General features: G+C 68.1%; 60 protein-coding genes and 2 pseudogenes (2 of these 62 running past the window's edge). 33 read left to right on the top strand and 29 right to left on the bottom strand.

Annotated features, from left to right (window positions below):
* On the top strand, positions 1–699 hold the 3' portion of the coding sequence (locus tag ACZ6DL_RS17720; protein WP_466052290.1) for a serine aminopeptidase domain-containing protein. It extends 501 nt beyond the left edge of the window; 699 of the gene's 1200 nt are visible here — the last part of the coding sequence; its start codon lies beyond the left edge, outside the window; it ends in the stop codon at positions 697–699.
* Between the two features lie 36 nt (positions 700–735).
* On the opposite strand, the gene ACZ6DL_RS17725 is transcribed toward ACZ6DL_RS17720, so the two are convergent.
* The gene (locus ACZ6DL_RS17725) at positions 736–1491 is read right to left on the bottom strand and encodes a DUF6882 domain-containing protein (protein ID WP_466052292.1); all 756 of its coding nucleotides are present in this window, start codon (positions 1489–1491) and stop codon (positions 736–738) included.
* Between the two features lie 44 nt (positions 1492–1535).
* On the bottom strand, positions 1536–2012 hold the full coding sequence (locus tag ACZ6DL_RS17730; RefSeq protein WP_466052294.1) for a hypothetical protein: 477 nt from the start codon (positions 2010–2012) through the stop codon (positions 1536–1538).
* A gap of 522 nt (positions 2013–2534) precedes the next feature.
* Here ACZ6DL_RS17730 and arfB point away from each other — a divergent pair.
* From arfB to ACZ6DL_RS17750, 4 genes are all read left to right on the top strand, one after another.
* On the top strand, positions 2535–2945 hold the full coding sequence (arfB, locus tag ACZ6DL_RS17735; RefSeq protein WP_466052296.1) for an alternative ribosome rescue aminoacyl-tRNA hydrolase ArfB: 411 nt from the start codon (positions 2535–2537) through the stop codon (positions 2943–2945).
* 237 nt (positions 2946–3182) lie between these two features.
* Positions 3183–3425 carry a hypothetical protein gene (locus ACZ6DL_RS17740; protein WP_466052298.1) on the top strand — a complete coding sequence of 81 codons (243 nt, stop codon included), beginning with the start codon at positions 3183–3185 and terminating at the stop codon, positions 3423–3425.
* Positions 3426–3720: 295 nt separating this feature from the next.
* Positions 3721–4065, top strand: a complete 345-nt coding sequence (locus ACZ6DL_RS17745; protein WP_466052300.1) for a PEP-utilizing enzyme — start codon at positions 3721–3723, stop codon at positions 4063–4065.
* A gap of 47 nt (positions 4066–4112) precedes the next feature.
* Complete coding sequence (locus tag ACZ6DL_RS17750) at positions 4113–4751, top strand: hypothetical protein (RefSeq protein WP_466052302.1); 639 nt, start codon at positions 4113–4115, stop codon at positions 4749–4751.
* A 188-nt stretch (positions 4752–4939) separates the two neighbouring features.
* Here ACZ6DL_RS17750 and ACZ6DL_RS17755 read toward each other — a convergent pair whose 3' ends face one another.
* From ACZ6DL_RS17755 to ACZ6DL_RS17770, 4 genes are all read right to left on the bottom strand, one after another.
* Positions 4940–5398, bottom strand: coding sequence for a phosphotransferase family protein (locus ACZ6DL_RS17755; protein ID WP_466052304.1), 459 nt, complete (start codon positions 5396–5398; stop codon positions 4940–4942).
* A gap of 96 nt (positions 5399–5494) precedes the next feature.
* Complete coding sequence (locus ACZ6DL_RS17760; RefSeq protein ID WP_396983875.1) at positions 5495–5863, bottom strand: hypothetical protein; 369 nt, start codon at positions 5861–5863, stop codon at positions 5495–5497.
* Positions 5864–5932: 69 nt separating this feature from the next.
* Entirely contained in the window at positions 5933–6139 is a 207-nt protein-coding gene (locus ACZ6DL_RS17765; RefSeq protein WP_466052306.1) for a DUF397 domain-containing protein, read from the bottom strand.
* Positions 6129–7232, bottom strand: coding sequence for a helix-turn-helix domain-containing protein (locus ACZ6DL_RS17770; RefSeq protein ID WP_466052308.1), 1104 nt, complete (start codon positions 7230–7232; stop codon positions 6129–6131). The genes ACZ6DL_RS17765 and ACZ6DL_RS17770 overlap by 11 nt, the downstream gene beginning before the upstream one ends.
* A 73-nt stretch (positions 7233–7305) precedes the next feature.
* On the opposite strand from ACZ6DL_RS17770, the gene ACZ6DL_RS17775 reads away from it, so the two are divergent.
* Complete coding sequence (locus tag ACZ6DL_RS17775; protein ID WP_466052310.1) at positions 7306–7503, top strand: hypothetical protein; 198 nt, start codon at positions 7306–7308, stop codon at positions 7501–7503.
* A gap of 31 nt (positions 7504–7534) precedes the next feature.
* A complete protein-coding gene (locus tag ACZ6DL_RS17780) occupies positions 7535–7819 on the top strand; it encodes a hypothetical protein (RefSeq protein WP_466052312.1) in 285 nt (94 codons plus the stop codon).
* 133 nt (positions 7820–7952) lie between these two features.
* Here the strand turns inward: ACZ6DL_RS17780 and ACZ6DL_RS17785 are convergent, their stop codons facing one another.
* The 5 genes and pseudogenes from ACZ6DL_RS17785 to ACZ6DL_RS17805 form a co-directional block, all read right to left on the bottom strand.
* Positions 7953–8330 (bottom strand): HNH endonuclease, encoded by a 378-nt coding sequence (locus tag ACZ6DL_RS17785; protein ID WP_466052314.1) that lies wholly within the window; start codon positions 8328–8330, stop codon positions 7953–7955.
* Positions 8302–8682, bottom strand: a complete 381-nt coding sequence (locus ACZ6DL_RS17790) for a hypothetical protein (protein ID WP_466052316.1) — start codon at positions 8680–8682, stop codon at positions 8302–8304. The genes ACZ6DL_RS17785 and ACZ6DL_RS17790 overlap by 29 nt, the downstream gene beginning before the upstream one ends.
* A 194-nt stretch (positions 8683–8876) precedes the next feature.
* On the bottom strand, positions 8877–9191 hold the full coding sequence (locus ACZ6DL_RS17795) for a hypothetical protein (protein ID WP_466052318.1): 315 nt from the start codon (positions 9189–9191) through the stop codon (positions 8877–8879).
* On the bottom strand, positions 9191–10453 hold the full coding sequence (locus ACZ6DL_RS17800; RefSeq protein WP_466052686.1) for a polymorphic toxin type 37 domain-containing protein: 1263 nt from the start codon (positions 10451–10453) through the stop codon (positions 9191–9193). The genes ACZ6DL_RS17795 and ACZ6DL_RS17800 overlap by 1 nt, the downstream gene beginning before the upstream one ends.
* A pseudogene (locus tag ACZ6DL_RS17805) lies at positions 10451–10696 on the bottom strand (WXG100 family type VII secretion target); the annotation flags it as partial. The pseudogene ACZ6DL_RS17805 and the gene ACZ6DL_RS17800, both read right to left, overlap by 3 nt.
* Here ACZ6DL_RS17805 and ACZ6DL_RS17810 point away from each other — a divergent pair.
* A complete protein-coding gene (locus tag ACZ6DL_RS17810; protein WP_466052705.1) occupies positions 10643–10765 on the top strand; it encodes a hypothetical protein in 123 nt (40 codons plus the stop codon). The pseudogene ACZ6DL_RS17805 and the gene ACZ6DL_RS17810 overlap by 54 nt on opposite strands.
* On the opposite strand, the gene ACZ6DL_RS17815 is transcribed toward ACZ6DL_RS17810, so the two are convergent.
* The gene (locus tag ACZ6DL_RS17815) at positions 10743–11057 is read right to left on the bottom strand and encodes a WXG100 family type VII secretion target (protein WP_466052320.1); all 315 of its coding nucleotides are present in this window, start codon (positions 11055–11057) and stop codon (positions 10743–10745) included. The genes ACZ6DL_RS17810 and ACZ6DL_RS17815 overlap by 23 nt on opposite strands.
* A gap of 436 nt (positions 11058–11493) precedes the next feature.
* On the opposite strand from ACZ6DL_RS17815, the gene ACZ6DL_RS17820 reads away from it, so the two are divergent.
* Positions 11494–12540 (top strand): alpha/beta fold hydrolase, encoded by a 1047-nt coding sequence (locus tag ACZ6DL_RS17820; protein WP_466052322.1) that lies wholly within the window; start codon positions 11494–11496, stop codon positions 12538–12540.
* 44 nt (positions 12541–12584) lie between these two features.
* On the opposite strand, the gene ACZ6DL_RS17825 is transcribed toward ACZ6DL_RS17820, so the two are convergent.
* Entirely contained in the window at positions 12585–12800 is a 216-nt protein-coding gene (locus ACZ6DL_RS17825) for an ATP-binding protein (RefSeq protein ID WP_466052324.1), read from the bottom strand.
* 303 nt (positions 12801–13103) lie between these two features.
* Between ACZ6DL_RS17825 and ACZ6DL_RS17830 the strand changes: the two genes are divergently transcribed.
* The 16 genes and pseudogenes from ACZ6DL_RS17830 to ACZ6DL_RS17905 all read left to right on the top strand — a co-directional run bounded on the left by ACZ6DL_RS17830 (position 13104) and on the right by ACZ6DL_RS17905 (position 27496).
* Positions 13104–13532 (top strand): hypothetical protein, encoded by a 429-nt coding sequence (locus ACZ6DL_RS17830; RefSeq protein WP_040872132.1) that lies wholly within the window; start codon positions 13104–13106, stop codon positions 13530–13532.
* A 35-nt stretch (positions 13533–13567) separates the two neighbouring features.
* On the top strand, positions 13568–14425 hold the full coding sequence (locus ACZ6DL_RS17835) for an alpha/beta fold hydrolase (RefSeq protein ID WP_466052326.1): 858 nt from the start codon (positions 13568–13570) through the stop codon (positions 14423–14425).
* Positions 14426–14455: 30 nt separating this feature from the next.
* Positions 14456–14893, top strand: coding sequence for a VOC family protein (locus ACZ6DL_RS17840; RefSeq protein WP_466052328.1), 438 nt, complete (start codon positions 14456–14458; stop codon positions 14891–14893).
* Between the two features lie 22 nt (positions 14894–14915).
* Positions 14916–16367 (top strand): dihydrolipoyl dehydrogenase family protein, encoded by a 1452-nt coding sequence (locus ACZ6DL_RS17845; RefSeq protein WP_466052330.1) that lies wholly within the window; start codon positions 14916–14918, stop codon positions 16365–16367.
* Positions 16368–16592: 225 nt separating this feature from the next.
* Entirely contained in the window at positions 16593–17849 is a 1257-nt protein-coding gene (locus ACZ6DL_RS17850; protein WP_466052332.1) for an ABC transporter substrate-binding protein, read from the top strand.
* Positions 17850–17934: 85 nt separating this feature from the next.
* A complete protein-coding gene (locus ACZ6DL_RS17855; RefSeq protein WP_466052334.1) occupies positions 17935–19944 on the top strand; it encodes an ABC transporter permease in 2010 nt (669 codons plus the stop codon).
* Positions 19937–20746 (top strand): ABC transporter ATP-binding protein, encoded by an 810-nt coding sequence (locus ACZ6DL_RS17860; RefSeq protein ID WP_466052336.1) that lies wholly within the window; start codon positions 19937–19939, stop codon positions 20744–20746. Before ACZ6DL_RS17855 ends, ACZ6DL_RS17860 begins: the two co-directional genes overlap by 8 nt.
* On the top strand, positions 20743–21513 hold the full coding sequence (locus tag ACZ6DL_RS17865) for an ABC transporter ATP-binding protein (RefSeq protein ID WP_466052338.1): 771 nt from the start codon (positions 20743–20745) through the stop codon (positions 21511–21513). The genes ACZ6DL_RS17860 and ACZ6DL_RS17865 overlap by 4 nt, the downstream gene beginning before the upstream one ends.
* A 73-nt stretch (positions 21514–21586) precedes the next feature.
* Entirely contained in the window at positions 21587–22264 is a 678-nt protein-coding gene (locus ACZ6DL_RS17870) for a TetR/AcrR family transcriptional regulator (protein ID WP_466052340.1), read from the top strand.
* A gap of 310 nt (positions 22265–22574) precedes the next feature.
* Positions 22575–22697, top strand: a pseudogene (locus tag ACZ6DL_RS17875) (acetyl-CoA C-acyltransferase); the annotation flags it as partial.
* Between the two features lie 109 nt (positions 22698–22806).
* On the top strand, positions 22807–23562 hold the full coding sequence (locus ACZ6DL_RS17880; RefSeq protein ID WP_466052342.1) for an SDR family oxidoreductase: 756 nt from the start codon (positions 22807–22809) through the stop codon (positions 23560–23562).
* Positions 23563–23572: 10 nt separating this feature from the next.
* A complete protein-coding gene (locus ACZ6DL_RS17885; protein WP_466052344.1) occupies positions 23573–24556 on the top strand; it encodes an NADPH:quinone oxidoreductase family protein in 984 nt (327 codons plus the stop codon).
* A gap of 42 nt (positions 24557–24598) precedes the next feature.
* A complete protein-coding gene (gene fabG, locus ACZ6DL_RS17890) occupies positions 24599–25360 on the top strand; it encodes a 3-oxoacyl-ACP reductase FabG (RefSeq protein WP_466052346.1) in 762 nt (253 codons plus the stop codon).
* 14 nt (positions 25361–25374) lie between these two features.
* Positions 25375–25827: a MaoC family dehydratase gene (locus ACZ6DL_RS17895; RefSeq protein WP_466052348.1), complete on the top strand. Its 453-nt coding sequence runs from the start codon at positions 25375–25377 to the stop codon at positions 25825–25827.
* A gap of 25 nt (positions 25828–25852) precedes the next feature.
* Positions 25853–26854 carry an NADP-dependent oxidoreductase gene (locus tag ACZ6DL_RS17900; RefSeq protein WP_466052350.1) on the top strand — a complete coding sequence of 334 codons (1002 nt, stop codon included), beginning with the start codon at positions 25853–25855 and terminating at the stop codon, positions 26852–26854.
* Between the two features lie 15 nt (positions 26855–26869).
* Complete coding sequence (locus tag ACZ6DL_RS17905; RefSeq protein ID WP_466052352.1) at positions 26870–27496, top strand: TetR family transcriptional regulator; 627 nt, start codon at positions 26870–26872, stop codon at positions 27494–27496.
* A 102-nt stretch (positions 27497–27598) separates the two neighbouring features.
* On the opposite strand, the gene ACZ6DL_RS17910 is transcribed toward ACZ6DL_RS17905, so the two are convergent.
* From ACZ6DL_RS17910 to ACZ6DL_RS17920, 3 genes are all read right to left on the bottom strand, one after another.
* Positions 27599–30916, bottom strand: coding sequence for a protein kinase domain-containing protein (locus ACZ6DL_RS17910; protein ID WP_466052354.1), 3318 nt, complete (start codon positions 30914–30916; stop codon positions 27599–27601).
* A gap of 114 nt (positions 30917–31030) precedes the next feature.
* Positions 31031–32308 (bottom strand): MFS transporter, encoded by a 1278-nt coding sequence (locus ACZ6DL_RS17915; RefSeq protein ID WP_466052356.1) that lies wholly within the window; start codon positions 32306–32308, stop codon positions 31031–31033.
* Between the two features lie 124 nt (positions 32309–32432).
* Entirely contained in the window at positions 32433–32900 is a 468-nt protein-coding gene (locus tag ACZ6DL_RS17920) for an RDD family protein (RefSeq protein ID WP_466052358.1), read from the bottom strand.
* 186 nt (positions 32901–33086) lie between these two features.
* Between ACZ6DL_RS17920 and ACZ6DL_RS17925 the strand changes: the two genes are divergently transcribed.
* On the top strand, positions 33087–33707 hold the full coding sequence (locus ACZ6DL_RS17925; RefSeq protein ID WP_357959301.1) for a TetR/AcrR family transcriptional regulator: 621 nt from the start codon (positions 33087–33089) through the stop codon (positions 33705–33707).
* A gap of 129 nt (positions 33708–33836) precedes the next feature.
* Entirely contained in the window at positions 33837–35552 is a 1716-nt protein-coding gene (locus ACZ6DL_RS17930) for a CocE/NonD family hydrolase (protein WP_466052360.1), read from the top strand.
* A 375-nt stretch (positions 35553–35927) separates the two neighbouring features.
* Here ACZ6DL_RS17930 and ACZ6DL_RS17935 read toward each other — a convergent pair whose 3' ends face one another.
* The 12 genes from ACZ6DL_RS17935 to ACZ6DL_RS17990 all read right to left on the bottom strand — a co-directional run bounded on the left by ACZ6DL_RS17935 (position 35928) and on the right by ACZ6DL_RS17990 (position 48451).
* Positions 35928–36350, bottom strand: a complete 423-nt coding sequence (locus tag ACZ6DL_RS17935; protein ID WP_062971992.1) for a hypothetical protein — start codon at positions 36348–36350, stop codon at positions 35928–35930.
* A 138-nt stretch (positions 36351–36488) separates the two neighbouring features.
* The gene (locus tag ACZ6DL_RS17940; protein WP_466052363.1) at positions 36489–37640 is read right to left on the bottom strand and encodes an acyl-CoA dehydrogenase family protein; all 1152 of its coding nucleotides are present in this window, start codon (positions 37638–37640) and stop codon (positions 36489–36491) included.
* 15 nt (positions 37641–37655) lie between these two features.
* The gene (locus ACZ6DL_RS17945) at positions 37656–38801 is read right to left on the bottom strand and encodes a thiolase family protein (RefSeq protein WP_466052365.1); all 1146 of its coding nucleotides are present in this window, start codon (positions 38799–38801) and stop codon (positions 37656–37658) included.
* 1 nt (position 38802) lies between these two features.
* Positions 38803–39630: an enoyl-CoA hydratase/isomerase family protein gene (locus tag ACZ6DL_RS17950; RefSeq protein WP_466052367.1), complete on the bottom strand. Its 828-nt coding sequence runs from the start codon at positions 39628–39630 to the stop codon at positions 38803–38805.
* Positions 39627–40868, bottom strand: coding sequence for a CaiB/BaiF CoA transferase family protein (locus ACZ6DL_RS17955; protein ID WP_466052369.1), 1242 nt, complete (start codon positions 40866–40868; stop codon positions 39627–39629). Before ACZ6DL_RS17955 ends, ACZ6DL_RS17950 begins: the two co-directional genes overlap by 4 nt.
* The gene (locus ACZ6DL_RS17960; RefSeq protein WP_466052371.1) at positions 40868–41632 is read right to left on the bottom strand and encodes an SDR family NAD(P)-dependent oxidoreductase; all 765 of its coding nucleotides are present in this window, start codon (positions 41630–41632) and stop codon (positions 40868–40870) included. The genes ACZ6DL_RS17955 and ACZ6DL_RS17960 overlap by 1 nt, the downstream gene beginning before the upstream one ends.
* Positions 41632–42798 carry an acyl-CoA dehydrogenase family protein gene (locus ACZ6DL_RS17965; RefSeq protein ID WP_466052688.1) on the bottom strand — a complete coding sequence of 389 codons (1167 nt, stop codon included), beginning with the start codon at positions 42796–42798 and terminating at the stop codon, positions 41632–41634. The genes ACZ6DL_RS17960 and ACZ6DL_RS17965 overlap by 1 nt, the downstream gene beginning before the upstream one ends.
* Before the next feature lie 340 nt (positions 42799–43138).
* On the bottom strand, positions 43139–43510 hold the full coding sequence (locus ACZ6DL_RS17970) for a hypothetical protein (protein WP_466052373.1): 372 nt from the start codon (positions 43508–43510) through the stop codon (positions 43139–43141).
* The gene (locus ACZ6DL_RS17975; RefSeq protein ID WP_466052375.1) at positions 43507–44226 is read right to left on the bottom strand and encodes an ABC transporter ATP-binding protein; all 720 of its coding nucleotides are present in this window, start codon (positions 44224–44226) and stop codon (positions 43507–43509) included. Before ACZ6DL_RS17975 ends, ACZ6DL_RS17970 begins: the two co-directional genes overlap by 4 nt.
* Before the next feature lie 35 nt (positions 44227–44261).
* Entirely contained in the window at positions 44262–44975 is a 714-nt protein-coding gene (locus tag ACZ6DL_RS17980; RefSeq protein WP_466052377.1) for an ABC transporter ATP-binding protein, read from the bottom strand.
* A complete protein-coding gene (locus ACZ6DL_RS17985; protein ID WP_466052379.1) occupies positions 44953–47076 on the bottom strand; it encodes a branched-chain amino acid ABC transporter permease in 2124 nt (707 codons plus the stop codon). Before ACZ6DL_RS17985 ends, ACZ6DL_RS17980 begins: the two co-directional genes overlap by 23 nt.
* Positions 47077–47092: 16 nt before the next feature.
* Entirely contained in the window at positions 47093–48451 is a 1359-nt protein-coding gene (locus tag ACZ6DL_RS17990) for an ABC transporter substrate-binding protein (protein WP_466052690.1), read from the bottom strand.
* Between the two features lie 488 nt (positions 48452–48939).
* Between ACZ6DL_RS17990 and ACZ6DL_RS17995 the strand changes: the two genes are divergently transcribed.
* The 6 genes from ACZ6DL_RS17995 to ACZ6DL_RS18020 all read left to right on the top strand — a co-directional run bounded on the left by ACZ6DL_RS17995 (position 48940) and on the right by ACZ6DL_RS18020 (position 54176).
* Complete coding sequence (locus ACZ6DL_RS17995; RefSeq protein WP_466052380.1) at positions 48940–50208, top strand: SRPBCC family protein; 1269 nt, start codon at positions 48940–48942, stop codon at positions 50206–50208.
* Positions 50192–50557: a hypothetical protein gene (locus ACZ6DL_RS18000; RefSeq protein ID WP_466052382.1), complete on the top strand. Its 366-nt coding sequence runs from the start codon at positions 50192–50194 to the stop codon at positions 50555–50557. Before ACZ6DL_RS17995 ends, ACZ6DL_RS18000 begins: the two co-directional genes overlap by 17 nt.
* 3 nt (positions 50558–50560) lie before the next feature.
* Positions 50561–51778, top strand: coding sequence for a metal-dependent hydrolase family protein (locus ACZ6DL_RS18005; protein ID WP_466052384.1), 1218 nt, complete (start codon positions 50561–50563; stop codon positions 51776–51778).
* The gene (locus tag ACZ6DL_RS18010) at positions 51765–52181 is read left to right on the top strand and encodes a nuclear transport factor 2 family protein (RefSeq protein WP_040872101.1); all 417 of its coding nucleotides are present in this window, start codon (positions 51765–51767) and stop codon (positions 52179–52181) included. Before ACZ6DL_RS18005 ends, ACZ6DL_RS18010 begins: the two co-directional genes overlap by 14 nt.
* Positions 52182–52254: 73 nt before the next feature.
* Entirely contained in the window at positions 52255–53367 is a 1113-nt protein-coding gene (locus ACZ6DL_RS18015; protein ID WP_466052386.1) for an acyl-CoA dehydrogenase family protein, read from the top strand.
* 65 nt (positions 53368–53432) lie between these two features.
* Entirely contained in the window at positions 53433–54176 is a 744-nt protein-coding gene (locus ACZ6DL_RS18020) for an acyl-CoA dehydrogenase family protein (RefSeq protein WP_466052691.1), read from the top strand.
* 784 nt (positions 54177–54960) lie between these two features.
* Here ACZ6DL_RS18020 and ACZ6DL_RS18025 read toward each other — a convergent pair.
* Positions 54961–55486, bottom strand: the 3' portion of a protein-coding gene (locus ACZ6DL_RS18025) for a TetR/AcrR family transcriptional regulator (protein ID WP_181720889.1). Its footprint extends 41 nt past the window's final position; the window shows 526 of its 567 coding nt (coding positions 42–567); the start codon falls outside the window, past its right edge; the stop codon is at positions 54961–54963.

Genomic DNA, 55486 nt, shown 5'->3' on the forward strand with positions numbered 1-55486 from the left:
GACCTGCTCCGCGCGGCCGAATCCCTCGCGGCACAACAGCACCGGGAGCTGGACCCGAATGTGCTGGTGACCGGATTCTCCCAGGGCGGCCACGCCGCGATGGCGCTCGGCAAAGCGCTACACGCCGGAACGATCCCCGGTTTCGGGGTCGCCGCCCTGGCCCCGATCAGCGGCCCCTACGACCTCCGGCATGTTCAGGCGCCCGCCGCGCTCGACGGACGGGTCGTACCGGGTGCGGCGGTGCTGTTCCTCTCGTATTGGCTCACTTCGATGAATCGGATCCACCCGCTCTACGACGATCCGACCGAAGCTTTCCAGCAGCCCTATGCCGACAAAGTGGAAGAACTCTTCGACGGCTTCCACAGCGAGATCACCATCGTGACCTCGCTGGCCGCCACCCCCGCGCAAGTGCTGACCCCCCGGTTCCTCCAGTTGGCCACCGAGCCGACCGGCGCAGCCGCCGCGGCTGTCGCGGAAAGCGACGGCACGTGCGACTGGCAACCACGGGTGCCGGTCCGCCTCTACGCTTCCCACCGCGACCGCGTCGTCCCCTATCCCAACGCCGAGCACTGCCTGCGAGCTCTCGCCAGCGGCAACGCGACGCTGCGCGACTTGGGCGAGGTGGACCACGCCGGATCGGCCCGGACTGCCCTCCCCGAGATCCTCAACTGGTTCCAGCGGGAGTTCCCGCCGAACTGATCGCGGCAGGCCGCCGCCGTCCGTCGGGATGGACGGTCAGTGGGACGAGGCCGACTGCGTCTGCGCCTCGAAGGGCGAATCGATCCCCTCCGTCGCGAGTCGGATATCCAGGCTCGCGATCCGGCCGGAAGCGTCGAACTCCACTTCACCCGCCAGACCGTCGCCGCCGAATTCCAGCCACCGGTAGTCGTCGAGGAATTCGGTGACCAGACCCCGCCGGTTCAGGTAGCTGTACACGGCGCGCCGGTGATCGGTCAGCGGCAGTGCGCCGAAACCATAGGCCAGGACGCGAGCGAGACCCGAGGGAGTGGGCGCGGGCAGTTCGAACGCCGGATGGTCGATCAGAAACGCGACGCAGGCGCCATCGATGACGCCGCAGTAGGAGTTCCAGCGCCCGCAGACGATCTTCGCGGCGTCCGCCATCAGCCCCGCCACCTGATAGGGCTCCGGGGCCGCGCCACCGAGCACCACCGGCAGTTCGGCCGAACACAATTCGGCGACACCGTATCGAAGGCCGAACTCGCGCACCGTCTCCGAGGCACGCAGCAGCGAACGCGGGTAACCCCAGGGATTGACCCACCCCCACAGCCACGTCTCGGCGTCGGCCGTACCGAGCAGATGGACGTCGGTGCACACGAACGAGCCCTCGTCGCCCGCGAATTCGAGTCGGCGTTCTTCCAGGTCGACCTCCCACACGTGTGCGCCGAGCACGTCTTCGAGGTGGAGCCGATGCTCGAGTGACAGCAAGCCCGCGTCATCGAGAAGTCTCGTCAGTGGCACGGATTGGGGCACCGCGTCAGCGTAGTCAACGCGGAGTCACCGCTGCGACGCCGCGCCTACGACGGCTTCCTGCCGGGCAACGGGTGGGAAAGGAAACCATCGGCGAACAGTTGCATGGAGCCGCACCGATCGCACCGGTAGGCATGCTGCTGGACGACCTGCTGGCCCAGCTCGCTGGGGTGATCGGTCATGAAGCCGGTATGTCCGGTGATGAAGCCGAGGACGCCGAGGTAGGTGCGCTGCCGCTCACACCAAGGGCAGGTCAGGTCAACGGATTCCCGCCTGCGGCGTATCTCCGCTTCCTGCTGCTCGATCCGCCGTTGCGCCTGGTCGATGTAATGCCGGGCTTCCGACACCGTTATCCGACAGGCTTCGCTCCACGGCCCTTCGTAGACCCCGTCGACGGCAGTGCGAAGCTGCGCGAACTCCGCCTCGGAACAGCGCACCAACCGGGTACCGCGGAAACCACCCTCGGCGCGGTAGGTGATCTCGGCACGGGAAACGCCCTGTGGCAGACCTCTGTACAGTTTCACCCGCTTCGGATCATCCGCATCCGGCTTGAATTCGATCCCCCGCTCCGACACACCCTCACGTTACCGCCGCGCCGGCGGCAATGGGCCCCACGCGGTCACGGCTACTCGGCCGTCGATCCCGAAGTCCGCCTTGGCGGCGAAGTAGGCAGAACCTCTGATGTCGGCATCGGTGATTGGTGCGAGCCGTACCTCGAGTCGCCGCCTGGCCATTACGCCGCCTGGAGAATGCTTGCCGACCTCAACTGCGGGGATATGTCCACTGCGAACTCCTGCCGCCACAACAGGTGCTGCGGAGGGTAGGTGAAGCATCCGGTAATCGGCAGTTGAGTGTGTTCATCGACCGGCCCGGGGACCTCGGGACCGCGCGGGTCGCGGCATGTGCGGACGGGCTGCTGTTATACATCGGCAGGTCATCGCTATTGTGAACCCACACGATCAGCATTGAGTCGGGACTGGACCGACGTGGCCGAGTCGACTCGTGGATCGGAAAGAGCGGCGTCGGATCATGGCGAGGACCTAACCGTGACTGGGATGCTGGTGATACCCGCGTCCGAGCTACGCGAGCGGTTCTCGCGGTCGTCCGGGCCGGGAGGGCAGCACGTCAACACCACCGACAGCCGAGTAGAGCTGTCGTTCGACCTCGCCAACTCGCCCTCGGTGCCGGAGTGGCTGCGCACCAGGATGCTCCACCGCCTGGCCACCCGCCTGGTCGACGGGGTTCTCACGGTCGTCGCATCGGAGCGACGCGAACAGCTGCGAAACCGGGCGGCCGCCCGCGAACGCCTGGCCTCGTTACTACGTGACGCCGCTTCCGCACCGTCACCTGTTCGCCGCGCCACCAAGCCCTCGCGCGGAGCAAAGGAACGTCGTATCTCGGCGAAGAAGCGGCGCGGCGTCACCAAACGCAACCGCCGCGCCTCCCCCGACGACTAGCTGTATCGACCACGGACGGCGGTAACGCCACGACGATCCGATCTCCTGATCACCTACCGAAGGTCGCCGGACCCGGCACTAGCTGCCGTAGAGGCGAATGAAATCCTGGGTCGGGTCGACGACTCACAGCGGCCTCAGACACAGCGCCGAGCACTCGCAACTCGGCAGAATGCGGATGTCTGTGATGCTGGTGTCTCGGACGGAGTGAATGACTGCTCGAAGACTAGAGTCGGATTCGTGAAAGATCGACCGGTCCTCGTCGTGGCCCTGATCGGGGGCTTCATCGGCGCAGTGCTGTCGAGTCCGTTCGCCGTGTACTTCGGCTTCGGCACTCCTGTGCTCGCTACCGCCATTGTCGGCGTGGGAATCTTGCTGGCTGGAGGCATGACGTTCGGCGGCCTCTGCGCTGTACTGGCATGGGCCGTCAGGGCTGATCGGCGTAACGGCGGTTACCGCTGTCGCGGTGAGAGCCGGGCATAACTTTTCGAAGCTACGGTCTGGCGGCGGTACGGCCAGCAGCCGTAGAGGACGCGGTAATCCGCAGAAGCGGATGTTCTGAACGACGACGGCTCCAGTCTGCGGACCACCGTGCCGCGGACCCCACACTCAGCGCGATACGCGGCTACTTCATGCGGTGGTGGTGATGGCAGCGTGGATCGATCCGTTGCCGGCGAGAGCCATCCACGAGCTATCGCCATTCCGTCAACTACTAGTTGACGAGGCTGCGATCGTCAACTTATGGTTGACGCAGTGCGCGGCGGCAGGAGGAACCAAGATGCCAGAAGCACCGATTGCCACTGGCGCACCGGCCAGCCGTGGCGTTGTCGCCGGTCCGGTCCGACTGGTGCACAGTGTGGACGACTTCGACGCGGTTCGGCCGGGCGATGTCATCGTCTGCCGCACGACCGATCCGTCGTGGACAGCGCTTTTCAGCATTGCCGCAGCGGTGGTGACCGAATCAGGGGGAATTCTCTCCCATGCGGCAATCGTGGCCCGCGAGTACGGGATTCCAGCCGTGGTGGCGGCGAAGGGGGTCATGGAGGCCGTGGCGAATCATCGGATCATCTCGGTCGATGGGACCAATGGACACGTCCATGCCGTTCGCTCGACCCAACGTTGATGTCGCTTCACCAGGCATGGCTGCTCGATACGAAAGGGAGGTCCGGGATGACGCACGTTTCACGCAGTTCGTTGCTCGCGTTGCACGCAATCCGCCTTGGCGGGTTCGTTGATACGCAGGCGGTCGCCGACCGATTCGAAATGCCCGTCGGCCTCGCCGAGTCGCACGTGCGGGACTTCCGAGGGCGTGGTTGGATCAGCCGCTTCCGTTTCGGGGCGGACGCGGGTTGGTCGCTCACCGAGAGCGGGCGTGCGGAGAACGAGCGGCTACTCGCCGACGAGCTTTCCGAGTGTGGGGAAAAAGCGTTCGTGGAAGACGTCTATCGCGAGTTTCTCCCGCTCAACGCACGGTTGGTGCAGGCTTGCACCGCCTGGCAGTTGACCATCCTGCCCGATGGCAGCATGCGGGACAACGACCACGGGGACGCACAGCGGGACCGGCCGATCCTGGCCGAACTGGACAGCCTCGCAGCGGAATTGGTTCCGCTGACGATTCAGCTCACCGAGCGACTCGCCCGGTTCTCCGGTTACGACACTCGGTTCGCCGCGGCCGTCTCCCTGGCCGCCGACGATCCCGAGATGGTCACCGGCACCAAATACGATTCCGCCCACCGAGTTTGGTTCGAACTGCACGAAGATCTGATTGCCACGCTGGGTATCGACAGGGCACTCACCTCCGGCCCCTAGGTAGGTTCTCCCAAGCCCGCCGGTTCGGGCTGTTCAGGACAGTGCGCGGGCCGCGCTCCGGAACGGCACCGTGGGCATAACTCCTCTCGGGCACGGAGTGCCCCGGCTGCTCGCCAGGCGGAATGCCGAGATTCCACCCCAACGATCTAGAACTGTGACGTCGCGAGATCGAGGACGGACGTGCGCGATCAAGAGACCGCGTGCCACACCACGGCCCTGTCGCCCGCTCGTAGGGATCGGACGCGATGTCCCAATTCTTCGGCCGCCGCGGGCTTGCTCGGTGCGAGCCGGATGTAGGCGCCGAGGGAGTGCAGTTCGGTGATGTCGCGTAGCAAGGTCCATCCGGGCCAGTCGAGAAGGTCGTAGCCGTAGGCTGCGGCGAAGCGTGCTCGCTCGTGCTGTGGTTGGTGGAAGTGGTCGGGCAATCCGTTCACCAAGTCGAGTTCGCGTGGCCCGATGCCGCATTGGTCCCAGTCGATCAGCACCCACTGCCCGTGATCGCAGACGGCGTTCTCGCTGTGGACGTCGACATGCACAAGGCCTTCCCCGAGCGGGAATTCGGTCTGGGTGAACTGGCCGATCAGTGCCACGGCGCGGGCGCGCAGCCACGCGCGGTTAGGCAATTCCTGGCAATCCGTTGAAGTCATCGCGGACGGCCGTGGTCGATCGACAGCCGCGACCGCTTTCGAGGCCTGGATGATGAGCCATGGGAGGCGGTCGGTACTTCGCCCGATCAGCCTGCGCTACAAAAGCTCGATCCGAGCAGGCTCGGGTAGTGCGTGTGGGCGCTCATCCGTATACCAGGCGTACTCGATTCCACTGAGCCAGCCGTTCTCGACCCACAGAATCACCTCGCCGATCGGTGATCCGTTGCGGTCGGTGACCGCTCCGCCTGCGAAGATCCCGTCCGGCGCACCGGATGCTCGCACCGCACCGGGGCGGACCGAAAGATCGACGCTGGGCGAACCGACACCCCAGGTTGCGACGACCTGCGCATACGGCACCTGCGCCTGGTACTCGGTGGCGCCGGGAGCGTCCGAGGACAGCAGCTTGGTGACGACGCTGATTTCGAGGTCGGTCAACGTTCGCGGCGGAATCGGTGCACTACTCATCGGTCTGTGGCGGCGCACATCGTTCCTACTGTCGTGCCCAATGAATACCGCCGATCGAGTAGGCGCAGCTCAGGGCCGGTCGAATGCCCCGTCGCGCGCCCCCGACACGAACACGTCCCACTCCGAGGGCGTGAAGACCAGCACCCCGCCGTGAGGATTCTTCGAGTCGCGAACCCCGACGCGCCCGCCGTCCAGATGCGCGATCTCGACGCACTCACTACCAGCGGAGCTGTGGGTGCTCTTGAACCAGCGTGCTCCGGATAGATCAACGGACACAGTCGAACTCCTTCGCCACCTGCCGTAGCAGACGCTTGCTGTCGGGCGTGTCCAACGCTACCCGTCGCATGACATCGATTGCAGCTTTGTACCTGCGCACAGTATTGGCACGTTCGAGGTAGATGTCGCCGGTGTAGCTCTGGACGTGGACGACTGGCGGTTCCAATGGCCGCCCGTCGTCATCGGCGGCGAAATCCAAGATCGTGAATGGACCGGTCGATGTTCCCAGCGGGAACCCGGCACCGAACGGCACAACGTAGACGCGAACGTTCGGCGGCAGGTCTGCCAGGTGTCGCACCTGCGCCGACATGATCCGTGGAGCGCCGACGACCCGCCTGATCGCCGCCTCGTCCAGCATGAGCATCGCTGCCAACGGAGCGAAATCACGGGTTATCAACGCCTGCCGGTTGCGCCGGACACGCACCCGCCGTTCGATCTCCTCGGCGGTGTCCATGGGGAAGTAGGCACGATCCAGCGCTCGTGCGTAGTCCGGTACCTGAAATAGTCCGGGCACCATGTCGGGCCGATAGAACGTGAGATGGGAGGCCGCCGCCTCCATCTGCACGTAGGCGTTGAACGTCGGATTCACCTGATCGGGAAACTCGTCCAACCACGACGGCGTTCTCCCCTGCGCCGCGAGCGATTTCAACACCGGCAACATGTCCACCCGCTGATACAGCCTGCACAGCCGCCGCAGATCCTCCTCCCGTACGACCACGTTCGGCGCACCGGTTTCCAAACGGTGCAGCGTCCCCGCCCCGCGCCCGATGGCCCGCGCCGCCACCTCGATGGACAGTCCCGCCTCCTGCCTCATCCCGCGCAGGCAGCGGCCGAGGCTGCGGTGTGGAACGCCTCCCGTCCCGCGAATGTCGGCTTTGAGCTGCCGAATACCGGCGCTCGAATCGCTCTCCCCCATACTGTTTGCTCCCTTCCGTGGAATATTCACACCGGCTGACTGGAACGTTCCGAAAGTCGTTGTGGAAGGCCTTATTTCGTCCTGCCGGAGGCTATTGTGCAGGGTCGCTGGAAGGTGTCCAGGGCTTTTGCCACTTTCTGTCGCGAATTCGCGCGGGAATGTCCGCACGGCCCGCATCCGGTGCTCCACTGGCCGCGTGATCGGCGCGGCGTGCCTCCGCATTCGCCGCCATCGGACAGTGGGAGGACACATGACCGACGCACTACCGCAACGCGTTCCGTTCCCCCGGGCTCGCGCCCCCTACAAGGGCGTGCCGCTGCCCGTGCTCGAGCGCTACGCCGACGCGCTGCGGCAGTGGGCCGACGCACCCGAACGTCCCGGAGGCGGGGTGCCGACCCCTCCCCCGCCTCCGGTGACCCTCACCGAAGCCTTGTCATGGACCGAATGACCCGGCATCGGCCCGTCCGCACGCGCAGGTCGTGACCGTGCGCCACTACCACGTCACCGTGCACTGCTGCGGCCCACGCTGGCTCATCCACGTACCCGCCGTGGACCGCTGGACGGTAACCCAAGACAAGTCCGCAATCCGATCCACCGCCCGCCAGATGATCGCGACGACGACCGGACACGACGACAACTCGTTCGCACTCCACCTCGTCGCGGGCCGGGCGCTGCGCGACGCGGAGGAGTTCGCGGTGGGATACCGCGTGCTGACGCGCTGGCAGCCGCCAGGGAAGCAGCCGGAGCGCACGCTTTCCGAGTGACTTCGGGTCCGAGGACGGAGGTCGCCCAGATGAGCAGACCGTGGCGACCTTCTCCGCGAAGACAACGATGCCACGGGCAAAGTGACGCGCCGCAATTGGGGCAGTGCCCGCAGGGAACGGGGCACCGCCCTCGTCAGCGGCGTCGCCTAACGCGGACCTCGAGTTCTCGAACTGTGTGCGGGTCGGGTTTCCGCCGGTGAGCCATGACATGGCAATTGGCGCACAGAGGAACAAGGTCCGTTATCGGATCCACTTCATAGTTCTCGCCCATTCCGGAGACAGGCACCGTGTGATGCACCTGGATATAGCCGGCTCCGATCGGGCCATACACCTGTCTGTAGTCGAAGCCGCAGACCATGCACACCGTGCCGTGGTGGGCGATACATGCTTCGCGAGCTGCGCGACTACGTTCGTACTTTCCCGGTCGGCCGGTGAACACCGAATCGCGAACACCTTTCGAGTCCGGTGCGCGTACGACTGACCTATCTCGACGCGCCGAAGACTGACTCATACCAGTAACTCTCGGGCTTTCTGAACCAGTCACCGATCCGCTCCGTGTCGAACACCCGCAACTGCGACATGTCGACGTGGTAGCGATGGAACAGGGATACGAGTTCGTATACGGATTCGTCGTCGGCCATCGCGTCGACTTTGATATCGAGCGTTCGCAGCTCGCCTTCGTATGACAGCACGGCCGGGATCTTGTCGAGCCACTCGAAGAGGGCTGCTTCATCGTACGGTGACCCGTAGTTGACGCCAGCTGCCTTCAGCATGATTCCAGTGCCGCTCATCGTGTTGGCCTCCTTGGTGAATAGTTTCCCCAATTCTTGCGATGCTTGCCCTGCATCCAGCTGGTCCACCATGGGTGTCACCGCCCTGCCCGGTCGGCACCCACCACACTTCGATCGGCATCATTCGACCGAAGCGAGGGCCCTCCGGTCCTCGGATTCGGCACTTAGCGGTCGACACCTGCGCACGGCACGAGTCCCTCCGGTTCACCAGACCGGCCCGGCGCTGCGGAGCCGTTGGGATCCCAGGCATCGTCCGGGGGCGTTGACTATCTGGCTGAGGCGCCGAAAACAGATTCGTGCCAGAACTTTTGAGGATCGCGGAACCAAGGACCGATTTGGCTGTTGTCGAGCTGGCGAAGTTGAGCCAAGTCGATGTGGTATCGATAGAAGAGGGCTAGAAGCTCTCGCAGGGAGTCGTCGTCCACCGGGGTCTCGACGACGATCTCCAACGTGCTGAGTCGACCACCGTACGAGCGGACCGAGGGGATCCTGTCGAGCCACTCGAAGAATGCCGCCTCGTCACCACGCGAGTAGTACCAGACGTCGACCGCCTCCAATACCACCGTCAATCCACCACTCATCAGCTTCCTCCTCCTGGTCTGACGTTCCGGTAGCCGCCCTTCGGGTACTCCACATCCCAATGCGGGCCACCGTGTGCCGCACCGCCCTTTCCAGTCGGCACCCACACATTCCCATCGGCATCCTCCCAGCCGAAGCCGCGACCGTTGGGATTCGGCACCCACCGGTCACCGCTTTTCGGTGGCACGAATCCTTCCGCTTCACCTGGACGGCCCGGCGCCTTCGGCCCGTCGGGATCGTAGGCATTGGCCGGAGGCTTGTAGTTGGCGTTGAACGTCGAGTCACCGGCGATGGACAGGATGGTCAGTCCGGTGATGGTGGCGAGTGCTCCTACGGCTAGCGCCGCGGTGCTGAACTTGATCCCGGCGAGGGCTGTGAAGAATGACCCCACAGCACCGGCGATGGCGTTCGCGGCGGTGTCCAGTGCGGGGCCCTCCACCGTGGCCGCGCGCGGGTTGCGGATTGCCACAGCGGTTACCGCGATGACGACCGAGGCGACGACGAGCGTTGCCGCCACCTGGGTGTTGATGTCCGCGCGAACGGCGACGACAGCGGCGTGGTGGCTGGTTGTCGATTTCGCGAGATCGTCGGCGACCAGCTTGATGTCGTCCGCGTTCTTCGCCAGTGTTTCGAGGTGGCCGGTCAGGTTCGGGATGTCGGGTACGTCGAATTTGCCGAGTCCGGCGGCGACGACTCGCAGGCGGGGTCCGGCGGCGAAGATCGTGTTGTTGTCGGCGAAGGCTGCCCACGCCTGCGCCGCGCGATCGAGCTTGTCTGTGTCGCCATCGGGGACCTTGTCACCCGCGAGCTTGGCGACGACCTTGTCGTACAGCTCGGGAAACTCGGTTTCCAGTCCGGGGCCGTTGTTCCGCGACGACGCCACACCGACGACAATGTTTGCACCGTAAGGCAATTCGGAGGGGATGGTGCGCGGGCACGCTGGACCGGTCCCCTTGTTCGAGTCGCGATTTGCCGCGTAGTTGGAACATTCCCAGTTGTAGCCCGAGGCGATCAGGATGTCGCCGAAATGCTGCAACGCCCTGGCGAGGTTGGTCGCCGCGGTGGTGAAAGCACCCGCGCGCTCATCGTAGGCCGCGGACCAAGCCTTCGCGGCCTGGCAACTCCCGGCCATGCCACTGGTTTCGAGCAGCGCCGTCTGCAGCGGGTTGTACGCGGATTGGAACTCTCTCGACAGCTTGTAGCACTCCTCCGCAGCCGTGTAATACGTCTGCGGCGCAACAGTAGCCATGTCATCCCCTGTCATGCGCAGGTTCACGGCCGCCGCGTCAGAGTAGGAGGCGTGTGCCGTCCGGGCGGCCTGTTCCATCTCAGCCAGTCCGTCGACCAGTTCGCGTGCCGCGGCGACCCAGACCTGATGCTCCTCGGCGTATGCCGCCGCGGCCGCGCCCGTCCACTGCCCACTCTGCATGAGCCCCTGCACAGTGCGGTCCAATTGATCGAGATGGTCGGCGAAGAACTCCTTGAAGCCGCGGGCGCGGGCGGTCACCTGATCGATGTGATCGAGATCGAACGCGAATTCAGAGGTCATGCCATCAGTCCAACTGGAGCGAGCTGATCGGCGCCGCGTTGGAGTTGTCCTGATCCTGTAGCGTCGACACACTGACGTCGAGCTTCGATGCCAGGTCGGTGAGCGCATCCCATGCCTTCATCGCGCCGTCCTGCATGTCATCCCACCCCTCGCGGTAAGCATCGGCGGCGCTTCCCTTCCAGGTGTCGAACAAAGCCTGGACCTCATGGTTCAACGCTATCGATCCCGATCTCAGCTGTTGAGCGACGTCATAAGCCTGCCTGCCGACCGCCGTCACCGCATCGGGAATCATGTTCAGTGGTTGATCGTTTGTCGCCATGGTTCTCTCCTCCCCGGCCCCCATACCATCGCCCTGACCCTACCCGTCCTCCGCGGCGCTCATTCAGGTCTAGGCCTGATCGAATCAGCGCCACCGGCGCGGCACCAAGCCCGTCTATCGCTCTACCGGGCACGACGGCACCTGCACCGCGGACTTCGGCGGCTGCTACGGCGGCCAGCTGATCGCAGCACCGGTCGCTGGGTGCCACACCCCAACAGTCGAAGTCGGTGAAGGCATCGAGTCGGCGATGAACAGCTTCGCGTGGGCCGTTGGCCGAATGCGCTGCGGTGCCGGTCGCGGCGATGACCGACAGTCATCCGTGGGGCGGCGACAGTAACCGATTACGTCATCCGACGGACGCGGCGGGGTACGGGCGCTGCCTAGCGTCGATGGCGACCGGATGCGGTCAGGAGCCGAGCCTTCCGAGGGAGTTGCGATGACCATCAACAGACGACGATTGTTCGGCGGAGCGCTGGCCGTGGGCGCCGCAGGGGTGGCCGCCGACTCGCTCGCCGCCTGCTCGGCCGCTGAGTCGACGACCGCCACCGCACCGGCGGGCGCAGCCCTGCGCGCCGGGGCGGGCGCGCACACAACCCTCGGCCCGGTCAAGCAGATCGACGCGGGGTTGCTGAACGTCGGTTACGTCGAGTACGGCTCCGCCACCGGCACACCGGTGCTGTTGCTGCACGGCTGGCCGTACGACCCCTTCAGCTACGCCGACGTCGGGCCGCTGCTCGCGACGGCCGGTTACCGGGTGATCGTGCCCTACCTGCGCGGTTACGGTTCGACGACGTTCCGGTCGGAGCGGACCGTCCGCAACGGCCAGCAGTCGGCGATCGCCCGCGACGTGGTCGATCTCATGGACGCGCTGGGTATCGACACGGCCATCCTCGGCGGATTCGACTGGGGCTCGCGCACCGCCGACATCGTTGCCGCGCTATGGCCCCAACGCTGCCGGGCCCTGGTCTCGGTGAGCGGATACCTGGTCACCTCGTTGACCGGCAACCAGCAGCCGCTGCCCCCGCAGGCCGAACTCGGCTGGTGGTATCAGTACTACTTCGCCACCGAGCGCGGCCGCCTCGGCTATGCCCGCAACCGGCACGACTTCAACAAGCTGATCTGGCGCAACGCCTCGCCGCAGTGGACCTTCGACGACGCCACCTACGACCGCAGCGCGGCGGCGTTCGACAACCCCGACCACGTCGACATCGTCGTCCACAACTACCGCTGGCGCCTGGGGCTGGCGCCGGGCGAACCGCAGTACGACGGCTACGAGCAGCAACTCGCGGCCGCTCCGCCCATCGCCGTGCCCACCATCACCCTGGCCAGTGACTTCGACGGAGCGGCCAAGGACGGCGCGGCCTACCGCGGCCGGTTCACCGGCCGATACCACCACCGGGTGCTCGACGGCATCGGGCACAACGTGCCGCAGGAAGCTCCGAAACCTTTCGCCCAGGCGATCATCGACGTCGACCACCTGTGAGGCCGCCGCGTCGAACACCCGTGGTACTGCTGCACGGCGCGTGGTTACGGCAATTCGGATTCGGCTTCGACGCCGGTCATGCGCAGGACCTCGTGCTCGGCGCGCTCCGCCATATCGGCGGCGTGTGCGAGCAGCGCGCTCTTGCCCACACCGGTTTCGCCGCGCAGGATCAGCGACCTGCCGCCCCGGGCTGTCACGAACGAGAAAAGCTGCGCCTGCTCGTCGTCGCGGCCCACCATCGCCGCGGCATATGACTCCATGTCGGTCGCTCCTCTCGCACTGCGGCAAGACTAACCGGTCGGTTCCGGAGCGACGACGCTTTGCCGCGGCGGCGATACCGAGGTCATTCGACCGCTCGCGCCTCCGGCACGAGCCGCCGAAGTGCCGCCGAAGATACGTCACCGCTACGTCATCCGACGGATTCGGCGCTGCGCCCTCGGCAGCGATGCTCGACAGGCAGCCGGAACCGTCACCGCGGGCCGGCGGCACGGCCCGCCCGTCGGGCCACCGGACACCGGCGTCCCGCCCGTCCGGACTTCGTACCGATGCCCAGGAGCAGCCTCATGACCACGGTCCGTTTCCATCTGCAGTCCACCCTCTCTCCGGCCGAGGTCGTGCGGGTGCTCACCGACTTCGGCCCCGGCCGTGCCGAAGCGTGGCCGACCATCGACGCCGAGCACTTCGTCGTGCACGAACGCGGCGAGACCTGGGCCGAGGTCACCGAGGGCACCGCGGCCGCCTGGGAGCGGGCGCGCTACGAGTGGGAGCCGGGGGGCGACACCGTCCGGATCAGCACGCTGGACTCCAAGCTCTTCGGCGCGGGCGGCGGCTGGGTTTTCCGAGCGGTGCCGCAGAACGAAGGCTCCCGCGTCGAGATCGAATTGCTTCGCACGCCAAGCACTCTCAAGGGCCGGGCCCTGGCCCTGCTGCTGCCCCTGATCGGCCCCTCCTCGCTGCGCAAATCCTTCGCCGGCCCACTGCGTGCCGCCTGACCTCCCCCCTGACTCATCACCGAAGCGAGACCATCATGAAAGACACCCGGCGCCGCGGCGTCCGTATCCCCCGGCTCGCTCGCGCGGCGACCGCGCTGGCGGCCGTCGTGGCCGGGGGCGCGCTGGCCGTGGCGTGCACCGCGAGCACCACCACCCACGCCGACCCCACGCCGGACGCGCCGCGACCGACCATCGTCCTCGAACATGGGGCCTTCGCCGACGGTTCGAGCTGGAACGAGGTCATCGAGCGCCTCACCCACGACCGGTATCGCGTCGTCGCCGCGGCGAATCCGCTGCGCGGACCCGCCGCCGACGCCGCCGCGCTGAAAGCCTTGCTCGGCACCATCGACGGACCCGTCGTCCTGGTCGGGCACTCCTACGGCGGCTCGGTGATCAGCGCGGCGGCAGCGGACAATGCCCAGGTGGAAGCGCTCGTCTACGTGGCGGCATTCCTGCCCTCCCCCGGGGAGACGGCGCTCGACCTCACCGGCCGCTACCCCGGCTCCACACTGCCCGCCGCCCTGGGCCACATTCCGGCCACCGGGGCCGACGGCACGACGGGTGAGGACCTCTACATCCGGCAGGATGCGTTCCACGACCAGTTCGCCGCCGACGTCTCCCCTGCTCGCGCGGCCCTCATGGCAGCCACCCAACGCCCCATCGCGCAGTCCGCCCTCGCGGAGCCCGCCACGGCGGCGGCCTGGACCGACAAGCCCACCTGGGACGTGATCACCACCGAGGATCGCAACATCCCCGTCGCGGCCCAGCGGTTCATGGCCGAACGCGCCCACGCCCACGTCACCGAAGTGGCCGCCTCGCATTCGGTGGCCGTCTCCCATCCGGGCGTCGTCGCCGACGTCATCGAACAGGCCGCCCAGGGCGCGCACCGATAACCACAAGAACAGGACAAACCGATCGTGGACATGAGATTGGAAGTCGTCGTGCTGCCCGTCGCCGACGTCGACCGCGCGAAGGACTTCTACACCGGACTCGGGTTCCGCCTCGACGCCGACTTCACGGTGGACGAGGGATACCGGGTCGTCCAAGTGACGCCGCCGGGTTCGGAGGCCTCGATCATCTTCGGCACCGGCGTGACGACCGCGGACCCCGGCACGCTGCAGGGGCTGCACCTGGTCGTCACCGACATCGAGCGGTCCATCGCGCAGCTGCGCGAACGCGGCGTCGAGGTAGAGGGGCCGTTCCGCGACGCCACCGGGGTGTTCCACCACGCGGGCACCGCGCAGCGCGTCGCCGGGGCGCACCCGCGGCGCGCCAGCTACGGCTCCTTCGCAGCCTTCCACGACCCCGACGGCAACAGCTGGTTCCTGCAAGAAGTCACCCAGCGGGCACCCGGCCGCTGACGACCGAGACGAAAGCACTGTCATGACAGACGAGAACTCTCGGACCTACGACGTCGTGGTCCTCGGGGCAGGCCCGGTCGGCGAGAATGTCGCCGACCGAACCAGCGCCGCCGGACTGCGCACCGTCATCGTGGAATCCGAGCTGGTCGGCGGCGAATGCTCCTACTGGGCATGCGAACCCAGCAAAGCGCTGTTGCGGCCCGCCCTGCTGCACGCCGAGGCCCGCCGGGTTCCGGGCGTCGCCGCGGCGCTCACCCGGCCCCTCGACGCCGCGGCCGTCCTGGAACACCGCGATCGCATGGCCGCCCATTGGGACGACCGCGACCAGGTCGACTGGCTCGGCTCCGCGGGCATCGCCCTCGAGCGCGGGCACGGGCGGATCACCGGCGAGCGACAGGTGACGGTCGAGACGCCGGACGGCGCGACGCTGGACCTCACCGCCCGGCACGCGGTGGCCGTGTGCACTGGCACCCGCGCGGCGCTGCCGCCCCTGCCGGGGCTGGAGACGGTGCGCGCGTGGACGAGCCGGGAGGCCGCCAGCGCCCGCGCGGTGCCCGGCCGACTGGTCGTCCTCGGTGCGGGCGTGGTCGCCGCCGAGATGGCCACGGCCTGGCAGGCGCTCGGCGCGCAGGTCACGCTCGTCGCCCGCGAGTCCCGGCTGCTGCCCCGCGTCGAGCCCTTCGCCGCGGAACTGGTCGCCGACCGGCTGCGGGCGGCGGGCGCCGATCTCCGCTTCGCCACCACCATCGTTCAGGCCGAACGGGCGGGCGGACCGGACGACGGCGTGCACGTCACGCTCGCCGACGGCAGCCGGATCATCGCCGACGAACTGCTGCTGGCGACGGGACGCGCACCCCGCACCGACGACATCGGACTCGAGACCATCGGACTGACCCCTGGGCAGTGGCTCGACACCGACGACACCTTCGCCGTGACCGCGGTCGGCGGGAACTGGCTGTACGCGGTCGGCGATGTCAATCACCGCGCGCTGCTGACCCACCAGGGCAAGTACCAAGCGCGCATCGCGGGCGCCGTCATCGCCGAGCGGGCCCGCGGTGTCGCCCTCGACACCGGCGTGTGGGGGCGGCACGCGGGCACCGCCGACCGGGTGGCGGTGCCACAGGTGGTGTTCACCGACCCGGAGATCGCCGCCGTGGGTCTCACCACCGAAGACGCCGAGCGTTCCGGGCAGAAGGTCGACGTCGTCGACTACGACCTCGGCCGGATCGCCGGTGCGCTGCAACACATCCCCGGCTATCGGGGCCACGCGCGGATCCTCGTGGACCCGGACCGGCACGTGGTGGTCGGCGCCACCTTCGCTGGCGCGGGCGTCGCCGAACTGCTGCACTCGGCCACCGTCGCGATCACCGGCGAGATCCCGATCGACCGCCTCTGGCACGCCGTCCCGTCCTTCCCCACCATCAGCGAGGTGTGGCTGCGCCTGCTGGAGACCTATCGCGACCAGCGACACTGAACCTTCTCCGTCCGCGCCGGCCGCGGTACTTCCGTGGCTGGTGCTCGCCTCCGCCATTCAGCTTGACACCCCTGTAAACCCGGGCTAGCTTCAGGTGGCCCAGATCACACATAGGGATCGGGCCGCCGGGATCGCACAAGCTGCGTTGCGGCGTCGAATCGGTAGCTCGACGGGGCGGTTCGGCATTCACGCCCGGGCCCCGACCGGCCTGGAAAGGCATTCAGAATGGGTATCAAAACCGGTCGAATCGCCGCTGCGGCAATGGCTGCGGCATGCGTGTTCTCCGTCGTTTCGTGTGGTGAGGACAGCAGTTCCAACGCCGGAAAATCGTCCATCGCGCCGGGGGCCGTGGCGAACGGCGAACCGATCAAAGTGGGGCTGTTCAACCCTTCGAAGGGGCCTGCGACGCAGGCGGGTGTGACCACGGGCAAGAACGCCGCGATCGAATACATCAACAAGCAGATCGGCGGCATCAACGGCCGCCCGATCGAAGTCGTCGACTGCGGGATCGACAACACCTCACCGGAATCGACCATCTCCTGCGCCAACCAATTCGTGCAGGCCGGGGTGGTCGCGACCATCGACGGCTACAACGCCGAATCCTCGGCCGCCATGCCGATCCTGACCTCGGCGGGAATCCCGCTGGTCGGCCAGATTCCGTTCAACACCGCCACCGGAGCGGTCACCGAGAACCGGGTGTTCTTCGGACCGCCGCCGGCTGCGTTCCTGGTCGGCTTCCTACAGTCGCTGAAGCAGGCCGGGAAGAATTCGCTGACTCTGGTCAATTCCGATCTGCCGCAGGCGCATCAGGTGTTCGATCAGCTCCTCGCCCCGCTGGGCAAGCAGCTCGGCATCGACGTCAAGAGCGCCTACTACCCGCCCGCCTCCCCCAACTTCACCGCGCTGGCCTCCACCATCGCCGACGGCAATCCCGCCGCGGGCGGCCTGATGACCGCACCCAACGACAACACCTGCAACAAGCTCGCCCAGGCCCTGAAATCGGTGAAGTACACGGGCACGATCTTCCTCGCCGCCTGCACCGAATTCGTCGACGTACTCGGTCCGCAGGCCGTCGGTTCGCAGGCCTATTCGCCGGTGTGGCTGCCGCCCGCCGTCGATGCCGCTCCCGAACCCGCGAAATCCGATCTGAAGATCGCCGAGCGGTTCATCGAGAACGCCGGAGGGACCGCGGGCTTCTACGCCTACGGAACCTTCGCCACCCTGGTCGATTTCGCCCAGGCACTCACCGCGAAGTCGCCGTCCGAATTCACCGGACCCGCGATCCTGGCCGCGCTGAAGGGACTCACCGACTACCAGAGTTTCCTCGGCCCGAAGCTGACCTGCGGTAAGGCGACCAGCCCGAATTGCACCACGGACATGTTGCTGTTCGAGGTCACCGCGGACAAGAAGCAGGCGCCGGTGACCGGTGGTTTCCTCACGCCGAGCCCCGAGGTCCTGAAACTGATCCCGGGCGCGGCGTAGCCGCCTGAGATTACTCGGGGCGGGCCTTCGAATTCGAGCGGCCCGCCCCTGAAATCTACGGGGAATAAGAGGAAATCGGGATCACATGGCCCAGTTCTTGCAATTCGTCTTTCTAGGTCTGTCGACCGGCGCGGTGTACGCGGTCCTGGCCTCCTCACTGGTCGGCGTGCACGCCGCGACGGGAATCATCAATTTCGCGCAGGGCGCTTTCGCACTCTGGGCGGTCTATGTCGTGGCCGCGCTGCGCACCGACGGCACCTTCGTCCTGCCCGTCGGCAGTCTCTCCCTCGGCAGTGCGGACCAGCCGACACCGATGGCGGCGGCCGCGGCGCTCGGCGTCGCCTCGGCGGCGGCCTGGGCGCTGCTCGCGCACCTGCTGGTGTTCCGGCCGCTGCGCCAGGCGCCGGTGCTGGCGCAAGTGGTGGCATCGGTCGGGCTCATGCTGTTCATCCAGGCCCTGGTCGGGTTGCGGTTCGACACCGAAAACCTCTTCGCGACACCGATTCTGCCGCAGAACACCGTGACCGTGGCCGGTGCGACGGTCAATGTGTCGGATCTGATCCTGGCGGGCGTCGCGATCGCCGCCGCGATCTGCCTGCGCGCTTATTTCACACTCACCACCGTCGGGATCGCGACCCGCGCCGGTTCCGAGGACGAACTCGCGGCACGGCTGACCGGCTACTCGCCCGACCGGCTCGCCGCGATCGTGTGGGTGATGACCGGCGCCGCCTGCGGGCTCATCGGCGTCCTCGCCGCGTACACCATCGGCCTCAACGAGACCAGCTACACCTTCTACGTGATACCCGCCCTGGCCGCGGCACTGGTCGGACGGCTCGCGTCGTTCGGTGTGGCCTGCGCCGCCGGCCTGGTACTCGGCTCGTTCCAGGCGGTCATCCTGTGGGCCGACACCAAGGACTTCTGGCCGAACTGGGCCCAGGCCGGGCTCGGCGACGCGGCGCCCTTCGTGATCGTCATCATCGCGCTGTTCCTGCTCGGCGGCAGGATCCCGGCGCGCGGCTCGCTCGGATCGGTGAAGATGCCCGCCGTCACGATTCCCCGGATCCGGGTGGCGCCGACGCTGGCCGTCGTCGCGATCGCCGTCGCGGCCATCGTGTCGACGACGGGCACCTGGCGATTCGGTGTCGTCACCTCCATGATCCTGTCGCTGATCGCGCTCTCGCTGGTGCTGCTGACCGGCTATCTCGGTCAGATCTCCCTCGCCAGTATGGCTTTCGCGGGCACGGCCGGGTTCGCGCTGTCCAAGCTGGCGGACCACTGGCGTATGCCGTTCCCGCTCGGCATGATCGCGGCGGCTCTGGTCGCCACCGCGCTCGGCGTCCTGGTCGGCGTGCCCGCGCTGCGCATCCGCGGCGCACAGCTGGCGGTGGTGACCCTGGCGGCCGCCCTGGCCATCCAGAGCTTCGTGTTCAACAATCCGGCGCTGACACCGGCGCAAGGCAATCTCATCGCCGACCCCACCCTTTTCGGCGTAGATCTCGGAGTCCGGGAGGGCACCGACCTGGTCACCCTGCGGTTCGCGCTGATGGTGCTGGTGGTGGTCGCGATCTGCACGCTCGGGGTGATGCGGATCATGGGCGGCGCCACCGGACGGGCGCTGCTGGCGGTGCGTTCCAACGAGCGGGCGGCGGCCTCGGTCGGCATCGACGTCGCGGCGACGAAACTGCTCGGCTTCGCCGTCTCGGCATTCCTCGCCGGCATCGGAGGCTGCCTCATCGGCTACAGCCGCGGGCAACTCTCGGCAGGGTCGTTCACCGTGATGATCGGCCTGACGGTGCTGGCGATGACCTACGTCGGCGGCATCACCTCCGTCACGGGCGCGTTCATCGCAGGCACCACGGGCCCGCTCGGCGTCGGCTACGTATTCCTCAACCAGACACTGGAACTCGGCGAGTACTACGAGCTCATCGCCGCGGGAGTGCTGCTGCTGATGGCCGTGCTCAACCCGGTCGGCGTGGCCGGGGCGATCTCCGAGGCGACACGCCACTCGAAAGCGGCGATCGCCCGTCGATCAGGCCGCGAGCCCGCGGTCGCACCGGCGCCGGGCGCGAAGGACAAGGCGGCGGCACATGTCTGAGAACACGACCTTGTTGCGAACCGAGCGACTGTCGGTGCGCTACGGCGGCGTGGTCGCCAACTCCGACATCGACATCACCGTCGACGCCGGCGAGATCGTCGGCCTGATCGGGCCCAACGGCGCGGGCAAGACCACCTTCGTCGACGCGGTCACCGGCTTCACCGATTCGACCGGGCACGTCACCCTCGAAGGCGCCGCGCTCGACCGGTTCGGACCGCATCGCCGCCGCCGTGCCGGACTGGCCAGGACCTGGCAGGCCGGCGAACTGTTCGGCGACCTGACCGTGGAGCAGAACCTCGCCGTCGCGCTGCAACCCACCGGTCTGCGTTCCCTGCTGACCGACATCGTCGGGCGGTCCGCGCCACCGCGCGAGACCATCGACGCCGCACTGGATCTGGTGGGCGTGCCCGGTGTCGGCGACCGCCGCCCCGGCGAACTCACCCTCGGTCAGCAGAAACTCGTCGGCGTCGCCCGCGCCCTCGTCGGCGGCTCCCGGGTGGTGTTGCTCGACGAACCCGCCGCGGGGCTCGACACCCATGAAAGCGTCGAATTCGGGCAGCATCTGCGCCGCGTCGCGGCCTCGGGCATCGGCGTGCTGCTCATCGACCACGACATGCAGCTGGTGCTCGACATCTGTGCCCGCCTGTATGTCCTGGATTTCGGCGTCGTCATCGCCAGCGGCGAACCGGCCCTCATCCGGGAGGACCACCGCGTGATCACCGCCTATCTGGGCACCGCCGCACACGGCGAGAACGCGCGACCACCGGCGACGGGCGACCGACCGGCAGGAGAGAACGAATGACCAGCCCCGCCCCGAGCCGCCCGCCACTGCCGCGGACGGCACCCGCCCTGAGTATCGACGGGCTCACCGTCGGCTACGGCGGCGTCCCCGCGGTGCGCGAACTGCGCGCGCAGGTCATGCCGGGCGAAATCCTGGCGCTGCTGGGCCCGAACGGCGCGGGCAAGACCACGACGCTGCTGGCGACGGTCGGTGCGCTGCCGATCATCTCGGGCACCATCACCGCCCTCGGCGAACCTTTGGACCGGCGCGTGGAACACAACGCGCGCCGCGGCGTGATCCTCGTGCCCGACAGCCGCGGGGTGTTCCACCGCCTCTCGGTCGAGGACAACCTGCGCCTGGCCCGCCGCAAGAACAGTCCCGCTCTGGACGACGTACTCGACTACTTCCCGAAACTGCGCACGCTGCGCGCCCGCCGCTGCGGCACGCTCTCCGGCGGTGAACAGCAGATGCTCGCCCTGGCGAAAGCTCTTCTGTGCGGGCCGAAAATCCTGCTCATCGACGAACTCAGCCTGGGATTGTCCCCCATCGCGGTGGAGGAGCTGCTGCCTCGGTTGCGCGAGATCGCCGACGACCAGCACATGGCCGTGGTGCTGGTCGAGCAGCACATCGGACTGGCGCTGTCGATCGCCGACTCGGCGGTGGTGCTCCACCACGGCCGGGCAGCGCTGACCGGTTCCGCGACCGAGCTGCGGGAGCGCCGGGACAAGGTCGAGGCGGCCTACTTCGGTAACCTCGAGGACGCGGCGGACGATCCGGCGCGGAACTGACGCTCGCGGCGCCACCTCCGCGGCGGCCGAGCTTGCCCGGAGGTGGCACCGTCAGGCGGAGAGGGGAGGGAGTGTGACCGAGACCGGGCACCGGGATCAGCGCAAAGGCGCGCCCGCGCGCCGCAGCACTCGCAACCGTCCGACCGACACACAGCTGCTGGACGCGGCGTGTGCGGTGATGGCGGAGGTGGGCGTCGATCGCGCCACCATGGACGCCATCGCCCGCCGAGCCGACACCTCGCGAGTGACGCTCTACGCCCATTTCGGCTCGCGCGACGCCCTCGTCCACGCCGTGATCGAGCGCGAACTCGGCAAACTCACCACCTGGATGTTCGAGATCTACGATCACGGCGAGACGATGCACTACGGTCGGCGGGCCAGGTACTCGATCGAGTCGCTGTTCGACTACGCGCGCCGCCATCCCCGCGGCTTCCGTGTCCTGCTCGACAACCGATACGACGACGCCCATCCCGGGCGGCGACTCTCGGCCGCTCTCGAACCCCGCATCGCCGAAGAACTGCGCGCCAACTACGCCGAGCGTGGCACCCCCATCGGCCGCGGCGCCGACACCCTCGCCACCATGCTGCTCGGCATCAGTCTCGACATCGCCTACCGGGCGGTCATCGTCGACGGCGCGGACATCGGCGCGGCCTGCGACCTGGCAGTCACCGCCTCGCTGGCGACGCTGCGCGCGATCGCCCCCGGCCAGCTGCGCGCTCTCGACACCACCACCCCCGCGCGAGATTCGTGAACCGTCAGCTCACCGCCCTGCGGCCGCGCCGGGTGTCCTGCCCTGCTACATGAATCCGTGTCGTCAGTCGGCAGTACCCGCCACGCCGGATGCAACTCGAACCAGCGCCACGCCTCGGTTCACCCGCTGTCAGGTCAGGGGTGAATCCATCGAGCGACCGCCCTGATCACCGACGAGCCGGTCGCAGCGGATGGATGTGCCCTGTGTCACAGTCCGAAAAGGCTCTGACGTATTGACCGCCGCCGGTCCGTCCAGCATGGTGTCGAGAGGTTAACAAGCGCTCAGTAACTTACCCGGAAGGTAAGCACTCATGCCCGAAGCCGTCATCGTCTCTGCCGCCCGGTCGCCGATCGGTCGCGTCGGCAAGGGCTCGTCGCGGAATCTCCGGCCCGACGACTCGGGGGCGCGGATCGTGCGGCCCGCGCGGCCGAAGCGGTTGCCCGACAAGCAAATCGGTTCGGAGACGATGTGTGTCGGCGGCGGTCGGGGCAGGGCGACGGCGCTCGAGGGCTTGTCGTAACCGCCGATCCGCAAAGGACTCATTGATGAATAGATTCGAAGGCAAGACAGCGATCGTCACCGGTGCGAGCCGGGGCATCGGGCTCGGCATCGCGCGGCGCTTGGTGGACGAGGGGGCGAGGGTCGTGATCACCGCCCGCAAACAGGACGCCCTCGACGAAGCGGTGGAAGCACTGGGCGGCCCCGAGCGCGCGCTGGCCGTCGCGGGCCGTGCCGATGACGTCGAGCACCAAGCGGAGACCGTCGCGCGCGCGATCGACACGTTCGGAAGCGCCGATCTCCTCGTGAACAACACCGGGATCAACCCGGCGTTCGGGCCGATGGTCGATCTGCCGTTGGAGGTGGCCCGCAAGATCGTCGAAGTCAACTGTCTGGCCGCGCTGTCGTGGGTGCAGCAGACGTACCGGGCCTGGATGAAGGACTTCGGAGGCGCGATCGTGAACGTGTCGTCGGTCGCCGGTGTCAAGCCCGCGCCCGGCATCGGCTTCTACGGTTCGAGCAAGGCGATGCTCACGCACATCACCCAGGAACTGGCGGTCGAACTCGGCCCGAATTTGCGCGTCAACGCCGTCGCCCCGGCGGTGGTGAAGACGAAGTTCGCCACCGCCCTCTACGACGGCCGGGAGGACGAGGTCGCCGCGGCCTACCCGCTGAAGCGGCTCGGCGTGCCCGAGGACATCGGCAGTGTGGTGGCGTTTCTGCTGTCCGACGACGCGAGCTGGCTGACGGGGCAGTTGCTGGTCGTGGACGGCGGCGTCACTCTGACGGGTGGGGTCTGAGATGGCGCGGATGAAGGCATGGCGCGTCCACGAACTGGGCGAACCGCGCGCGGTGCTGCGGCTCGATGACGTGGAAGTTCCGGAGCCCGGGCCGAGTCAGGTTGTCGTGCGGGTCTGCGGCGCGGCGGCGAACTTTCCCGATGTGCTGATGTGCCGCGGCCGCTATCAGGTCCGGCCGCCGTTGCCGTTCACGCCCGGCGTCGAATTGTGTGGCGAAGTGGTGGCGCTAGGCGCCGACGCGGCCGGGATCGCTGTGGGCGACCGGGTGCTCGGGGGCGCGGCGCTGCCCCACGGTGGTTTCGCGGAATTCGCCGTGCTGGAGGCCGCCCAGACGTTCCCCGCGCCGCCGTCGCTGGATGACGCGGAGGCGGCCGCACTGTTCATCGGCTACCAAACCGGCTGGTTCGGATTGCATCGGCGCGCCGGATTGTCGGAGGGCGAGACCCTCCTGGTGCATGCCGCCGCGGGTGGCGTGGGCAGCGCCGCGATCCAGCTCGGCAAGGCCGCGGGCGCCCGGGTGATCGGAGTCGTCGGCGGTGCCGAAAAGGCGGCCTACGCCAAAGATTTGGGTGCCGACGTGGTCATCGATCGTCACCAGCGGGACTTCGTCGACGTGGTCAAGGACGTCACCGGCGGTCGCGGTGCCGACGTGATCTACGACCCGGTCGGCGGCGAGGTGTACCAGCGGTCCACGAAATGCGTCGCCTTCGAGGGCCGCATCGTGATCGTCGGGTTCGCCGGCGGCGAGATACAAGCCGCCGCATTGAATCACGCACTGATCAAGAACTATTCGATTCTCGGTTTGCACTGGGGTTTGTACAACACCCAGGATCCGGCCGCCGTCGCCGAATGCCACCGCGCGCTGACCGCACTCGCCGCCGATGGCGCGATCCGCCCGCTGGTCAGTGCCCGGCTGAGACTGGAGGACGTCGCCGACGCCGTGCAGCGGCTCGCGGACGGCGAGACCGTCGGCCGCGTGGTCTACACGCCCTGAGCCAAGCAGTTTCCACCGCAATCACATCTTCGAGGAGTATTCATGACCGAACCGACACAGCGGATCGCGGTCGTCACCGGCGCCGCTCGCGGAATCGGCGCCGCCGTCGCCCGGCGGCTGGCCGCTGACGGTATGGCGGTAGCCGTGCTCGATCTGGACGAGGCCGCCTGCAAGCCGGTCGTCGACGAGATCGAGTCCGCCGATGGCCGCGCGCTCGCGGTCGGTGTCGACGTTTCCGACGAGGCCGCGGTCACCCGGGCGGTCGATCGCGTGGCCGCCGAACTCGGCGCACCGGCGGTGCTGGTCAACAACGCCGGGATCCTGCGCGACAATCTGCTGTTCAAGATGAGTGTCGACGACTGGGATGCCGTCATGAATGTGCACCTGCGCGGGTCGTTCCTGCTGGCCCGGGCGGTGCAGGCGCACATGATCGAGCAGAGGTGGGGCCGCATCGTGAACCTGTCGAGCACGTCGGCACTCGGCAACCGTGGCCAGGCCAACTACGCGGCCGCCAAGGCCGGCCTGCAGGGATTCACCAAGACGCTCGCACTCGAACTCGGCAAGTTCGGCGTCACCGCGAACGCGGTCGCCCCGGGTTTCATCGAGACGGAGATGACCGCGGCCACCGCCGCCCGGATGAACATTCCCTTCGAGGAGTTCAAGACGGCGATGGCCGCCCAGATTCCGGTCGCCCGTACCGGCACTCCCGCCGACGTCGCGCACACCGTGTCGTTCCTGGTGAGCGAGGGCGCCGGATTCGTGTCCGGCCAGGTGATCTACGTGGCCGGCGGCCCGCGGAACTGAACGGAGGGAGAGCTGTGCGGGTATTTCAAGGCTTGTCCGAGCTGGCGTCCGCAGTCGGAACCCACCTCGGCTACAGCGATTGGCACGCGGTGACCCAGGAACAGATCGATCGCTTCGCCGAAGCGACCGGGGATCATCAATGGATCCATGTGGATCCCGCGAAGGCCGCCGCCGGACCGTTCGGCACCACCGTCGCACACGGGTTTCTCACCCTGTCGATGGTGCCGATGCTGGCCGGACAGGTGTACGCGGTGCGGGGCCTGTCGATGGGCGTCAACTACGGCACCAACAAGGTGCGATTCCCGGCTCCGGTCCCCGCCGGATCCCGGGTGCGAGCCGGTGTCGAGCTGATCTCGCTCGCGCCGGGCACGATCGGATCGCAGGCGGTGATCCGAGTGACCGTGGAGCTCGAGGGCTCGGACAAGCCCGCGTGTGTAGCCGAGACGGTCGCGGTGCTGGTGCCGTGACGACCGATCAGGAGGAGGAGAACACGTGACGACAACCAAGCAGGTGCGGCTCGCGAAACGGCCGTCGGGGCTGCCCGACGCGGACACTTGGGAGCTGACGACCGAGGAACTGCCCGCGCTCTCCCCGGGCCGGATCCTGGTCCAGGTGAATTTCATCTCCCTCGACCCGGCCATGCGCGGCTGGCTCAACGACGTGCGGTCATATGTGCCTCCGGTCGGGGTCGGGGAGGTCATGCGGTCGCTGGATATCGCGACCGTTGTGGAGTCGACGCATCCGGACTTCGTCGTCGGCGACACCGTCAGCGGAACCTTCGGCGTGACCGAATACGCGATCCACGACGGCCGCGGGGTGCAGAAGGTCGATCTGACCGCGGCGGGCGGTCCGACCTGGTTGGGCACGCTCGGAATGCCGGGAATGACAGCCTATTTCGGCTTGCTCGAGGTCGGCGACCTGCGAGCCGGAGACACGGTGGTGGTCTCCGCGGCCGCGGGTGCCGTCGGCGGCATCGCCGGTCAGATCGCGAAGATCAAAGGCGCGACGGTGATCGGGATCGCGGGCGGTGCCGAGAAGTGCCGGATGCTGACCGAGGAACTCGGCTTCGACGCGGCCATCGACTATCGGGGTGAGAACGTCCTGCGGCGGCTGCGGGAGGTCGCTCCGGAGGGGATCGACGTCTATTTCGACAATGTCGGCGGTGACATCCTCGATGCCGCGCTCGCCAATCTCCGGCGTGGCGCCCGCATCGTCATCTGTGGTGCGATCTCGGCGTACAACGCGGAGAAGCTCCCTCCTGGACCTTCGCGGTATATGTCGCTGCTCGTCAACCGGGCGTCCATGACGGGCTTCGTCGTTTTCGACTACGCGGATCGTTACGGCGAGGCGGTCGCGGAGATCTCCCGGTGGCTGGCCGAGGGCAGGATCAAGAGCAGGGAGCACGTGGTGGACGGCGGGGTAGCTCGCTTCGGTGAAACCTTGAACATGCTGTTCACGGGCGCCAACACCGGCAAACTCGTGCTCGCCGTGTAGAGCCATACTGTCCAGGTGACCGATACAGAGGACCGCTCGCGCGCGGACCAGACCCGAGCGCGGCTGCTCGACGCGGCGGTGGTCGCCTTCGCCGAACGCGGCTTCCACGGCTCGACGACCCGCGACATCACCTCGATCGCCGGAGTGAGCACGGGGGCGATCTACGTCTACCACCGTTCCAAGGAAGAGTTGCTCTACCAGATCTCGCGCGCCGGTCACCTGGACACCCTGGAGCGCGTCCGCACCGCTATCGCTTCGGCACAAGACCCCGCCGAGCAACTGATCGCCGTGATGAGGGAGTTCACGATCCATCACGCACGCGCCCATACCGTCGCCCGCATCATCAACTACGAACTCGCCGCTCTCAGCCCAGAACATCAACAGGAGATCAAGCAGACCCGGCGTGCCATCGAAGGAGAGGTCCGGAGCCTGATCGAGCGAGGGGCGGCCGCCGGGGTGTTCGAGAATTCGAATATCCATATGGCCGCGACCGCTCTGCTTTCGCTGGGAATAGATATCGCGCGCTGGTATCACGAGGGTGGTTCCTGGTCGCCGGAGGACATCGGCGACTATTACGCGGACCTCGCGCTGCGAATCGTAGGAGGTCGGCGGCCGAGTCGCCCCGAGTCCGCTCGATCGTGAAGATCGCGGGATGATCACAGACCGAGCGACGCCGCAGAATTGCTCGCGAGGATCGCGAGAGGGCTGAGGTGGCTTCGGGGAGCTGTTCCGGTCCGATCAAGGTCAAGAACTCGCTTGCCGGGCTTGCTCCACGAACCAGGCCGCGATCTGAGTGCGTGAGGTGAAGCCGAGTTTGGTCAGGATGTGTTCGACGTGGCCCTGGACGGTACGTTGCGAAACCACCAACTTGTTGGCGATCTGCTTGTTGCTGAGTCCTTGGGCGACGAGGTCGGCGACCTGCCGCTCCCGCTTGGTCAGTCGCGCAGCCGGGCCCGACGCGAGCGCCGCGTCGGTGGGCTGCTCCCCGAGCGCGTACGCGACGGCGGCGTCCACTCCCATCGCTTGGCCTTGCCGAAAGGCGGCGTCGAATCTGCGAGCACCGAGCGCGCCTCGCGTCGTTCGCTCGCATTCCTTGTGAAAGCGCGACATGCTCAGCAAGACGGCGCGCACGCTGCCGCCCGCCAGCCAGTTTCCCTGGGCGGCTCCCAGCAGCACGGCGGCGCGTTCGGCGTCGCCCCGGTCGGCGACCGTCCAGGCCAGCGCCTCGATGCCGAACGCGGTGAGCACCGGACTGTTGGACCGCCGATTGATTCGCAACGCCTCCTCCAGCAACCGTTGGGCACGGTCTCGGTCGCCCTGCTGGCGTGCGGCGACGCCCAAGCCGCGCAACGCGGTCGAACGATAGAGCAGTTCGCCTCGGGCTTCGGTGATGTAAAGCACTCGGCGGTAATGCTCGGACGCCCGGGTCATGTCGCCGCGCAGTTCGTATGACCATGCGAGGATGGCCAGCGCACTGACGTAGAGTTCCCCCGTTGGGTCAGCGCTGAGCACCTCCACCGCCCGTTCGAGGGACAAGGACGCGTCGGCCGCTTCGCCGGTGGCGAGTGCGACGATGCCGGTGGCGTAGGCGAGCTGTCCCTCGATGGCGGGGGTGGCGTCCTGGGCGGCGAGTGCTCGTCCCTCCGCCAGGAAAGCGGCGGTAGCCTGGAAATCCCCCTGCGGCGCGGCAACCTCGCAGGCCGCGCGGAGGGCACTGATGCGGTCGGGTATCGATTGCGCGCCGGGGTGGGCGAGGACGCGGTCGATCCAGAATCGGCCTTCCCCATACAGGCCGCGGAAGCTCCAGAACTCGTGCAGCGCCGACGCGATGCGCAAACCCGCTTCAGCCGCTGTCCGGCTGTTGTCGGTCAGGCAGGATTCGAGCGCTTCGCGCAGGTTGGGTTGTTCCCGTTCAAGCCGGGCGATCCAATCGGGCTGCCGGGGGCTGATCCACTCGGCCTCGGCGTTCAGCGCCATGCGTTGGTACCAGTCGCGGTGCCTACGGCGCAGCTCGGTGTCTTCGCCGGACTCCCGCAGTTTCTCCCGGCCATAGTCTCGCAAGGTCTCGAGCATCCGGATGCGCACGACGGAATGCGATTGCTCCCGGATCAGGATCGATTTGTCTACGAGAGCCGAGAGCACGTCCAGCGGACTTTCCGCAGCGGCGTCGAGTGCCGCCATGTCGGTACCACAGACCTCCTCGGCGGCGTCGAGTTCGAAACTGCCGGCGAACACCGACAGTCGCGCCCACAGCTGCTGTTCGGCGCGGGTGCACAACTCGTAGCTCCAGGCGATACACCACCGCAGCGTTTGCTGCCGCGCGGGGGCGGTGCGGCTGCCGCGGGTGAGCAGCGCGTATCGGTCGGTGAGTCGGTCCAGGATCTGCTCCGGCGACATGGTGCGCATCCGGGCCGCGGCAAGCTCGATCGCCAGCGGCAACCCGTCCACCTGAGCGCAGATTCCCGCGACGGCGGCCTTGTTGTTTTCGTCGAGCTCGAAGTCCGGCACCGCGGCCGCGGCGCGGTCGGCGAACAACGTCACCGCGTCGAAGCGCGGCAACCCCGCCAGGGTGGGCTCCCGTTCCGGGTCCGGCACCAGCAACGGCGCCACCCGCAGCACCGTCTCTCCGGCGATGTTCAGCGGTTCCCGGCTGGTGGCCAGGATCCGCAGATCCGGACAAGTCCGCAGCAACGTCTCCGTCAGCCCGGCCACGGCCTCCACCACGTGCTCGCAGTTGTCCACCACGAGCAGCGTTTCGCGCGAGGCCAGGAAGTCGGTCAGGACCTCGAGCAGCGGCGTAGCCGACTGGTTGCGTACGCCGATGGCGGCTGCGACCACGTCGACCAACAGGGCTGGATCCGACACCTCGGCCAGCTCGACCAGCCACACCCCGTCGGCGAAATCGCGGCGCACCTGCGCCGCCGCGCGCAGCGCCAGCCGTGTTTTGCCGACGCCTCCGGTGCCGGTCAACGTCACCAGCCGCGAGGCCGACAGCAATTTCTTCAGTTGCGACACTTCGGCGCGCCTGCCGACGAAACTGGTCAACTCGAGCGGCAGCTCGCCGCTTTGGTCCCGCGCGGCCGCCGTCGGTGTACGCCATCCCCGTGACGGTGGCTTCTCGCCCCGACGCTCGAGCATCCCGTCGGGGTGCCCGAGATCCGATTCGCCCAGCAACGCCATCTCCCCTACCGAGAACCCGTGCCCCTGCTGCACCTGCCGGATGGCCTCACCCAGCGCCGCGGCGGAGGGCCGCTCGTGGCGGTCTCGGCTCATCGCGGCTTCCACGAGCGCCGACACGTCCTCGGGGATACCTTTCTCCCGTAGATCCGGCACCGGCTGAGTGGACATCCGGACGAACTGTGCCACCACGTTCTCCCCGCTGTGCCGTTCGAACGCGGCATGACCGGTCAGCGCGCAGAACAGCGTGGCGCCGAGCCCGTAGACATCCGCGGCCGGGGTCGGATCGACGCCTTCCAGCACTTCCGGCGCGGTGAACGCGGGCGACCCGGTCACAATGCCCGCAGCGGTCTGGAATCCGCCGCCGATATGCGCGATACCGAAATCGGTCAACGCGGGCTCCCCGTACTCGGTGAGCAGGATGTTTCCCGGTTTCACGTCCCGATGCACGATATCGAGGCGATGCGCGCTGGCCAGTGCACCGGCGATCTTCACTCCGATCGACAACACCCTCTCCAGAGGAAGCGGGCCGTGCTGTCGTATCCACGCATCCAGCGAGTTCAGCGGGTGATACGGCATCACCAGATAGGGCTGCCCGCTACCGATCGCACCGGTCTCCAGCACGGTGACGATATTCGGATGCGCCGTCAACCTGCCCATGGCGCGCTGCTCCCGCGCGAACCGGGCCTGGTTGTCGGCGTCCAGTTCCGCGGACAGCACCTTTACCGCCACCGTCCGATCCAGCGCAACCTGTCGGCAGCGATACACCACACCGAAGCCCCCTCGACCGATCTCCACCGCGTTCTCGAAACCAGCCGCAGCCAGCTCCGCCGTGAGAGGCGTTGTCACCTCACGGCGTGTCCGCAGCGGATCGTCATCGGTCATCGCTCGGGCGTAAACCCACCAGCATGTCTCCGACAGCAGGCAACATGCGCGCACCTTTCACCACTGCCCAGCGTATCGCCGAAACCTCGACGGCGACCCACACCGTCCAAACGGTTACCTACCGTCCATCGCCGACACATCCCGCAGGCCGCGCTCGAGGGCACGAACTCCTGCGCGCCGTCCAGCGACCGCCCGGCGATCGGGTCCGGTGCGCGAAGTGGTCAGGGTGACCACCATGGCGGTAGCGATGGCCGCGGCGGCGAGTGCGGCGGTGGCAGGCCAGCCGAACCAGCCGACGGCGGCGGCGCCGAACGCGGCGCCGCAGCTGCCGCCGATGAAGTAGACGATCATGTAGGCGCTGTTGAAGCGAGCCGGGGCGGCCGGGTCGATGGCGAGGACCGTGCTCTGATTCGCTACCTGGGCCGCGAACAGTCCGGCGTCGAAGAGGCCGAGGCAGACGAGGGTTACGACCGTATTCGACAGGAAGGCGCCCAGAGCCGCCGAGGCGGCGATGGCGAGCACGAGCCCGATCGCGATCACCCGCCGCGCGCCGATGCGGTCGGTCCACGCCCCCGAGATGCGAGTGGCGGCGACACCGAGGAGTCCGGCGAAGGCGTACATGCCGATCCGTTCGGGCGAGTACGAGAACGGCGGCTGGGACAGCGCGACCGGCAGTCCGGCCCAGATCGTGCAGAAGGCGAAGAACCACAGGGCGCCGCGACCGGCCGCCAGGCGCAGGACCGGATATCGGCCGTGTAGTCCGGGAAGTCCGCGCACCGTTGCCAGATAACCCACCGTGGCATTCCCCGCTACGGCGGGAAGCGCGAACCGGGCGGTGACCGCGATAGCCGCGCACGCCACCGCGAACGCGAGAAGCGTTCCGCGCCAACCGATCGCATCCGTCAGCCAACCTCCGACGATCCGCCCCGCGAGGATCCCCGCCGAAATGCCCGCCGTGACGACACCAAGGACAGTGGCGCGCCGTCGTGGTCGCGCGAGACGTCCGGCCACCGAACTCAATTGCGCACCGACCGATGATCCCGCCCCGATCAGGCCGACAACCAAGCCGAGCAGCCAGGCCGAACCGACCACCGCGCTCGCCGCCAGAGCGATGGCCAGGGTGCCGAACTGGGCCGACAGCACCACCCGCGGCGAGAACCGGTCGACCAGCGGTACCAGCAGCGCCAGCCCCACCAGATAGCCGAGCGACCCGCACGCCAGAGCGGTGCCGACCGCCGCGAGTGAGGCGTGTAGCGAACCGGCGACTTCCGCGATGGCCGGTTGCAGCGGATAGATGGTCGCGGTACCGAGCGCGGCCGCCAGCGACATGAACCAAACGACGGGTGTCCGCAGCGCGGTGCCCCGCGTGTCCGGAGTCGAATCCGTTTTCATCGCACCGACGCTAGGAGCGCCGAGCCCAGGACTCCGGCGGGAAAAGGACGCGATAGTCGCGCTGTCGGCCGCTTTCGAACGCAGGTCTGGTGAGTTCGGTGCCTACGCCAGATGCCGCTGATTCCTACGCCGGGTGGCGCTGGTCGCGGCGGCGCACCGTACGCAACCCGCAGGCTTGGCCTACGCTCGCTCCTTCGAGCAGGTATTGCAGCCCGATCACCACGAATCCGAACAACCATCGTGCGACCGTCTGCCATATACGGGGGCGTCGGCCGTCCTTCCATCGCACTACCCGCATTCCGAACACCAGTTTCGCGAGACTGCCGCGCAACAGCAGTGTGCCGAGTACGTGGTTGGCGAATGACACCGCGAGCACGCACGGAACGAACGCGCCGAGGAATTCGGCGACACCGTCGGAGGCGGGAAAGACACGCTGCGACAACGCCAATCCGACGATCAGCGCTATCAGGGCGTCGGTCGTCGCGGCCAGGGCGAGGCGGTTCTCCCCCGCCTCGTCCGGAACAGCCGCCTGCGGCGCAGGCGCCTGGTCGCGTGGTCGGCTTCGGTGGGGGCCGGGGCGTGTTGCGTTCACGCGACGTATTGTGGCCCAGCTCGACGACGCTCCCCAGCGGTGCGGTGCCCGCCGCCCGCGAGATGGCGGTGCCCCGGGCTCCGTCCCGGCGGTGGTAATTTCACGGTATACTGAAATGCGTTTCAGCACCTGCCGAACCGACACCGGCGGGTAATCGCGGAACGGGCGAAAGGGGGACAGCGCGACATGGCGACACGAGCCGGAAGGGGGCCGCGCGGGGAACGCGGTGCGCAGGCGGATCGCATTCTGACGGCGGCCCGCAAGTCCTTCGCCGAGCGGGGCTACAACGGCACCTCGTTGCGATCGGTGGCTCAGGCCGCCGATGTGGATCCAACCCTGGTGAATTACTACTTCACCAACAAGACCGGACTGCTGAAGGCGGCGCTGGAGCCGCCGGAAGCCTTCGGCGCGGGCATCGCCGAAGCAGCCCGGGTGCCGCTCGAGCAGCGCGGGCGAGCCTTCGTAGCGGCGGCGCTGCGCATGTGGGACGACCCGGGCACCGCGGAGGTCCTGCGCTCGATCATCCTCGCGGCGAGCCACGAGCCCTTCGCCATGGAGCGGCTCCGCTCCGTTTTCTCCGCGCTCGTCTCACAGGTCGTGTCGGCGAGCCTTCCCGATGACGAGGCCGCGGTGCGCGCGGATCTGGTCTCCACACAGATCGTCGGCCTGGCGATGACCCGTTATGTCTGGGCGATCGACCGCATCGCCGACATCCCCTCGGAGCAGGTCGTCCGCCTGATCGCGCCGACGGTGCAGCACTACCTCACGGGCGCCTTGGGCGAGGACATCCCGGCGAACGCCGAGTAGGCGGCGACCGTCCCGCCCGGCACCGGTACCCATATTTTCACGGCATATGGAAATTAGCCTTGCCTGTGGCGAGCCGGTGTGCGTACGGTTAGGGCGGTTAATTTCCGCACTTGTTGAAATGAGGGTGCCATGCGCCTGATCAAAGCCGCTGGAGTCGAGCGCGATCAGCGTCAGCTCAACGGTCCGCAGACCACCGGTCGCCGGTACCGCGACCTCTCCCCGGCTCGCCACGGGATGACCCGCGAGGACAACGTGGCTGTCCCGGTCCGCGACGGGATCCGGCTTCTGGCCGACATCCACCGCCCCGACGCGGACGGCAGATTCCCCGCGCTCGTCGCGGTGGCCCCCTATCCGCGCCAACTCCAGGACCTGGGTGCCCCCGCGGCCGTCATCGAGGCAGGCGCCAGCGATTTCTGGGTGCCGCGCGGTTACGCCCATGTCATCGCCAACCTTCGCGGCACGGTGGGCTCCGCGGGCGTCTACACCTTCTTCGACGAGCAGGAACGCCGGGACCTGTTCGATCTGATCGAATGGGTCGCCGCGCAGCCGTGGTGCGACGGCCACGTAGGCATGATCGGCATCAGCTACTACGCCATGACCCAGATGGAGGCGGCCACCCAGCGACCGCCGCACCTCGAAGCGCTGTTTCCCTTCAACGTCACCGTCCAGGCGTGGGAAGCCAGTTACCACAACGGCCTGTTGAGCGAGGCTTTCATCACCCCCTGGTTCCAGGCGTTGGGTGTTCTGTCCGCCCACGGCGACCGGCTCTACCGCAACGGCCTGTCCCGTCTCCTGCGCAGAGTTCTCGCCATTCCCGCCATCCACCACCGGTTCGACCACACCGACGGCGTCCAAGCCACCCGAGGTCTGCGGCTGGTCAGCCGCTTCCGCCACGATGCCCACCCGTGGGACGCCCTGCTGCACGCAGTAGCCGAGCACCCCATCCGGGACGGATGGTGGGACGAGCGTGACCTGACCGAACTGCTCGCCGAAGTCGACATTCCCGTCTACCTCGGCGGCGAGTGGTCCAACGTCCCGCTGCATCTGCCCGGCCTCTTCAACGCCTGGGAAGCACTCGCGCGCAACCCGAACGTGCGCATGGCCGTGCTCGGGGAACACAGCCTGCCCTGGCCGTGGGAAAGCATGCACATCGAAGCCCTCGCCTGGTTCGACCACTGGCTCAAAGGACGAGACACCGGCATCCTCGAAGGCCCCGCCATCCGCTACTGGCTACCCGGAGCCGAACAATGGCGCACCGCCGACTCCTGGCCCCCGCCCGCCACCCACACCGCCCTCGCCCTCAACGCCGACGGCTCCCTCACCGCCGACGAGCGACCGGGCGAGCGCGAATACGCGACCGACGGCGCGAACACCATGCCCGCACAGCTGAGTTGGACCAGCGACCCGCTTCCCGAAGACCTCGACATGGTCGGCCACCCCGAACTACGACTCACCGCCACCAGCACCACGACCGACACGGCATGGATCCTGCTCCTGCAAGACGTCGGACCGGACGGCACGTCCATCGATGTCACCCAGGGCTGGTTGCGCGCCGGCATGCGCCAGGTCGACGAGGACGCGAGTGAGACGGGCCGGCCCGCCCTCCCGATGCGGGAGCGGATCCCCGTCCCTCCAGGCGAACCGGTCGACTACCGAATCCCGCTGGTGGCCAATGCCCGCCGATTCCGCCGTGGGCACCGTATCCGGCTGACCCTGACCAGCGACGACACCCGCAAGGACTTCCGCCCCATGCTGCTGTTCAGTCACGCCCCGGTCGGCATCGCGGGCGTCAACACGGTGCACTCCGGCTCACGGCTGCTCCTTCCGATCCTGGACGGCGAATGAACGCCCGACGCCGATCCATCGAAAACACGGAGCGGGATCCTTCCGCCGCCCCGGAAAGCCCAGGGTGACATGCACATTTCGCAATGCCATCTGACAGTTCAATTCCCGGGTTGGCCGCCGATGCACTACCGAGCCGACTTCGAAGCAGCACGCACGTTCGCGAAAGCAGCGCACGAAAGGGGATCGGCAACAGTTCGAATAGACCATGATATGTGGGAAGCATTGCAGCCCATGCCGTGTCAGCGACTCTGGCGATGAACGTCCGGCTCCGAGATCCACAACACCCGCCGTGCGGCAGTGCACACCACTGCCGACAACGGCCGATGTCCCCGAGCACGTTCGCGCCTGTCGCGGCGGACGACGCCTGCCGGTGGTCTATCCCGGGATGACGTACTGCACCTGGACCGAATCGGGAGAGTGGAAGAATTCCTTGGTGGTGACGGACAATTCGATGTGGCCGGGACCTGACGGGATGGTGGCCGAGTTGTACCACGAGCCGACCAATTTTATGGTGGTGTTGCCGCGGGCGCCGGTATCGATGTTGTGCCAGGAGACATAGGCGGTGGTCGCGCAAGTACCGATGCCTTCGAAGGCGCTGGTGAGATGGAGTCCCGAGGAGGAGTCCTGATCCACGTTCCCGCGGATCGTCCCGTAGCACAAGCCCGCTTCGGTCGCCGTGGTGTAGAGGACCGGGAGATCGACGGCCTCCGCCGAGGCGGTGCCCGCGAAGACGAACGCCGGGGCGCAGGCCACTACGGCGGCTGCGGCGGTGGTGACGAACCTGGTGACCGAGCGCATGAGTTCCCCTCTGCTGTTCACTGATCGGCATGCCCAGTTGTACTGGGGCTCGCCCCTGCACCGGAACCTCCAGAACACCGGCCCGGCTGCACGTCTTATCCGTCGCCACACCAGAGCCGTTACGTCGCACCGCGATATTCAGGACAAGCCCAGGTCCCGGGCCACGATCATCTTCATGACCTCGCTGGTGCCCGCGTAGATTCGCGCCACCCTCGCGTCGGTGTACAACCGGGCGATCGGATACTCCATCATGTACCCGTACCCGCCGAACAATTGCAGGCAGCGGTCCACGACGCGGGCCTGTACCTCCGTGCAGAAGAGCTTGACCCGGGCGGCGTCCGCTCCGGACAAGGCGCCCTCGACCAAATCGAGCACCGCACGGTCGACCATCGTCTGCGCCGCTTCCACCTCCGCGGACATCGCGGCGAGTTCGAACTTCGTGTTCTGGAACGAGGCGACCGGGGTGCCGAAAGCCTTGCGCTGCTTGGTGTAGTCGACGGTCGCGGTGACCGCGGCACGCGCCTGCGCGACCGAGCCGACCGCGACGGTGAGCCGTTCCTGTGGCAGATTGTGCCCGAGATAGCCGAACGCCGCGCCCTCGGCGCCGAGCCGGTTGGCGACCGGTACCCGGACGTCGTGGAACGACAGCTCCATGGTGTCCTGCACCTTGCAGCCCATCTTCTCCAGCATGCGGCCGCGGGTGAAGCCGGGCATTCCGTCCTCCACCACCAGCAGGGTGAGCCCCGCGCGGCGGTTGTCCGGGTCGGTGGACGTGCGGGCTACCACGATCACCAGATCCGCGAGCAGACCGCCGGTGATGAAGGTCTTGGCGCCGTTGAGCACATAATCGTCGCCGTCGCGCACCGCGCTGGTTCGCATCCCCGCCAGATCCGAGCCCGTGCCCGGTTCGGTCATGGCGATCGCGGTGAGCAGCTGCCCCGACGCCAGCCCGGGAAACCATCGCCGCCGTTGCGCGGCGTCGGCGTACTCCAGGAGGTACGGCAGGATGACGTCGAGCTGGGTGCGCACGGTGCCGAGCGTGACCAGGGCCCGGGCCGCCTCTTCTTGCAGGATCACGTTGTAGCGGTAGTCGCGGATGCCCGCTCCCCCGTGTTCCTCGGGTACCGCGAAGCCGAGCAGCCCGAGTTCGCCCATCTCGGTGAAGATCTCGCGCGGCATCCTGCCGTCCTTCTCCCACCCGGAGTAGTCCGGCACGATCCGCTTCTCCACGAAATCCCGGACCAGCTGCCGGAACGCCTCGTGGTCGGCAGTGAACAGCTCTCGTCGCACGGCGGGCCTCCCCGTTCAGGACATCAGTTCGACGACGGTGGCGTTGGCGGTGCCGCCGCCCTCGCACATGGTCTGCAAGCCGTAGCGAATGCCGTTGTCGCGCATGTGATGCAGCATCCGGGTCAGCAGGACGGCGCCGGATCCGCCGAGCGGGTGCCCGAGCGCGATCGCTCCGCCCAGTGGATTCACCAGCGAATCGTCGGCGCCGGTCTCGGCCAGCCAGGCGAGCGGGACGGGCGCGAACGCCTCGTTCACCTCGAAGACGCCGATATCGGCCAGCGCGAGACCCGCTTTGCGCAACACCTTCTCCGTCGCGGGGATCGGGCCGGTGAGCATCAGCACCGGGTCGGAGCCGGCTACGGCGCCCGCGCGGTAGCGGGCCAGTGGCGTCAGGCCCAGCTCGCGCGCCTTGCGCGGGGTGGTCACCAGCAGGGCGGCCGCACCATCGGAGATCTGCGAGGCGTTGCCCGCGTGGATCACGCCGTCGTCCTGGAACGCGGGTTTCAGGCCGGCGAGCTTCGCCGCGGTGGTGCCGCGCCGGATACCCTCGTCGGCGTCCACCACGCCCGCTTCGGTGCTCACGGGCACGATCTGGTCGGTGAAGGCGCCCGCGTCCTGGGCGGCGGCGGCACGCTCGTGCGACCGCGCGGAATACTCGTCGAGCCGGGTGCGGCCGAATCCCCACTTCTTCGCGATCAATTCGGCCGAGATGCCCTGATCGAACGCGAAGCCGTCGTAGCGCGCCAACGCTTTCGGCCCATAGGGAGCACCGGAAGCCTTCGCCGCGTTCAGCGGCACCCGGCTCATTACCTCGACTCCTCCCGCGATCACGATGTCCTGCTGTCCGGAGAGCACGGCTTGCGCCGCGAAATCGAGCGCTTGCTGGCTGGAACCGCAGGCCCGGCTCACCGTGGTGCCCGGAACGCTTTCCGGCCAGCCCGCCGCCAGCACGGCGTAGCGGCCGATGTTGCTGGACTGGTCGCCTACCTGGGCGACGCAGCCCCAGATCACGTCATCGATCAGCGCCGGATCGAGGGCGCAGCGCTCGGCCAGCGCGCTGAGCACCAGCGCGGACAGATCGGCCGGGTGCACCCCGGACAGTCCTCCGTTGCGTTTGCCGACGGCGGTGCGGACCGCCCCGGCGATGACTACCTCACGCATCTCATCTCCCGTTCTCGGAATTCCCGGCGGCGCGCATCGGCGGCCGCCGGACGGTCCAGTGGCCGGTGAACCGTGGTTCGCGCCGTTCGGCGAAGGCCGCGAACGCCTCCGGGGCGTCGGCGGTGGCGAAGTTCAGTCCCTGCGCCCTGGACTCGGCCGCGAGCGCTTCCCGCAGTGTCGAGCCCGCGCCTTCGTGCAGCAGCGCCTTGGTCTGGGCCAGCGCTACCGGCGGTCCGGCCGCCAGGCGCGCGGCGAGCTGGGTGACGAACCCGTCGATCTCCTCCTGCGCCACCACCCAGGTGACCAGTCCCAGCTCGCGAGCCTGTTCGGCGTCGACCGTCTCGGCCAGCAGCGCCAGCCGCTTGGCCTGTTGCAGGCCGATCAGCCGGGGCAGCAGCCAGGAGCCGCCCAGATCCAGCGACAGTCCGCGGCGGGTGAAGATCTGCGCGAATGTCGATTGCGGGGTGGCCACCACGAGATCGCAGCCCAGGGCCAGATTCCACCCCGCGCCGACCGCGACGCCGGTGACTTTCGCGACGGTGGGCTGGGGCAGTTCGTGCAGCAGGACCGCGACGTCGGTGAGGGCGCGCATCCGGTAGACCGGGTGCGCGTTGTCGGGCGTCGAGATGTCCGCGCCGGAACAGAACGCGCCGCCCGCGCCGGTGAGCACCAGGGCGCGCACGCCGCGGTCGGCTCCGGCGGCGCGCAGCGCGTCGGCCAGCGCCGCCCAGAGTTCGGCGTCGATCGCGTTCTTGCGGTGCGGCCGGTTCAGCGTCAGTGTGCGCACGCCGTCGCGATCCTCCGAAAGCAGCACGGACTCGCCGGTCATCGGCGTGATCCGATCACGCCGGCGTCCCGCAGTGATTCGATATCCATTGCGGTGCAACCCAGTTCGGTGAGCACGGCGTCGGTGTGCGCGCCGAGGCCTGGCACCGGGCCCATCGGCGGCTCGAACCCGGCGAGGATCGCGGGCGGCAGCAGCGACGGGATCGGACCCGCGGGGGTCTCGATGCTGCGCCAGCGGTCGCGCTCGGTGAGCTGCGGGTGGTCGAGCACCTCGGTGGGGCGGTGGTAGCAGGAATTGCCGATCCCGGCGTCGTCGGCGATCTTCTGGATCCGGGCCAGGTCGTGGCGCAGGCACCACGCGGCGATCGCGTCGTCGATCTCGCCGCGGTGGCGCACCCGCCCGGGGTTGCTGCGGAATCGTTCGTCCGCGGCGAGATCCGGCCGCTCCAGGATGTCGGTCGCCAGCCGCCGCCACTCCCGGTCGTTGGTGGTGCCCAGCACCACGGTTCGCCCGTCGGCGGTGGGATACGCGCCGTAGGGCGCCACGGCGGGCGAGCTCATCCCGAGCGGCTGCTGATCGACGCCGGTGTGCCGCGCGTAGGTCAGGTGATAGCCCATCATCTCGGCCATGGTGTCGAAGAGGCTCACCGAGATGGTGTTGCCGTGAGCCGCGCCCCGACCCCGCCCGCACAGTGCGGCGAGGATCGACAGCGCCGCGTACAGGCCCGTGGTGACGTCGGCGACCGGCGGGCCGGGTTTGGCCGGGGCGTCCGCGGTGCCCGTCACCGCGCAGACGCCGGATTCGGCTTGGACGAGCAGGTCGTAGGCGCGTTTGTGGGACAGCGGGCCGCCCGCGCCGAACCCGTCGATCTCCACCGCGATCAGGTCCGGATGCCGCGCGGCCAGGTCCGCGGGCGCGAGACCGAGGCGGGCGGCGGCGCCTGGCGCGAGGTTGGACACCAGCACGTCGGCTCGGCTCAGCAAGCGGTGCAGCAAGTCAACCCCTGCGGGCGATTTCAGGTCGAGGGTGACCGACTCCTTGCCGCGGTTGACCCAGACGAAGTGGGCGGCCTGCCCGAGCACCACGTCGTCGTAGTACCGGGCGAAGTCGCCGCCGTCCGGGTGCTCCACCTTGATCACCCGGGCGCCGAAATCGGCCAGACTGCGGGTGCACATCGGCGCGGATACGGCCTGTTCCAAGGCGACCACCGTGACACCGGCCAGTGGTCCCGGCCCGGGGGACCCGCCATCCGGCACGAGAGGCTGCGCGGGGGCGGTCATCAGATCACCGTGCCGCCGTCCACCGGCAGCACCTGGCCGGTGATGAAGGAGGCGGCGTCGGAGGCGAGGAAGACGAACGCGCCCGCGACTTCCTCCGGTTCGGCCCAGCGGCGCAACAGGATCCGGTTGAGCATCTGCTCGGAGAACCGATCGTCGGTACGGATGGTGTGCGTCATCGGCGTCGCCGCCAGCGGGGCGAGCGCGTTGACCAGGATGTTCTTGCGCGCGAGTTCCTTCGCCAGCGATTTGGTGATGCCGATGATCGCGGCCTTGGCGGCGGAGTAGTTCACCTGGCCGAGCGTGCCGACGATGCCCGCGGCGGAGGTGACGTTGATGATCCGCCCGGTGCCGTCGGTGGGCAGGAACGGCAACGCCGCCTGCGCGCAGTTGATCGTGCCCAGCGCGTGGATGTCGAACAGCAGCCGCACCGACTCCGCGGTGGTGTCGGCGAACATCGCCGGCGCGGTGACCCCGGCGTTGTTCACGACGATGTGCAGCACGCCGTGGGCGAGTCCGGCGGCCTGCTCGGCGGCCGCCACGGCGGAGTTCCGGTCGGAGACGTCCAGCGCCCGCCCTGCCGCGGCGCCACCGTTCGCGACGATCTTCTCCGCGACGGCGCGGGCCGCCGCGCCGTCGACGTCGGTGACCAGCACGGCCGCGCCCGCGGTGGCCAGCGCCCGCGCCACCGCGGAGCCGATCCCGCCCGCGGCGCCCGTGACCAGCGCCGAACGCCCGGTGAGATCGAACAATGTCTGCAGCGCCATCAGTAGCTCCTCGGCAATCCCAGGGCGTGCGAACCCAGGTAGTTCAAGATCATTTCTTGGCTGACGGGGGCGATGCGCATCACGCGCGCCTCCCGGAAGTAGCGGGACACGTGGTATTCCTCGGCGTATCCCATGCCGCCGTGTGTCTGCAGCGCTCGGTCGGCGGCGATGAATCCGGCGTCGGCGCAGAGGTATTTGGCCGTGTTCGCCTCGCGCCCACACGGTTTCCCGTTGTCGTAGCGCCAGGTGGCCTTCCGCAGCGTCAGCTCGGCCGCGTCCAGCCGGGCCAGCGAATCGGCCAGGGGGAACTGGATGCCCTGGTTCATGCCGATCGGCCGGTCGAAGACCACGCGTTCCTTCGCGTACCGCACCGCCCGGTCCAACGCGACCCGGCCGAGGCCGAGCGCCTCGGCGGCGATCAGCATGCGTTCGGGGTTCAATCCGTCGAGCAGATAGCGGAACCCGGCGCCCTCCTCGCCGACCCGGTCCTTCACCGGCACGCGCAGGTCATCGATGAACAGCTCGTTGGAGGTGACGGCGTTGCGGCCCATCTTGGCGATCGGCCGGATGTCGACGTGCGCGCGGTCGAGGTCGGTGAGGAACAGCGTCATGCCGTCGGTCTTCTTGGCGACCTCGTCATAGGGGGTGGTGCGGGTCAGCAGCAGGATCTTCTCCGATTCCTGCGCTTTCGAGATCCACACCTTGCGCCCGTTCACCACGTAGTGGTCACCGTCGCGGCGGGCGAACGTCGTGATGCGCGGGGTGTCCAGGCCCGCGCCGGGTTCGGTCACGCCGAAGCACACGTGCAGCTCGCCGGTCGCGATGCGCGGCAGGGTCCGTCGCTTCAACTCCTCCGAACCGTGCACCACCACGGGATGCATGCCGAAGATCGACATGTGGATCGAGCTGGCGGCGTTCATCCCGCCGCCGGAGCGCGACACCTCTTCGGCGAGCAGGGTGGCCTCGGTGATGCCGAGGCCGTGGCCGCCGTACTGCTCGGGGATGGTGATGCCCAGCCAGCCGCCACCCGCGACGGCGTCGTAGAACTCGGTGGGGAACTCGTGCGCCTGGTCTTTGGCCATCCAGTACTGGTCGTCGAACTTGCGGCACAACTCGGCCACCGATTTCCGGATCAGCTCCTGGTCTTCGGAGAGCTCGAAATTCATGCCCTGGGCGTTCGTGTCACCGGACACTTCCGCACCTCCACTTCCTCGTATCGCGGTCGCTCGCGGCACACGCCGGTGCGGAAGGTCGATCCAGCCCTTCCGCACCGGCGGCACCCGACGGCGACCGCTCGGTACCGCGCGTATGGCCCTCCGTCTCCCCAGTCGAGGCGGACGACGCGCGAGCCGATCCCCGTCCCCCGGCGCGGCAGTGCGCCGAGGCGATTCCCGTGCCCGGCGAGGTTTCGCCGGGCACGGCGTGCACCGCCTGTCCTCGGCCCCGGTCGGAGCAGGCGTGTCCGTGCTGGCCTGCGGGAATTCGTTCGATCCCGCGGCCGGCGGCTCAGCGCGGCGCCGAGGCCACCCCGTCGTAGCGAATCTCCGCGCCGAGCACCCGATTACCGAGTTCGTCGAGGTCGTAGGACTGGCGCGCCAGCCAGAAGCGCAGGAAATCGGTCAGCGAATAGCGCACGAACAGCGCCGAACCCACCACGCTCGCCGCCACCCCGCCCAGGGCGAGGGTGATGGCGTCGCGCTGCGCCAGTGCGTCGGTCGTGCCGTGCGACATGAAATACGCCAGCACCGCCACCGCCACACCGGCCACCATGAGCGTGACGCCGGTGCGCAGCCATAGCCCGGAGCGGCCTGCCGCCGGATCGGGGATCTTCAAGTCCTGCAGTTCGCGGACGAAACGCTCCGCGCGAGATTCGGTCATGGGGAACTTCCTAGGTAGAGGGCTGCCAATTCGTTGCGGATTCCGCTGTCGGGGTGTCCCTGCCGCACCACCCGCCCGCGCACCAGCACGGCCGCGTGATCGGCGATGTCCAGCACGGCGGCGGCGAACTGCTCGACCACCAGCACCGCGACACCTTGGCGGGCGATCTCGGCGACCTCGTCGTAGAGCCCGCCGACCACCAGCGGGGCCAGGCCCATGGACAGTTCGTCGAGCAGCAACACGGCGGGATCGGTCGCCAGCCCACGCGCCAGCGCCAGCATCTGCTGTTCGCCGCCGGACATGGTTCCCGCGATCTGACCCGCGCGTTTGCCGAGGATCGGGAAACGGCTGAAGGCGATCTCCTCGATCTGCGCCCTCGACCGCCCGGTGAAGGTCATCATCAGCAGGTTGTCGCGCACGGTGAGATTCGGGAACACCCCGCGTCCCTCGGGGATCAGGCAGACGCCCGCGCGGGCCAGGTCGCGCGGGTCCGCTCCGGTGACGTCGCGCCCGCCGAGCGTCAGCCGTCCGGAGATGACCGGGTGGATGCCCGCGACCACCTTCAGCGCGGTGGTCTTGCCCGCGCCGTTGGGCCCGAGCAGTGCCACCACCTGCCCGGCCGCGACCTCCAGGTCCACGCCGTGCAGCACGGTGATGGCGTCGTAGGCGGCGCGCACCTCCCGCAGGACGAGGAGTTCGGCGGGGGCGGAAGACATTGTGGCCGTGGCTGGTTCGGTTGCACTCTGCACGCTCATACGTCTCCCAGATAGGCCGCGAGCACGGTTTGGTCGGCGCGGATCACCGCGGGTGGCCCCGAGGCGATCACCTTGCCGAGATCGAGCACGAACACCTCGTCGCAGACGTTCATCACCAGGCCCATGTCGTGTTCGACGAGCAGCACCGCGGTGCCGTCGTCGGCCAGCGACCGCAGCAGTTCGCCGAAGCGCTCGGTCTCGGTGTGGTCCTGGCCCGCGGCGGGCTCGTCGAGCAGGATCAGGCTGGGCCGCGCCGCGATGGCCCGGCCCACTTCCACCAGGCGGCCGGTGCCGGTGGGCAGCTCGTCGGCGCAGGCGTCGGCGAGTTCGTGCAGGCCGAGCCGGTCGATGATCTCGGTGACGATCCGGGCGGCGTGCCTGCGCTGCGGGCCGAGTTCGGCCGCGACCAGCAGGTTGTCGCGCACGCTCAGCCTGCCGAACAACTCGAGCCGCTGGAAGGTGCGAGCCAGGCCGTGCCGGGCGCGGCGGGTCGGGCTGAGCCGGGTGACGTCGGCGCCGTCGATCGCCACCCGCCCCCTGGTCGGTTTGCGCAGCCCGCAGATCACGTCGAACAACGTGCTCTTGCCCGCGCCGTTGGGGCCGATCAGTCCGGTCACCGCGCCGCGTTCGGAGCGCAATCCGGCGCCGTCGAGCGCGCGGTTGCCGCCGAAGACGACGGTGACATCGTCAACTTCCAGTAGCGACGGCACGATCGAGCACCTCCCCGTCGTCGGATGTCCACGGGCGCCGCACGCCCCACCACTCCACCGGGACCTGCGCGGGGTCCGGCGCGGTCCGCGCCCGCACTCCGTGCAAGACACGCGCCGCCACCACGGCGGCCACCACACCGAAGGTGAATCCCCACCCGTCGACGACGTCGACCAGACGCAGCCCCCACAGTCCCACGACCAGCAGCGCGAGCAGTGGGGCGACGATCCGGTCGCGCAGCATCGGCAACCATTCCTCGCGCATCGAGGCGATCGCCCCGTCCTTCAGCACGCCGCCACCGAAGGCGATGCCGCCGAGCGCGGGCAGCACCTGCGCCAGGTTCTGCAGCCCCGGCCACAGCACGGGGATCACGTTCAGCGGGCCGGCGAAGACCGCGCCGGTGAACAGGCCCGCACCGACCGCACCGAGACCGGCGATGGTGACGATGAGGAAGATCGGTAGTCCGGCCACCAGATTGAACTGTTCGGGCGCCACCGCCCGCACCTGCATGCCGTACAGCGCGCCGCCCAGTCCGGCGATGGCCGCCGCCAGCGCGAAGACCAGCACGCGCGCCGCCAGCAGGCTGCCACCGAGGGTCGCGTAGGCCGCCTCGCTGTCGCGCAAGGCGATCAGGCGACGCCCGAATCGGCTGCGCCGCAACAGCGCCACCGCCAGGCCCGCCACCGCCAGGCACACCGCGGCGAAGACGGTCACCTCGGCGGTGGTGTCCAGTTCCAGGCCGAACAGATCCGGCCCGACCAGCGACACCGAGCCCTGGTCGAACAGCGCGATCCGCACGCCGAGGATCTCGAAGGAGGGCAGCGTGAAGATCCAGCGATCCAGGATGACGGCGAATGCCGCCGTCGCCAGGGCCAGGTACACCCCGGACAGCCGCAGCGCGGGCACCGCGACCACGGCCCCGACCACGCCGGCGATACCCATCGCGGCGGGCAGCGCCCACCACTGGCCCTCCGGTCCCAGATGCGCGTAGGCCACCGCGCCCACACCGGCCAGGCTGAGCTGGCACAGCGAGATCTGACCCGCGAAACCCAGCAAGGGCAGGTACGACAGCGCGATCACGCCCCATGCGAACATTGCGCCGTAGGTGATCAGGTCGGATTCGGTGAGCATGGTCGCCAGCATCAATCCGGCCACGACCACCACCGCGGCGAACGCCAGCGAACCGTTGATGGATGGCGATGGCACCGGGCTGAGCCTGCGGTCGCGACCGCGCAATCTGCCGTGCGGGAACATCAGCAGCGCCACGAACAACAGCAGCGCCGGGGCCGCCAGCCGCAGGCCGGGCAGGTACTCGTTCTGCGGCAGGTACCCGGTGAGGTAGCTCTCCAGCAGGCCGACCACCACCGCGCCCGCGAACGTCATCGGCAGATCGCGCAGCCGCCCGAAGATGGCCGCGGTGTAGGCGCTGACGATCAGCAGCGACAGCTGCGCGGCATCCAGCGCCACGGTCGGCGCGATGAGGATGCCGCCGATCGCGGCCAGCTCGATGCCCAACATCCAGGCGATCCGGTTGGCCCGCCGGGGATCGGCGCCGGTCAGGCCCACCAGCGCGCGATCGTCCACGGTGGCCCGCATCTCCGCGCCGATCCTGGTGCGGTACAATAGGATGCGCAGCGCGGCGGCGACCGCGACGGCGACGGCCATGGTCAGCGCCTGATGCCAGGTGATGATGACCGGCCCGAGGTCGATCGACGGCTTGTCGGCGAAGAACCTGGTCAGCGACCGCGACTCGTTGGGGTTCCAGATCCAGCGCGCCAGCACGATGAGCCCGCTGAGCAAGGCGATCGTCATCACGAGTTTCTCGGCGTCACCGAGCCCCTGCGTCGGCGCCAGCGCCTTGCCGAACAGCAGGCCGAACAGCGGCGCGAAGACCAGCAGCACCGCGACGATCGCCATCGGCGCGGGCCAGCCCCAGCCGACGGTGAGCTGCCAGTAGACGAACGCCGAGATCATCCCCGCGGCGCCGTGCGCGAAGTTGAACACGCCGGTCGTGGTGTAGGTGAGCACCAGACCGCTGCCGATCACGGCGTAGATCGCCGCGGTGCTGAGGCCGACGACCCCGAAGGCGATGAACTGCTCCATCAGCGCGAACGCTCCGTCACTTCAGGTCGCTTCGGCTCTTGCCGACATCGGCGAGGGTCAGCGGTTTGCCGAAATCCCGGGTGTACTTGTACGGGGTGAAGCCGCAGCGGAATACGCCGGTGTTCGGCTTGAAATCCGCCGTCTTCCAGCCGTCGGGCGTGGCCCGCTGGACGTTGAAGCACCGGGTCTGCTCGGCCAGGGGCCGGGACAGATCGACCGGCGCCTGCAAGCCGCCGCCGGTCCACGCGGTCTCCTTGCTCGCCGTGTCGTACACGCACGCGCGGGTGAGGTTGTCACCGCAGCTGGTCGCCGCTTTGGCGAACAGCAACCACGACTGGAAGGCCCGCAGCACCTGGAAGGTGATCGCGCTGCTCGGCGCGTACTGCTCGAACAGGTCTTTCAGCTGCTGCACCGCGGGCACCTGCGCGGCCGCGTCCAGCGGTGCGGTCCCGCTCAGATCGGCGTAGTTGTTCTGGGTGGCCAGGGAGCTCTTCGTGACGTCGAGGAACGACTGGTTGTAGGAGTTGGCGTTGGCGTCGATCCAGTCCAGCTTGTAATTCATGCTGGTGAGCACGTCCTGCAATTTGGCCAGGTAGCGGAACTCCCCGAAGAAGATCAGACCCTTGACGTTGTTGGCCTTGATCGCCTGCGCGTACGGCGTCCAGTCCGACACGCCCGCGACCGGGTAGAGGTCGTTGTAGACGATCTTCGCACCGTTCGAGGTCAGTGATTCGGTGAGCTTCTCGCCCATGACCTTGGTGATCGGCGAGTCGCCGTTGATCATCCCGACCGCACCGGCCGAATTCGGGTAGGCCTCCTTGATCAGCCAGTCCTGGAAACCGGTGTACGGGTTGACCGCTTCGGAGGCCGAGGAGCCGCCGCCCAGTTGCAAGTCGGACCCGGTGTTCGCGGTCTGGGTCACCTGGGCGGGGAACTCCGGCAGCAGGCACGACAGCCGGTCCTTCACGCCGAGCCCGTCCAGCGCGGCGCTTCCGCCGACGAGGGCGAAGTCCTCCCGGCAGGCCTCCAGCATGCGCTGGCGCACCTCCATGAGCTTGGTGTCGCGCAGGTTGGTCACCAGCTTGCGCCCGTTGATGCCACCGGCGGCGTTGCACCAGGAGGTGAACACCTTCGCCGCGTCGACCAAGTCGGGATTCTTCGTGAAACCTATGTCGGAGAAGACTCCGACCTCGATCTCGCCGGCCGTTACGCCCTGCGCCGACGCGCTTTTCGCGTTTCCGGGGCGACAGACGCTGGTCAGGTCGCCGAAGTTGCCGGAGGCGGCCTGGCCCGGACCCTCATCGGTTCCGCGTCCGCCGCCCTCGCGGCCACAGCCGGCCACCAAGAGCGCGACCGCCATCGCGGCAACGACCATTCGCTGCGGTTTCACCGTAGTTCCTCCTCCGTGGGCTGCTCGGCATCCGATCGGTCCGGGCCGTCGCCGGCATCTCGCCCCTTGCTCATCGATGAGCAGCACGTGCCCCGAGGGCACACTCGCTGTCAGGGAAACTATCTTCTCAGATTCGGATAATCAATATCCGCTTTTTGGAGAGCGCGGTCGTCAACCGTAGCGATAGGGGCACCCAGGCGCTGACAGGCCTAGCTCCGCAAGAGCTGGCGATCAGCGTTGACAGTGGCGCAGCCGCGTGGAAATCTAATAGTTGATTTTGAGAATGCTATTCTCATTTCGGACGAACGGAGGCGCATGTCATCCGGAACGGCTGACGAAAGGCCGGTGGCGACCCGTCATGCGGGACGCGCCCGGTGACAGCCGAGGAACCCCGTCGCCGCTCGGCCGGCACGGCCCACCGGTCACGGCATTCGACACCTCCGGCGCATCGCCGGACAACGAAAGGTAATCCCTTGGCACACTTCACCAAACCCGCTGCCGGGAGCTGGACGCAGAACTATCCCGAGCTGGGTACCGAGCCGGTGGACTACACCGACTCCATCGACCCCGCCTTCTACGAGGACGAGCGTCAGGCGATCTTCCGCAAGAACTGGCTCAACGTGGGCCGGATCAACCGGCTGCCCCGGATCGGCAGCTACTTCACCAAGGAACTGGCCTGCGTCGGCACCTCACTGGTCATCGTCAAGGACAACGATGGCGCGGTGCGGGCGTTCCACAACATCTGCCGGCATCGCGGGAACAAGCTCGTCTGGGACGACTACCCCGGCGAGGAAACCGCGGGCACTTGCCGCCAGTTCACCTGCAAGTACCACGCGTGGCGCTACAGCCTCAAAGGCGAGCTGACCTTCGTCCAGCAGGAGAAGGAGTTCTTCGACCTGGACAAGGACGAGTTCGGTCTGAAGCCGGTGCGCTGCGAGGTGTGGGAGGGCTTCATCTTCGTCAACCTCGACGACAACGCCAAACCGCTCACCGAATACCTGGGTCCGCTGGCCAAGGGTCTCGAGGGGTACCCGTTCGACCGAATGACCGAGGTCTTCAGCTACCGGGCCGAGATCGGCAGCAACTGGAAGCTGTTCATCGACGCGTTCGCCGAGTTCTATCACGCACCTGTGCTGCACCAGAAGCAAGCGGTCAAGGACGAGGCCGACAAGCTCTACGGCGTCGGCTACGAAGCGCTGCACTACGAGATAGCGGCTCCGCACTCGATGATCTCGTCCTGGGGCGGGATGGCCCCGCCGAAGGACCCGACGATGGTCAAGCCGATCGAACGCGAATTGCGCAGCGGCCTGTTCGGCCCGTGGGACCGCCCCGACATCGAGGGCCTGGAGCCGCTGCCGCAGGGCATCAACCCGGCCAAGCATCGCGCCTGGGGCGTCGACGAATTCGAGTTCTTCCCGAATTTCTCCCTGCTGTTCTGGGCGCCGGGCTGGTACCTGACCTACCACTACTGGCCGACCGCGGTGGACCGGCACATCTTCGAGGCGAGCCTGTATTTCGTGCCCGCCACGAACGCCAGGCAGCGGCTGGCCCAGGAACTGGCCGCGGTGACCTTCAAGGAATACGCGCTGCAGGACGCGAACACCCTGGAGGCGACCCAGACCATGATCGCCACCCGTGAGGTCACCGAGTTCCCGCTCAACGACCAGGAGATCCTGCTCCGCCACCTGCACAAGACCGCTCAGAAGATCGTCGAGGAGTACCGCGATGGCCGCGCCCACTGAACAGCCCACCGACCGGGCGCACGCCGTGCCGCTGCCCGCCGAGTTCGCCGACCTGGCACCGTTCTCGGACTGGATCCTGGCCACCGAGCCGGAACGCTACGCCAAGCGGCTGGCATCCTCCATGGACGAGATGCAGCGGTTGTACGACACCGTCTTCCCGCGCCTGCAACCCGCCATGGATTACATCGACAAGTACGACTGGAACGACCTGCCCGACGAGGTTCGCAACCTGTTCCACCTGTTGCAGTCGCTGGTGATGGTGTCGTTCCCGATCGAAGTGTGGAAGCAGCCGCGAGTGCCGGATTCCGGTGCCGCGTACCTGGATATCGTCCGCGAGCCGGTGGTCTGACCCGTGGCGGCGCTGACCTTGAAGGCCGCCGGTCTGCTCGACCTCGACACCGGTGCGATCGTCCGGCCCGGCATCCTGCGGATCGAGGACGACCGGATCGCCGGTGTCGGCGGCGCCGTCACGGGCGAGGTCGTCGATCTCGGTGACCTCGTCCTGCTGCCGGGGCTGATGGACATGGAGGTCAACCTCCTCATGGGCGGGCGCGGGGAGACCGGTCTGGCCTCCAGCGTCAAGGACGATCCGGCACTGCGCGTGCTGCGCGCGGTGGGCAATGCCCGCCGGACGCTGCGCGCCGGCTTCACGACCGTCCGCAATCTCGGGCTGTTCGTGAAGACCGGCGGCTACCTGCTGGACGTGGCGCTGGGCAAGGCGATCGACGCGGGCTGGATCGAAGGCCCGCGCATCGTGCCCGCCGGGCACGCGATCACGCCGACGGGGGGCCATCTCGACCCGACCATGTTCTCCGCCTTCGCTCCCGACGTACTCAAACTCACCCTCGAGGAGGGCATCGCCAACGGCGTGGACGAGGTGCGCAAGGCGGTGCGATACCAGATCAAGCACGGCGCGCAGCTGATCAAGATCTGTGTCTCCGGCGGGGTCATGTCGCTCACCGGAGCGCCGGGGGCGCAACATTATTCGGACGAGGAGCTGCGCGCGATCGTCGACGAGGCGCACCGGCGCGGTCTCAAGGTGGCCGCGCACACGCACGGCGCGGACGCGGTGAAGCACGCGGTGCACGCGGGCATCGACTGCATCGAGCACGGCTTCCTCATCGATGACGAGGCGATCGACCTGATGGTGGCGCACGGCACCTGGCTGGTGCCGACCACCCGGCTGGCCGACGCCATGGACGTCTCGAAAGCCGACCCCGCGCTCCAGGCGAAGGCGGCCGAGATGTTCCCCAAGGCCCGCACCTCCGTGCTGGCCGCGTACAAGGCGGGCGTGAAGATCGCGGTGGGCACCGACGCGCCCGCGATTCCGCACGGCCGCAATGCCGACGAGCTCGTGGCGCTGGTCGAGCGCGGATTGCCGCCGCTGGACGTGCTGCGTGCCGCCACGGTGGCCTCGGCCGAGCTGGTCGGCGTGCAGGACCGCGGCTGGCTGGCGGAGGGGTTGCTGGCCGACGTGATCGGCGTTCCCGGCGACCCGGTGCGCGACATCACCGTCACCCGGGACGTGCGCTTCGTGATGAAAGGCGGAAGAATTCATGTCCAGAAGTGACGACTTGCTGGAGATCCAGCAGGTGCTGGCCCGATACGCGGTGACCATCACCAAGGGGGACATCGAGGGCCTGCTCGCGGTGTTCACGCCCGACGGCAGCTACAGCGCCTTCGGCGACACCTACACCCTGGATCTGTTCCCGGAACTGGTCGCCGCCGCGCCGAAGGGCCTGTTCCTCACCGGCATACCGGCTCTCGACATCGACGGCGACACCGCCACCGGCACCCAGCCGCTGTGCTTCGTCGAGCACAGCACGCACGACATGCGCATCGGGTACTATACCGACACCCTGGTGCGCACCACGGACGGATGGCGGCTGCGGACGCGCGCGATGACGTTCATCCGCCGCAACGGCGAGCACGACTCGGGGATCCCGCACGCCTTCGAGCGTTCCAAGGCATGAGCGCGTCGCAGCCCCTGCCGGGCAGCTTCCGCCATCGGGCAGGACCTTCGGCTCGGGCGAGAAGGGACATCGCATGACCGCGGGCGCCGACCCGAACAGGGATGTCGCCGCTTTCCGGTCGAACCTGCGCGCCTGGCTGGACGTCAACGACCTCACCCCCGGCCCCGACCACTCGCTCGACAGCCAGGTCGAACAACTGCTGCGCGTGCGGCGCGCCCTCTACGACGCGAACTGGATGCGCTACGGCTGGCCCGCCGCCGTGCACGGGCTCGGGGGACCCGCCGCGCTGCGCGCGGTGCTCGGTGAGGAGGTCGCCTCCCGCGACCTGGCCGAACCCGGCATCTACTCGATGATCGAAGTGCTCGCGCCGACGGTGATCTCCTACGCGCGAGCCGAACTGGCCGCGGCGATGGTGCCGCTGCTGCTGTCCGGCCGCGAGCAGTGGTGCCAGGGATTCTCCGAGCCCGGATCGGGCAGTGACCTGGCCTCGCTGACCACCAAGGCGACACCGCGGGGTGCGGACTGGGTGGTCAGCGGCCAGAAGGTGTGGACCAGCCTGGCTCAGTACGCCGCTCGCTGCGTACTGCTCACCCGCACCGGGCCCGGCCACGACGGCATCACCGCCTTCTTCGTGGACATGGACTCCCCCGGCATCACCGTCCGCCCGTTGCGCACCATGCACGGCGTGGACGAGTTCGCCGAGGTCTTCTTCGACGACGTGACGGTGCCGGGCGACCGGATGCTGGGCAAGCCCGGCGACGGCTGGCGAGTGGCGATGGATCTGCTGCCCTACGAGCGCTCGACCTGCTTCTGGCACCGGATCGCCTATCTGTTCACGCGGCTGGACCGGGTGCTCGAACAGTCCACGATCGCCGACGACGCCGAACTCGGCGCCGCGTACCTGGCGCTGCACACGGTGCGATGCCGCTCCCACGCGACGCAGCGGCGCCTGGCGGGCGGCGCCCGGCTGGGCGCGGAGACGTCGGTGGACAAGGTGCTGCTGGCCACCGCCGAGCAGCGGCTGTTCGACACCGCGCGCGATCTGCTGCCCGGTGCGGTGGAACTCACCGACTCGCCGTGGCGCACCGAGTTCCTCTACTCCCGTGCGGCGACGATCTACGGCGGCACCGCCGAGATCCAGCGCAACATCATCGCCCGCCGCCTGCTGGACCTGGGAAAGGAGTGACGGTGGCCGAATACGGCTTCGACCGGGCCGAACTCGCCCTGCTCACCGAAACGCTACGCAAGACCATGGCGGCCGCCACTGGCCCGGAGCTCGGCGCGGCGCTGGTCGCACTGGGCTGGCCCGACCTGCTCGCCGAGTGGCCCGAACTCGCTGTCCCCCTCATCTTTCGGCTGCTCGGCGAGACCGGCGCGCACGCCGCGGTCCTCGACGACGTCGTCCGGCACGCGGCCGGACACACGGATCCCGGTCCGGTTCCCCTGCCGTTCGCGGGCGAGGCCTGGGTGGTGTGGGACCGCGACGGCGAGCCCGGCGCAGCGGTCGACGAGGAGCTGCCGCTGCGCACCGTGGCCACCGGAACCGAGCTACCCCCGCGGGCCATCGCGGCCGGGCGGCGCGCACTCGGATGGTGGCTGCTCGGCACCGGCCGAGCGATGTTGACGCTGGCCCGCGGGCATGCGCTGGAACGCACCCAGTTCGGACGCCCGCTCGCCTCGTTCCAGGCAGTCCGGCACCGGCTCGCGGAAACCCTCGTCGCGCTCGAGGGCGCCGAGGCCGCGCTGGACACCGCCGAGGGCGAACTCGGGGCACTGCTGGGCAAGGCCGCGGCGGGCCAGGCCGCGCTCACCGCCGCCCGGCACTGTCAGCAAGTGCTCGGGGGCATCGGATTCACCGCCGAGCACGACTTGCACCGGCACGTCCGCCGCACCTTCGTCTTGGACGGACTGCTCGGCAGCACACGGGAACTCATCCGCGAGGCGGGCGCGCAGATTCGCACCGCGGGTCGCGCTCCTCGGATGGCGCAGTTGTAGCTCAGTCAACTGCTCCAACTACGTCAGCTAACCGAAGCTGACGGCGTGCTGGAAAGGTTCACGTGGTGGACTTGCGCGGAAACTGATGGAGGGCACGACCAGCCCCTGCCGAGTGGGACATGTTGTGGCAGTTGATACTTCGCTCCCTCCATTTCACATTGTGGACAAGAACTCGAACGAAGTGGAACCTGTCACGCAGTACCTGCGCGATTTGGCGTTGAGCGACGTTCGGCCGTCATCATGCCGCAGCTACGGATTCGACCTACCGCGCTGGTTCCGAATCTTGTGGGCGCTGGACGTGGAGTGGTAGCGAGCGACGGCCTCCGACGTCGATGTACTGGTCGGATGGTTGAAGACTGCCCCGAATCCACAGCGTCGGCGGCCACCTGCGGCGTCAGGCACCGCCGGTTCGGTCAACCCCAGGACCGGCAAACTCCAACTGACGGAAGGGTACTGGCTGCATCCGGTCAACATGCGGGGTGGGCCGATTGCTACTGGCCGCAGAGAGACAGACGGTGAGCGCGGTCCGCCGGTAGGTACTCGGCGCCACCGACATCCCAGCATGGAGAGGGCCCTAGCGCCGAACGTTCATGATGCTGGGCAGCTCCCCCACCCACTGCCCCGCACGCGGCCCCCACTCGGCAACAGCGATTCACCGAGGAGAGATACCGGGTTCGCCGATGGATTCCTGGCGCTTGAGCGGTTGGAGGTGGGTGTGCGCTTGCTGAGGAGAGCGTTGGCGCCCGCGTTATAGGAAAGCAAGTTCTATGTCGTGGAGCGCTGGTCAGTTCGGCCCGGGCCGACCGGAGGCGGCGGTGAGACTGCGGACCAGCAGGTCGATGACCGCTCGCTTGTCGGCGTCGTCGCGCTTGTGGGTAAGGAGTCCTTCGATGACGAAGGTGCCGATGGCGGACATGGCGGCCAGGTCGGTCTCGGCGACACCGGCGGTGCGGAGGTCGTCGGCGAACAGCGCGTCGGCCAGCTGGTGGAATGCGGCATGCCAGGTGTCGATGACGGGAGAGGTCGCAGCGCGGGCGTGCACGGTGTTGACCAGCCCGTGCAGCTGTTCCAGCTGATCGACCACCCACAGCAGCCGGTCGTTCAACGACAGGCCGTCGATCTCCGCGTAGGTGGCCAGTGCCTCGGCCAGGATGCGGTCCAGGACCGCGATGAGCAACTCGTCCTTGTCCTGGAAGTACCAGTAGATCGTATTGACAGTGACTCCTGCGCTTTTGGCGATCCGCCCCGTGGACGCCGACTCGAAGCCGTCGTCGATGAGCAGGCGTTGCGCGGCGGCGATGATCTCCTCG

This window comes from Nocardia sp. NPDC041819, assembly GCF_055590505.1.

Coding starts and splice junctions, on each gene's coding strand:
- ACZ6DL_RS17745 (WP_466052300.1), top strand. CDS start 3,721: ATGCCAGAAGCACCGATTGCCACTGGCGCACCGGCCAGCCGTGGCGTT.
- ACZ6DL_RS17750 (WP_466052302.1), top strand. CDS start 4,113: ATGACGCACGTTTCACGCAGTTCGTTGCTCGCGTTGCACGCAATCCGC.
- ACZ6DL_RS17755 (WP_466052304.1), bottom strand. CDS start 5,398: ATGACTTCAACGGATTGCCAGGAATTGCCTAACCGCGCGTGGCTGCGC.
- ACZ6DL_RS17760 (WP_396983875.1), bottom strand. CDS start 5,863: ATGAGTAGTGCACCGATTCCGCCGCGAACGTTGACCGACCTCGAAATC.
- ACZ6DL_RS17770 (WP_466052308.1), bottom strand. CDS start 7,232: ATGCGGGCCGTGCGGACATTCCCGCGCGAATTCGCGACAGAAAGTGGC.
- ACZ6DL_RS17775 (WP_466052310.1), top strand. CDS start 7,306: ATGACCGACGCACTACCGCAACGCGTTCCGTTCCCCCGGGCTCGCGCC.
- ACZ6DL_RS17785 (WP_466052314.1), bottom strand. CDS start 8,330: ATGAGTCAGTCTTCGGCGCGTCGAGATAGGTCAGTCGTACGCGCACCG.
- ACZ6DL_RS17790 (WP_466052316.1), bottom strand. CDS start 8,682: ATGGTGGACCAGCTGGATGCAGGGCAAGCATCGCAAGAATTGGGGAAA.
- ACZ6DL_RS17795 (WP_466052318.1), bottom strand. CDS start 9,191: ATGAGTGGTGGATTGACGGTGGTATTGGAGGCGGTCGACGTCTGGTAC.
- ACZ6DL_RS17800 (WP_466052686.1), bottom strand. CDS start 10,453: ATGACAGGGGATGACATGGCTACTGTTGCGCCGCAGACGTATTACACG.
- ACZ6DL_RS17815 (WP_466052320.1), bottom strand. CDS start 11,057: ATGGCGACAAACGATCAACCACTGAACATGATTCCCGATGCGGTGACG.
- ACZ6DL_RS17820 (WP_466052322.1), top strand. CDS start 11,494: ATGACCATCAACAGACGACGATTGTTCGGCGGAGCGCTGGCCGTGGGC.
- ACZ6DL_RS17825 (WP_466052324.1), bottom strand. CDS start 12,800: ATGGAGTCATATGCCGCGGCGATGGTGGGCCGCGACGACGAGCAGGCG.
- ACZ6DL_RS17830 (WP_040872132.1), top strand. CDS start 13,104: ATGACCACGGTCCGTTTCCATCTGCAGTCCACCCTCTCTCCGGCCGAG.
- ACZ6DL_RS17835 (WP_466052326.1), top strand. CDS start 13,568: ATGAAAGACACCCGGCGCCGCGGCGTCCGTATCCCCCGGCTCGCTCGC.
- ACZ6DL_RS17840 (WP_466052328.1), top strand. CDS start 14,456: ATGAGATTGGAAGTCGTCGTGCTGCCCGTCGCCGACGTCGACCGCGCG.
- ACZ6DL_RS17845 (WP_466052330.1), top strand. CDS start 14,916: ATGACAGACGAGAACTCTCGGACCTACGACGTCGTGGTCCTCGGGGCA.
- ACZ6DL_RS17850 (WP_466052332.1), top strand. CDS start 16,593: ATGGGTATCAAAACCGGTCGAATCGCCGCTGCGGCAATGGCTGCGGCA.
- ACZ6DL_RS17855 (WP_466052334.1), top strand. CDS start 17,935: ATGGCCCAGTTCTTGCAATTCGTCTTTCTAGGTCTGTCGACCGGCGCG.
- ACZ6DL_RS17860 (WP_466052336.1), top strand. CDS start 19,937: ATGTCTGAGAACACGACCTTGTTGCGAACCGAGCGACTGTCGGTGCGC.
- ACZ6DL_RS17865 (WP_466052338.1), top strand. CDS start 20,743: ATGACCAGCCCCGCCCCGAGCCGCCCGCCACTGCCGCGGACGGCACCC.
- ACZ6DL_RS17885 (WP_466052344.1), top strand. CDS start 23,573: ATGAAGGCATGGCGCGTCCACGAACTGGGCGAACCGCGCGCGGTGCTG.
- fabG (WP_466052346.1), top strand. CDS start 24,599: ATGACCGAACCGACACAGCGGATCGCGGTCGTCACCGGCGCCGCTCGC.
- ACZ6DL_RS17910 (WP_466052354.1), bottom strand. CDS start 30,916: ATGACCGATGACGATCCGCTGCGGACACGCCGTGAGGTGACAACGCCT.
- ACZ6DL_RS17915 (WP_466052356.1), bottom strand. CDS start 32,308: ATGAAAACGGATTCGACTCCGGACACGCGGGGCACCGCGCTGCGGACA.
- ACZ6DL_RS17925 (WP_357959301.1), top strand. CDS start 33,087: ATGGCGACACGAGCCGGAAGGGGGCCGCGCGGGGAACGCGGTGCGCAG.
- ACZ6DL_RS17930 (WP_466052360.1), top strand. CDS start 33,837: ATGCGCCTGATCAAAGCCGCTGGAGTCGAGCGCGATCAGCGTCAGCTC.
- ACZ6DL_RS17935 (WP_062971992.1), bottom strand. CDS start 36,350: ATGCGCTCGGTCACCAGGTTCGTCACCACCGCCGCAGCCGCCGTAGTG.
- ACZ6DL_RS17945 (WP_466052365.1), bottom strand. CDS start 38,801: ATGCGTGAGGTAGTCATCGCCGGGGCGGTCCGCACCGCCGTCGGCAAA.
- ACZ6DL_RS17950 (WP_466052367.1), bottom strand. CDS start 39,630: ATGACCGGCGAGTCCGTGCTGCTTTCGGAGGATCGCGACGGCGTGCGC.
- ACZ6DL_RS17955 (WP_466052369.1), bottom strand. CDS start 40,868: ATGACCGCCCCCGCGCAGCCTCTCGTGCCGGATGGCGGGTCCCCCGGG.
- ACZ6DL_RS17960 (WP_466052371.1), bottom strand. CDS start 41,632: ATGGCGCTGCAGACATTGTTCGATCTCACCGGGCGTTCGGCGCTGGTC.
- ACZ6DL_RS17965 (WP_466052688.1), bottom strand. CDS start 42,798: ATGAATTTCGAGCTCTCCGAAGACCAGGAGCTGATCCGGAAATCGGTG.
- ACZ6DL_RS17970 (WP_466052373.1), bottom strand. CDS start 43,510: ATGACCGAATCTCGCGCGGAGCGTTTCGTCCGCGAACTGCAGGACTTG.
- ACZ6DL_RS17975 (WP_466052375.1), bottom strand. CDS start 44,226: ATGTCTTCCGCCCCCGCCGAACTCCTCGTCCTGCGGGAGGTGCGCGCC.
- ACZ6DL_RS17985 (WP_466052379.1), bottom strand. CDS start 47,076: ATGGAGCAGTTCATCGCCTTCGGGGTCGTCGGCCTCAGCACCGCGGCG.
- ACZ6DL_RS17990 (WP_466052690.1), bottom strand. CDS start 48,451: ATGGTCGTTGCCGCGATGGCGGTCGCGCTCTTGGTGGCCGGCTGTGGC.
- ACZ6DL_RS18000 (WP_466052382.1), top strand. CDS start 50,192: ATGGCCGCGCCCACTGAACAGCCCACCGACCGGGCGCACGCCGTGCCG.
- ACZ6DL_RS18010 (WP_040872101.1), top strand. CDS start 51,765: ATGTCCAGAAGTGACGACTTGCTGGAGATCCAGCAGGTGCTGGCCCGA.
- ACZ6DL_RS18015 (WP_466052386.1), top strand. CDS start 52,255: ATGACCGCGGGCGCCGACCCGAACAGGGATGTCGCCGCTTTCCGGTCG.
- ACZ6DL_RS18020 (WP_466052691.1), top strand. CDS start 53,433: ATGGCGGCCGCCACTGGCCCGGAGCTCGGCGCGGCGCTGGTCGCACTG.